This is a genomic window from Amycolatopsis sp. NPDC047767, from assembly GCF_040704195.1.
In the GTDB taxonomy this organism is placed as follows: domain Bacteria; phylum Actinomycetota; class Actinomycetes; order Mycobacteriales; family Pseudonocardiaceae; genus Amycolatopsis.
Window position 1 is genome coordinate 449,432 of sequence record NZ_JBEYSJ010000003.1, and the last position, 55,947, is coordinate 505,378.

60 protein-coding genes (1 of these 60 running past the window's edge) are annotated in these 55,947 nt (G+C 71.0%); 43 read left to right on the top strand and 17 right to left on the bottom strand.

Going from position 1 to position 55,947, the window contains the following annotated elements; all coding sequences use genetic code 11:
* On the top strand, positions 1-1,286 hold the 3' portion of the coding sequence (locus tag AB0878_RS08310) for a DUF445 family protein (RefSeq protein WP_366577739.1). It extends 13 nt beyond the left edge of the window; 1,286 of the gene's 1,299 nt are visible here — the last part of the coding sequence; its start codon lies off the left edge, out of view; the stop codon is at positions 1,284-1,286.
* A gap of 252 nt (positions 1,287-1,538) precedes the next feature.
* Here AB0878_RS08310 and AB0878_RS08315 read toward each other — a convergent pair whose 3' ends face one another.
* Positions 1,539-2,006, bottom strand: coding sequence for a CGNR zinc finger domain-containing protein (locus tag AB0878_RS08315; protein WP_366577741.1), 468 nt, complete (start codon positions 2,004-2,006; stop codon positions 1,539-1,541).
* An 86-nt stretch (positions 2,007-2,092) separates the two neighbouring features.
* Here AB0878_RS08315 and AB0878_RS08320 point away from each other — a divergent pair, with 86 nt between their 5' ends.
* Genes AB0878_RS08320 through AB0878_RS08335 form a run of 4 tightly spaced genes read left to right on the top strand, consistent with a single transcriptional unit; the run spans position 2,093 to position 3,886 of the window.
* Positions 2,093-2,461, top strand: a complete 369-nt coding sequence (locus AB0878_RS08320; protein ID WP_366577742.1) for a VOC family protein — start codon at positions 2,093-2,095, stop codon at positions 2,459-2,461.
* A 15-nt stretch (positions 2,462-2,476) separates the two neighbouring features.
* On the top strand, positions 2,477-2,878 hold the full coding sequence (locus AB0878_RS08325) for a zf-TFIIB domain-containing protein (protein ID WP_366577918.1): 402 nt from the start codon (positions 2,477-2,479) through the stop codon (positions 2,876-2,878).
* Positions 2,879-2,897: 19 nt separating this feature from the next.
* Positions 2,898-3,536, top strand: coding sequence for an AAA family ATPase (locus tag AB0878_RS08330; RefSeq protein WP_366577744.1), 639 nt, complete (start codon positions 2,898-2,900; stop codon positions 3,534-3,536).
* 50 nt (positions 3,537-3,586) lie between these two features.
* The gene (locus tag AB0878_RS08335; protein WP_366577746.1) at positions 3,587-3,886 is read left to right on the top strand and encodes a hypothetical protein; all 300 of its coding nucleotides are present in this window, start codon (positions 3,587-3,589) and stop codon (positions 3,884-3,886) included.
* Between the two features lie 68 nt (positions 3,887-3,954).
* On the opposite strand, the gene AB0878_RS08340 is transcribed toward AB0878_RS08335, so the two are convergent.
* Positions 3,955-5,130 carry a methyltransferase domain-containing protein gene (locus AB0878_RS08340; RefSeq protein WP_366577748.1) on the bottom strand — a complete coding sequence of 392 codons (1,176 nt, stop codon included), beginning with the start codon at positions 5,128-5,130 and terminating at the stop codon, positions 3,955-3,957.
* A 140-nt stretch (positions 5,131-5,270) separates the two neighbouring features.
* Here AB0878_RS08340 and AB0878_RS08345 point away from each other — a divergent pair, with 140 nt between their 5' ends.
* From AB0878_RS08345 to AB0878_RS08370, 6 genes are all read left to right on the top strand, one after another.
* Positions 5,271-5,678: a helix-turn-helix transcriptional regulator gene (locus AB0878_RS08345; protein WP_366577920.1), complete on the top strand. Its 408-nt coding sequence runs from the start codon at positions 5,271-5,273 to the stop codon at positions 5,676-5,678.
* On the top strand, positions 5,675-6,340 hold the full coding sequence (locus AB0878_RS08350; RefSeq protein WP_366577750.1) for a hypothetical protein: 666 nt from the start codon (positions 5,675-5,677) through the stop codon (positions 6,338-6,340). Before AB0878_RS08345 ends, AB0878_RS08350 begins: the two co-directional genes overlap by 4 nt.
* A gap of 497 nt (positions 6,341-6,837) precedes the next feature.
* Positions 6,838-7,137, top strand: coding sequence for a DUF2516 family protein (locus AB0878_RS08355; RefSeq protein ID WP_366577752.1), 300 nt, complete (start codon positions 6,838-6,840; stop codon positions 7,135-7,137).
* A 19-nt stretch (positions 7,138-7,156) separates the two neighbouring features.
* On the top strand, positions 7,157-7,702 hold the full coding sequence (locus tag AB0878_RS08360) for a YbaK/EbsC family protein (protein WP_366577753.1): 546 nt from the start codon (positions 7,157-7,159) through the stop codon (positions 7,700-7,702).
* On the top strand, positions 7,699-8,715 hold the full coding sequence (locus AB0878_RS08365) for an ornithine cyclodeaminase family protein (RefSeq protein WP_366577755.1): 1,017 nt from the start codon (positions 7,699-7,701) through the stop codon (positions 8,713-8,715). The genes AB0878_RS08360 and AB0878_RS08365 overlap by 4 nt, the downstream gene beginning before the upstream one ends.
* Positions 8,715-10,169, top strand: a complete 1,455-nt coding sequence (locus tag AB0878_RS08370; RefSeq protein ID WP_366577922.1) for an aromatic amino acid lyase — start codon at positions 8,715-8,717, stop codon at positions 10,167-10,169. Before AB0878_RS08365 ends, AB0878_RS08370 begins: the two co-directional genes overlap by 1 nt.
* On the opposite strand, the gene AB0878_RS08375 is transcribed toward AB0878_RS08370, so the two are convergent.
* Both AB0878_RS08375 and AB0878_RS08380 read right to left on the bottom strand, forming a co-directional pair.
* A complete protein-coding gene (locus AB0878_RS08375; protein WP_366577757.1) occupies positions 10,166-10,876 on the bottom strand; it encodes an ABC transporter permease in 711 nt (236 codons plus the stop codon). The two genes, AB0878_RS08370 and AB0878_RS08375, sit on opposite strands and share 4 nt — an antisense overlap.
* Positions 10,873-11,571, bottom strand: a complete 699-nt coding sequence (locus tag AB0878_RS08380; RefSeq protein ID WP_366577759.1) for an ABC transporter permease — start codon at positions 11,569-11,571, stop codon at positions 10,873-10,875. The genes AB0878_RS08375 and AB0878_RS08380 overlap by 4 nt, the downstream gene beginning before the upstream one ends.
* Positions 11,572-11,707: 136 nt before the next feature.
* On the opposite strand from AB0878_RS08380, the gene AB0878_RS08385 reads away from it, so the two are divergent.
* The 3 genes from AB0878_RS08385 (at position 11,708) to AB0878_RS08395 (ending at position 14,452) form a co-directional block, all read left to right on the top strand.
* Positions 11,708-12,637 (top strand): ABC transporter substrate-binding protein, encoded by a 930-nt coding sequence (locus tag AB0878_RS08385; protein ID WP_366577761.1) that lies wholly within the window; start codon positions 11,708-11,710, stop codon positions 12,635-12,637.
* A 151-nt stretch (positions 12,638-12,788) separates the two neighbouring features.
* The gene (locus tag AB0878_RS08390; protein ID WP_366577763.1) at positions 12,789-13,223 is read left to right on the top strand and encodes an SRPBCC family protein; all 435 of its coding nucleotides are present in this window, start codon (positions 12,789-12,791) and stop codon (positions 13,221-13,223) included.
* 215 nt (positions 13,224-13,438) lie between these two features.
* Positions 13,439-14,452, top strand: a complete 1,014-nt coding sequence (locus AB0878_RS08395; protein WP_366577764.1) for an NADP-dependent oxidoreductase — start codon at positions 13,439-13,441, stop codon at positions 14,450-14,452.
* Here the strand turns inward: AB0878_RS08395 and AB0878_RS08400 are convergent.
* Complete coding sequence (locus AB0878_RS08400) at positions 14,445-15,089, bottom strand: haloacid dehalogenase type II (RefSeq protein WP_366577766.1); 645 nt, start codon at positions 15,087-15,089, stop codon at positions 14,445-14,447. The genes AB0878_RS08395 and AB0878_RS08400 overlap by 8 nt on opposite strands.
* 11 nt (positions 15,090-15,100) lie before the next feature.
* Complete coding sequence (locus tag AB0878_RS08405) at positions 15,101-15,703, bottom strand: TetR/AcrR family transcriptional regulator (protein ID WP_366577767.1); 603 nt, start codon at positions 15,701-15,703, stop codon at positions 15,101-15,103.
* 105 nt (positions 15,704-15,808) lie between these two features.
* Between AB0878_RS08405 and AB0878_RS08410 the strand changes: the two genes are divergently transcribed.
* Positions 15,809-16,858, top strand: a complete 1,050-nt coding sequence (locus tag AB0878_RS08410; RefSeq protein WP_366577769.1) for an NAD(P)-dependent alcohol dehydrogenase — start codon at positions 15,809-15,811, stop codon at positions 16,856-16,858.
* Between the two features lie 19 nt (positions 16,859-16,877).
* On the opposite strand, the gene purU is transcribed toward AB0878_RS08410, so the two are convergent.
* The 5 genes from purU to AB0878_RS08435 form a co-directional block, all read right to left on the bottom strand.
* Positions 16,878-17,750, bottom strand: a complete 873-nt coding sequence (gene purU, locus AB0878_RS08415; protein ID WP_366577771.1) for a formyltetrahydrofolate deformylase — start codon at positions 17,748-17,750, stop codon at positions 16,878-16,880.
* A gap of 15 nt (positions 17,751-17,765) precedes the next feature.
* Positions 17,766-18,365 carry a maleylpyruvate isomerase N-terminal domain-containing protein gene (locus AB0878_RS08420; protein ID WP_366577924.1) on the bottom strand — a complete coding sequence of 200 codons (600 nt, stop codon included), beginning with the start codon at positions 18,363-18,365 and terminating at the stop codon, positions 17,766-17,768.
* Positions 18,268-19,056, bottom strand: a complete 789-nt coding sequence (locus AB0878_RS08425) for a VTT domain-containing protein (RefSeq protein WP_366577773.1) — start codon at positions 19,054-19,056, stop codon at positions 18,268-18,270. The genes AB0878_RS08420 and AB0878_RS08425 overlap by 98 nt, the downstream gene beginning before the upstream one ends.
* A 135-nt stretch (positions 19,057-19,191) precedes the next feature.
* Positions 19,192-19,992, bottom strand: coding sequence for a class I SAM-dependent methyltransferase (locus AB0878_RS08430; protein WP_366577775.1), 801 nt, complete (start codon positions 19,990-19,992; stop codon positions 19,192-19,194).
* Positions 19,971-20,471, bottom strand: a complete 501-nt coding sequence (locus AB0878_RS08435; protein ID WP_366577777.1) for a DUF2505 domain-containing protein — start codon at positions 20,469-20,471, stop codon at positions 19,971-19,973. The genes AB0878_RS08430 and AB0878_RS08435 overlap by 22 nt, the downstream gene beginning before the upstream one ends.
* A gap of 25 nt (positions 20,472-20,496) precedes the next feature.
* Here AB0878_RS08435 and AB0878_RS08440 point away from each other — a divergent pair, with 25 nt between their 5' ends.
* The 7 genes from AB0878_RS08440 (at position 20,497) to AB0878_RS08470 (ending at position 27,804) form a co-directional block, all read left to right on the top strand.
* Positions 20,497-21,558 carry a UDP-N-acetylmuramate dehydrogenase gene (locus AB0878_RS08440; RefSeq protein ID WP_366577779.1) on the top strand — a complete coding sequence of 354 codons (1,062 nt, stop codon included), beginning with the start codon at positions 20,497-20,499 and terminating at the stop codon, positions 21,556-21,558.
* 222 nt (positions 21,559-21,780) lie between these two features.
* Positions 21,781-22,953 (top strand): Ig-like domain-containing protein, encoded by a 1,173-nt coding sequence (locus AB0878_RS08445; protein WP_366577781.1) that lies wholly within the window; start codon positions 21,781-21,783, stop codon positions 22,951-22,953.
* A gap of 21 nt (positions 22,954-22,974) precedes the next feature.
* Positions 22,975-23,796 (top strand): alpha/beta hydrolase, encoded by an 822-nt coding sequence (locus AB0878_RS08450; RefSeq protein WP_366577782.1) that lies wholly within the window; start codon positions 22,975-22,977, stop codon positions 23,794-23,796.
* Between the two features lie 22 nt (positions 23,797-23,818).
* Positions 23,819-25,126 carry a D-inositol-3-phosphate glycosyltransferase gene (gene mshA / locus AB0878_RS08455; protein ID WP_366577784.1) on the top strand — a complete coding sequence of 436 codons (1,308 nt, stop codon included), beginning with the start codon at positions 23,819-23,821 and terminating at the stop codon, positions 25,124-25,126.
* Positions 25,123-25,635, top strand: a complete 513-nt coding sequence (locus AB0878_RS08460) for a YbjN domain-containing protein (protein WP_220245921.1) — start codon at positions 25,123-25,125, stop codon at positions 25,633-25,635. Before mshA ends, AB0878_RS08460 begins: the two co-directional genes overlap by 4 nt.
* 65 nt (positions 25,636-25,700) lie before the next feature.
* A complete protein-coding gene (locus AB0878_RS08465) occupies positions 25,701-26,621 on the top strand; it encodes a DUF4349 domain-containing protein (protein WP_366577786.1) in 921 nt (306 codons plus the stop codon).
* A gap of 433 nt (positions 26,622-27,054) precedes the next feature.
* Complete coding sequence (locus AB0878_RS08470) at positions 27,055-27,804, top strand: phosphoglyceromutase (protein ID WP_366577788.1); 750 nt, start codon at positions 27,055-27,057, stop codon at positions 27,802-27,804.
* A 286-nt stretch (positions 27,805-28,090) separates the two neighbouring features.
* Here the strand turns inward: AB0878_RS08470 and AB0878_RS08475 are convergent, their stop codons facing one another.
* The gene (locus tag AB0878_RS08475) at positions 28,091-29,005 is read right to left on the bottom strand and encodes a hypothetical protein (protein ID WP_366577790.1); all 915 of its coding nucleotides are present in this window, start codon (positions 29,003-29,005) and stop codon (positions 28,091-28,093) included.
* Positions 29,002-29,649, bottom strand: coding sequence for a DNA-binding response regulator (locus AB0878_RS08480; protein WP_366577792.1), 648 nt, complete (start codon positions 29,647-29,649; stop codon positions 29,002-29,004). Before AB0878_RS08480 ends, AB0878_RS08475 begins: the two co-directional genes overlap by 4 nt.
* A gap of 86 nt (positions 29,650-29,735) precedes the next feature.
* Here AB0878_RS08480 and AB0878_RS08485 point away from each other — a divergent pair, with 86 nt between their 5' ends.
* From AB0878_RS08485 to AB0878_RS08545, 13 genes are all read left to right on the top strand, one after another.
* Positions 29,736-30,620 carry an aldo/keto reductase gene (locus AB0878_RS08485; RefSeq protein WP_366577794.1) on the top strand — a complete coding sequence of 295 codons (885 nt, stop codon included), beginning with the start codon at positions 29,736-29,738 and terminating at the stop codon, positions 30,618-30,620.
* Between the two features lie 137 nt (positions 30,621-30,757).
* Positions 30,758-32,017, top strand: coding sequence for an ATP-binding protein (locus tag AB0878_RS08490; protein ID WP_366577796.1), 1,260 nt, complete (start codon positions 30,758-30,760; stop codon positions 32,015-32,017).
* Positions 32,014-32,703, top strand: coding sequence for a response regulator transcription factor (locus AB0878_RS08495; protein ID WP_204091841.1), 690 nt, complete (start codon positions 32,014-32,016; stop codon positions 32,701-32,703). The genes AB0878_RS08490 and AB0878_RS08495 overlap by 4 nt, the downstream gene beginning before the upstream one ends.
* Before the next feature lie 196 nt (positions 32,704-32,899).
* The gene (locus AB0878_RS08500; protein ID WP_366577798.1) at positions 32,900-33,883 is read left to right on the top strand and encodes a Ppx/GppA phosphatase family protein; all 984 of its coding nucleotides are present in this window, start codon (positions 32,900-32,902) and stop codon (positions 33,881-33,883) included.
* A complete protein-coding gene (locus AB0878_RS08505) occupies positions 33,880-34,038 on the top strand; it encodes a hypothetical protein (RefSeq protein ID WP_366577800.1) in 159 nt (52 codons plus the stop codon). Before AB0878_RS08500 ends, AB0878_RS08505 begins: the two co-directional genes overlap by 4 nt.
* Complete coding sequence (locus AB0878_RS08510) at positions 34,035-35,846, top strand: hypothetical protein (protein WP_366577802.1); 1,812 nt, start codon at positions 34,035-34,037, stop codon at positions 35,844-35,846. The genes AB0878_RS08505 and AB0878_RS08510 overlap by 4 nt, the downstream gene beginning before the upstream one ends.
* 497 nt (positions 35,847-36,343) lie before the next feature.
* Positions 36,344-37,159 carry a sugar phosphate isomerase/epimerase gene (locus tag AB0878_RS08515; RefSeq protein WP_366577804.1) on the top strand — a complete coding sequence of 272 codons (816 nt, stop codon included), beginning with the start codon at positions 36,344-36,346 and terminating at the stop codon, positions 37,157-37,159.
* A 121-nt stretch (positions 37,160-37,280) separates the two neighbouring features.
* A complete protein-coding gene (locus AB0878_RS08520; protein WP_366577806.1) occupies positions 37,281-38,135 on the top strand; it encodes a thioesterase family protein in 855 nt (284 codons plus the stop codon).
* Between the two features lie 24 nt (positions 38,136-38,159).
* Positions 38,160-38,972 carry a pyrroline-5-carboxylate reductase gene (gene proC, locus AB0878_RS08525; RefSeq protein ID WP_366577808.1) on the top strand — a complete coding sequence of 271 codons (813 nt, stop codon included), beginning with the start codon at positions 38,160-38,162 and terminating at the stop codon, positions 38,970-38,972.
* Between the two features lie 186 nt (positions 38,973-39,158).
* Positions 39,159-39,374 carry a helix-turn-helix domain-containing protein gene (locus AB0878_RS08530; protein WP_037353555.1) on the top strand — a complete coding sequence of 72 codons (216 nt, stop codon included), beginning with the start codon at positions 39,159-39,161 and terminating at the stop codon, positions 39,372-39,374.
* A gap of 195 nt (positions 39,375-39,569) precedes the next feature.
* Complete coding sequence (locus AB0878_RS08535; protein WP_007030867.1) at positions 39,570-39,671, top strand: AURKAIP1/COX24 domain-containing protein; 102 nt, start codon at positions 39,570-39,572, stop codon at positions 39,669-39,671.
* Between the two features lie 273 nt (positions 39,672-39,944).
* Positions 39,945-40,991, top strand: a complete 1,047-nt coding sequence (locus AB0878_RS08540; protein ID WP_366577811.1) for an NAD-dependent epimerase/dehydratase family protein — start codon at positions 39,945-39,947, stop codon at positions 40,989-40,991.
* Positions 40,988-42,007 carry a lysophospholipid acyltransferase family protein gene (locus tag AB0878_RS08545; protein ID WP_366577813.1) on the top strand — a complete coding sequence of 340 codons (1,020 nt, stop codon included), beginning with the start codon at positions 40,988-40,990 and terminating at the stop codon, positions 42,005-42,007. The genes AB0878_RS08540 and AB0878_RS08545 overlap by 4 nt, the downstream gene beginning before the upstream one ends.
* Positions 42,008-42,032: 25 nt before the next feature.
* Here the strand turns inward: AB0878_RS08545 and AB0878_RS08550 are convergent, their stop codons facing one another.
* Positions 42,033-42,941: an HAD-IB family hydrolase gene (locus AB0878_RS08550; protein WP_366577926.1), complete on the bottom strand. Its 909-nt coding sequence runs from the start codon at positions 42,939-42,941 to the stop codon at positions 42,033-42,035.
* A 302-nt stretch (positions 42,942-43,243) separates the two neighbouring features.
* Between AB0878_RS08550 and AB0878_RS08555 the strand changes: the two genes are divergently transcribed.
* Entirely contained in the window at positions 43,244-44,032 is a 789-nt protein-coding gene (locus AB0878_RS08555; RefSeq protein ID WP_366577815.1) for a maleylpyruvate isomerase family mycothiol-dependent enzyme, read from the top strand.
* Positions 44,033-44,059: 27 nt separating this feature from the next.
* Here the strand turns inward: AB0878_RS08555 and AB0878_RS08560 are convergent, their stop codons facing one another.
* Both AB0878_RS08560 and AB0878_RS08565 read right to left on the bottom strand, forming a co-directional pair.
* On the bottom strand, positions 44,060-45,142 hold the full coding sequence (locus AB0878_RS08560) for a DUF5667 domain-containing protein (RefSeq protein ID WP_366577816.1): 1,083 nt from the start codon (positions 45,140-45,142) through the stop codon (positions 44,060-44,062).
* 123 nt (positions 45,143-45,265) lie between these two features.
* Complete coding sequence (locus AB0878_RS08565; RefSeq protein WP_366577818.1) at positions 45,266-45,970, bottom strand: sigma-70 family RNA polymerase sigma factor; 705 nt, start codon at positions 45,968-45,970, stop codon at positions 45,266-45,268.
* A 278-nt stretch (positions 45,971-46,248) separates the two neighbouring features.
* Here AB0878_RS08565 and AB0878_RS08570 point away from each other — a divergent pair, with 278 nt between their 5' ends.
* The 3 genes from AB0878_RS08570 to AB0878_RS08580 all read left to right on the top strand — a co-directional run bounded on the left by AB0878_RS08570 (position 46,249) and on the right by AB0878_RS08580 (position 49,668).
* Entirely contained in the window at positions 46,249-47,766 is a 1,518-nt protein-coding gene (locus tag AB0878_RS08570; protein ID WP_366577820.1) for an AMP-binding protein, read from the top strand.
* A gap of 17 nt (positions 47,767-47,783) precedes the next feature.
* A complete protein-coding gene (locus AB0878_RS08575; protein WP_366577822.1) occupies positions 47,784-48,023 on the top strand; it encodes a glutaredoxin family protein in 240 nt (79 codons plus the stop codon).
* 82 nt (positions 48,024-48,105) lie between these two features.
* Positions 48,106-49,668 carry a molybdopterin-dependent oxidoreductase gene (locus AB0878_RS08580; RefSeq protein ID WP_366577823.1) on the top strand — a complete coding sequence of 521 codons (1,563 nt, stop codon included), beginning with the start codon at positions 48,106-48,108 and terminating at the stop codon, positions 49,666-49,668.
* Between the two features lie 7 nt (positions 49,669-49,675).
* Here the strand turns inward: AB0878_RS08580 and AB0878_RS08585 are convergent, their stop codons facing one another.
* Entirely contained in the window at positions 49,676-50,311 is a 636-nt protein-coding gene (locus tag AB0878_RS08585) for a hypothetical protein (protein WP_366577825.1), read from the bottom strand.
* A gap of 430 nt (positions 50,312-50,741) precedes the next feature.
* On the opposite strand from AB0878_RS08585, the gene AB0878_RS08590 reads away from it, so the two are divergent.
* From AB0878_RS08590 to AB0878_RS08605, 4 genes are all read left to right on the top strand, one after another.
* A complete protein-coding gene (locus AB0878_RS08590) occupies positions 50,742-51,647 on the top strand; it encodes a redox-sensing transcriptional repressor Rex (protein ID WP_366577827.1) in 906 nt (301 codons plus the stop codon).
* On the top strand, positions 51,644-52,960 hold the full coding sequence (locus AB0878_RS08595; protein WP_366577829.1) for a glutamyl-tRNA reductase: 1,317 nt from the start codon (positions 51,644-51,646) through the stop codon (positions 52,958-52,960). The genes AB0878_RS08590 and AB0878_RS08595 overlap by 4 nt, the downstream gene beginning before the upstream one ends.
* A gap of 3 nt (positions 52,961-52,963) precedes the next feature.
* Positions 52,964-53,914: a hydroxymethylbilane synthase gene (gene hemC, locus AB0878_RS08600; protein WP_366577831.1), complete on the top strand. Its 951-nt coding sequence runs from the start codon at positions 52,964-52,966 to the stop codon at positions 53,912-53,914.
* Between the two features lie 86 nt (positions 53,915-54,000).
* Entirely contained in the window at positions 54,001-55,533 is a 1,533-nt protein-coding gene (locus tag AB0878_RS08605; RefSeq protein WP_366577833.1) for a bifunctional uroporphyrinogen-III C-methyltransferase/uroporphyrinogen-III synthase, read from the top strand.
* The last annotated feature ends 414 nt before the right edge of the window (positions 55,534-55,947 follow it).

Here is a 55,947-nt window from a genome sequence, read left to right on the forward strand (position 1 = left end):
CCCCAACCAAGGTCACGCCCGCAGACCCGCCCGGTGGCGCCGCCGGTGAAGCGGAAAAACGGCGCGGCTTGCGGAGGATGAAGCAGGTCGCGCTGTCCTTCCTCCTCGGCGCCACGGTCGTCTTCCTGCTCACGAGCTGGGCGGAGTCGGCCGGCTGGCCCGCGTGGGTCGGCTACGTGAAGGCGGCGGCGGAAGCCGGCATGGTCGGCGCGCTCGCCGACTGGTTCGCCGTCACCGCGCTCTTCCGCTACCCGCTGGGCCTGCGGATCCCGCACACGGCGATCATCCCGAACAAGAAAGACCAGCTCGGCAACAGCCTGGGCGACTTCGTCGGCTCGAACTTCCTCTCCGAGGACGTGATCCGCGACAAGCTCAAGCGCGTCGAGATCTCGCGTCGCCTCGGCGGGTGGCTTTCGCAGCCGGACAACGCCGAGCGCGTGACGTCGGAGCTGGCCACGGTCGTGCGCGGCGCCGTGACGGTGCTGCGCGACGAAGACGTGCAGGCGATCATGGAACAGGCCGTGGTCAAGCGGATCGTCGACCGGCCGTGGGGCCCGCCGCTGGGCAAGATCCTCGAGGGCGTGTTCGAGGACGGCGCGCACCACAAGCTCGTGGACCTGATGTGCGACCGCGCGTACGAGTGGGTGCGCGACAACCACCAGGCGATGCTGCGGGTCGTCTCCGACCGCGCGCCGAGCTGGTCGCCGAAGTTCGTCGACGAGATGCTGGCGGACAAGGTGTACGGCGAGGTGCTGTCGTTCGCGTGGGCCGTGAAGACCGACGTGAACCACCCGATGCGCCTGGCGCTGGACAAGTTCCTCGGCGAGTTCGCGCAGGACCTGCAGAACGACCCGAAGACCATGGAGCGCGCCGAGCAGGTCAAGGGCCAGATCGTGCACCACGACGAGGTGCAGAAGCTGATCGGCAACGCGTGGGCCACGGCGAAGGAGATGCTGCTCAACGCGGCCGAGGACCCGTCGAGCGAACTGCGCCGACGCGTGCGCGCGGGCCTGCAGTCGCTGGGCGAGCGGCTGATCACGGACGACTCGCTGGCGTCGAAGGTGGACAGCTGGGTCGAGGGCGCGGCGGCGTACCTGGTGAAGAACTACTCGAAGGAGATCACCACGATCATCACCGACACCGTCGAGCGCTGGGACGCCGAGGAGACGTCGCGGAAGATCGAGCTGCAGGTCGGGCGCGACCTCCAGTTCATCCGCATCAACGGCACGGTGGTGGGCGCGTTGGCCGGCCTGGTGATCTACACGGTGGCGCAGCTGCTGTTCTGACCTGGGCTTTTCTCGGTTTTGTCGGGGTTCGTCACGGTTCTGAGGTGGCCGGAGCGTGGCTGCTCATGCGCAGCCGGTGCGTATACCACACGGGGGGGAGCTTCAAACCAGTTGTCCACAGGAAGCTGAGTTATCCCCCGGGTTATCCACAACTTTTCACGGATCTGGCCTAACACGCATCCACAAGTTGTGGGGATCCGGTGCGTCTGCACGTGCATATCTGGTGGCTGTGCACGAGTTGTCCACAGGTCCTCAGTTGTGCACACCCGTCGCGCGGGCGCGCCAGGTGCGGGCCTTCTCGCGGTTGCCGCAGACGCGCATGGAGCACCACGTGCGCGAGCGGTTGCGGGACTCGTCGTAGAAGGCTTCGAGGCAGTCGTCGGCCGGGCAGATCTTGAGCCGGACCCAGTCGCCGCGGATGGAGAGCCGGGTGGCGGCGACCAGCACCGCGGCGACGGCGGTTGTCCCCAGGAGCTGGGGTCCCTGGTTGTCGAGCGAGAACGTCAGCGGGACTTCGAGCTGCTCCACGGGGAGCCGCGGATCTCCGACGGCGGCGCGCAGCGCGTCGCGGATGGCGCGGGCTTCGTCCGCGTTGCTCGGGGAGACGCCGCGTTGGGCGGACCAGCGTTGCCACAGCCCGGGGTCGTCCAGCAGGTCCTCGCCGCGCTCGATGTCGACGGTGTTGAGGAAGTCCACCACCAGGGTCGCGTCGGTGTGCACGCAACCAGTGTACGAGCGAGGGTGGTTGCTTCGTCGGCTGATAACTCCCATACTCCGAATACTGGTTACTGGAGGGAGTCACGATCATGGGTGCTGTTCCGACATTCGGCTCGACCGTCTTCGACTGCCCGGACCCCGCCGCGCTCGCGGGCTTCTACCGCGCGGTGCTCGACTGGCCCGAACCTGACGTGCACGAGGACGGCGGCTGGGCCCGGCTCGCCAACCCGGCGGGCGGCGCTCGGCTGGAGTTCCAGCAGGTCACGGACTACCGCGCCCCCGAATGGCCCTCGGCTTCGCAACCCCAGCAGGCGCACCTCGACCTGGACGTGGCCGACCTCGAAGCCGCGCACACGCGCGTGCTCTCGCTGGGCGCCAAGCTGCTCGACGACTCGCCCTCGACCTTCCGCGTCTACGCCGATCCGGTGGGTCATCCGTTCTGCCTGTGCGCCTGCTGACGCGCCGGGCGGAATCTGCGTAGTCTCGGATGCGTGATTTGTCCGAAGTGTCAGAACCGGATGCGGACCGTCGACAAGAACGGCATCCACATCGAACAGTGCGAAGCCTGCCGGGGGATCTTCTTGGACCACGGTGAGCTGGAGCAGATCGCCGGGGCGGAGAGCTCGTACTACGGCGGGGTGCCGGCGCCGCCACCGCGTTATGCGCGGGCGGACTCGCCGCGCCCGTACCGGGGTGGCCATGGGGACTCGCCTCGGCCCTACCGGGGCGGCGGGTACTCGGACTCGCCCAAGCCGTACGGCGGCGGGTACTCGGACTCCCCACGGCCCTACGGCGGCGGCCACCGCGGCTACGCCGACTCGCCTCGCCCGCACGGCCACCGCAAGCGCAGCTTCCTCGAGAACCTGTTCGACTGAGTTGCCTGTCGTCGATCCGATGAGCGGCCCGGGCTCGGCGTCGGCTCTTGACCCGGTGCCCGCCCTCGACCTGCGGATTTGTCCCGCGTGCGGCGATCGGGCCGAACGCCCGCGGGCCGAGGGTGCGGTGCTGGAGTGTGTCCTCTGTGGACATCGGTGGCCGTTCCGGCGGTTGCCGCTGTTCGCGCTGACGGGTCCGAGCGGCGCGGGCAAGTCCACGGTCGGCCCGGCGCTGGCGGGGCGGCTGGCCGGGGACGCGGTGGTGCTGGAGCAGGACGTCCTGTGGGCCGGCGCTCTCCGGGACGACATCCCGGCGTTCCGCGCGGCCTGGCTCCGCATGGCGGCGATGCTGCACCAGAACGGCCGCCCGGTCGTGCTGTGCGGCACCGTCGCCCCGCAGGAAGTCGAGCCGCTGCCGGAGCGCGTCTTCTTCTCCGACGTGCACTACCTCGCCCTCGTCGCCGACGACGCGGTCCTCCGCAAACGCTTGCGCGCCCGCCCTGCCTGGCGCGAATGGGATGAGCCGCGCATCGACGAGATGCTCGAGTTCAACCAGTGGATCCGCAGCCAGGTCCCGTACCTCGACACCACCGTCGCCTCGCTCGACGATGTGGGCACCCAGGTGGAGAAGTGGGTCAGGTCGAACCTGACCGGCTAGCGGCCGGGAAATGGCTTCGGTCTCGAACGTCCGTGGGTAACGTCCGTCCCATGAACGCGGACGACGTGATCGAGGCTCTGCTGGCGGCCGGCGTCGCGCGCTACGCGATCGACCACCCGAGCGGCACCGACCCGTCGGTCTGGGTCACGACGATCGACGGTGGCCGCATCAGCCTGGGCACGCGCGGGATGGACGAGCACGGCAACCTCGACGCCAGGGGCGCGTGGTGCTGGGCCCGCTACGACGGCCGCACCGTGATCCGCACGGGGGAGGCGCTCGATGTCGCCTGGGCCGCGGCCGAGGTGGCCAGGCAGGTGGGGATTCCGGGCTCGATCGCGGCCGAGGAATGAGCACGGCGCTCGCGCCGCTACGGACGTAGCGGCTTCAATCGGATCGACAAGCAGCGGTTGGGTCCGACCTAATTCAGCTCCCACCGAAGCCCGTCCGGCTCATCCAGCCAGAACTCCTGCCGCGAACCGTCCACGGTCAGGCCGAAGCGGTCGCGTTCCGGGCGGCCCAGGGAGTTCCACAGGACGAGGGCGCGCTCGGCGAGCTCCCACAGGCCCCGGGGGCCGCCTTCGGCGATTTCGAACGTGTCGCCGTGGGCGCGGAAGCGGGCCCACGAGCCGTCGGGGTGGGTGAGGGCGAAGGCCCCCACGTGGGGGTCGCCCGAGGAAACCGGGTTGCTCGAGCCGTCGGGGAGTTCGCGGACTGGCTGGACGCCCGGGAGTTCCAAGGAAGCGAAGAACTCGAACTGCAAGCGCGGCTTCAGCAGCAACTCGATCGGCAGCTTCGACGGTCGCCAATCCGAGGCGGCGAGCGGGGGCAGGGCAGCCGGGGCGGGAAGGCGGTGCCCGCGCAGGGGCATGAAACGACCGTCGCGAGTCAAAACCCGGCCGTGGCCCGTTGCGCCCGGACCGGCGACCAGGCGAACCAACCCCGCGCCCAGGGGCCGGTTCAACGTCGTCACGACCAACCCGCCCGGCACGGTCTGCTCGAGCCAGGCCGGCGGCACCGAAGAAGCCGAAGCCGTGCACAGCACCCGGTCGAACATGATCCCCGCCGGAAAACCCAGCGTCCCATCGCCGACTTCGCACGACGGCGCGTACCCCGCCTCCTGCAGATGTCCGCGCGCGGCCGAAACCAGTCCCGCATCGACGTCCACAGTGGACACCGAACCGGATCCGCAACGGTGGCTGAGCAAAGCCGCGTTGTACCCGGTGCCGGTGCCGATCTCCAGCACCCGCTGCCCGTCCTCCACGCGCAGCTCTTCGAGCATGATCGCCATGATCGCCGGCATGCTCGAAGAACTTGTCGGCACTCCGTCGATGGGCCCGTTGCGCCGGGCCTTCTCCCACAGGGACGAGTCGTCGTCGAGCTGCGTCACCAGGACGTCGGGGGAGTAGACGCGCTCCAGCCACCCGGGATCGTCACGGTCGACAGCCGCCCAGCCCTCGTCGACGCGCATGAAGAACCGCGGCAGGAACACGTGGCGCGGCACGCTGCGAAAGGCGTCGACCCACTTCGGGTCGTGGAGCACGTCCTCCTCGACCAGGTGTTTGACCAGCCTGCGGCGCAACCGTTGAGTCGCCATGGGGACCACCGTAGCCGGGTGAGCGGAACCACACCCGATGGTGCAAGCAGAGTGCTTGCAATAGCTAGCACGTCCGCGTACGGTCGGAAGTGTCGCGAGGAGGTGACCGGATGACAGAACCCGGCGGGACCCAGAACCCGATGGAGAAGGTCGCGGACATCGCCTCCGACATCGGCGAGTACATCCGCCAGCAGCGGAGTTCGGCGAAGATTTCGTTGCGCCAGTTGTCGAAGCTCGCCGGCGTGTCCAATCCGTACCTGAGCCAGATCGAGCGCGGGGTCCGCAAACCCAGCGCGGAGATCCTGCAGCAGATCGCCAAAGGTCTGCGGATTTCGGCCGAAGCGCTGTACGTGCAGGCAGGAATCCTCGACGTGCCCACGGGCGGCCCGGTCGGCGACGCGATTCGCGCCGACACCGTGCTGACCGAGCGGCAGAAGCAGGTTCTGCTCGACGTCTACGAGTCCTTCCGGCGGGAGAACGCCGCCGGCACGCCCGCTGAACCGACAACCACCAAGACCACCCACGACACCACAGAGGAGTCGGCATGACCACGCCCAAGACCGAGGACGTCCGCAAGGTCGTCAGCACCGCCATCGACCAGGTCCGCACCCCGCTGCTCGCCGCGCTCGGCGCCGGCAACCTCGCGAGCCAGGCCGTGACCGACGCGGTCGCGAAGGCGCGCAAGAGCGGCGAGCACGCCCGCAAGAACCTCGAAGAGCTGCCCACCGACGTCGAGAGCCTCCGCGGCAAGCTCGACCCGGCCGAGCTGCGCAAGGTCATCGACGAGTACACCGAGGCCGCGCTCAAGCTCTACAACAAGCTGGCCGAGTCCGGCGAGCAGACCTGGGACAAGATCTCCGCGCAGCCGCAGGTGAAGAAGGCCCTCGACCAGCTCGAGGACGCGCTGACCACCGCGCAGGAGCGCGTGGACGGCCTGGCCGGCGAGACCCGCGAGCGCGTCGACGGCGTGCTGGCCAAGGTCACCAAGCGCACCCGCTCCGCCGGCGAGAAGACCGCCCGCAAGGTGACCGAGGTCGCCGACGAGACCGCCGCGGCCGTCGAGGACCTCGGCGACGACCTCGCCCACGAGACCCGCTCGGTCGCCCGCAAGGCCGCCAACCGCACGGCGCCGAAGACCGCTTCGCCCGCCCGCCGCACCACCACGACGGTCGCGAAGAAGCCGGCCACCGAGCCGAAGACCGAGAAGTAAGCCCTCGCACGACACCGCCCGCTCCCCGGCGCCACCTCGACAGGTCGGCCGCCGGGGAGCGGGCTTTGTGTGGTTGGGCAGGCAGGAGTGGGCACGGCGGGTGTCGCGGTGGCCTGCGCCGAGTCGAGCGCCAAGATCGGCAACGACCCCAGCCGGGTTCCCAGCGCGCCGTCACTGCCGGAGCCTCCGAGCAGTGAGCTGCGCCAGAACCGGCGACGGCGCGGAGGCTGAGCGCGGGCCGCAATGCGGCCGCGGGGACACACCAACACCGGCAACGCGCACGACTGGCCGCAGCCTCCGGGCACCGGCAGCCCGCCGCAAGCCAGCTCGAAGGAGCCTCCGGCGTCCGCCACACCACCGCGTCGGCAATCCGAGCCGCACGCCCGAACGCAACACCGCCACCACAAAGAGAACTACGTCACACCACCCCCGCCCTCCGGCGTCGGTGAACTGCCGGGCCACGGGCGCGTTGGGTGGTTTGCCGTAAGCTGGGGCGCGTGCTGGTTGCCGCTTGGATACTTCAGATCATCCACTGGGGCAGCGCCTTGGTCGGGCTCTTCGCCTTCGTTCACGCGCTGCTGCAGCGCTCGGACGCGTACCAGGCGGCCGACCGCAAGACCAAGCCGATCTGGTTGCTGATCACCGGCGGTGCCACGGTCGCGCTGGTCCTGTTCGGCAGCAACGTCAGCGGGGCCGGGTTCATCTTCTGGGTGCCCGCGATGGCGGCCGCGCTCGTGTACATCGTGGATGTGCGGCCGCGGCTGATCGAGGTGCAGCGGGGCAACCGCAACTGGTAGCCGCGTAGATTCTCTTGATGTGACCACCTGGACCATCGCCGGGAGCCTCACGGTCGTCCCCGCGCCCACCCGTACCGACCTGCTCGCCGAACCCGTCGCGAAGGCGCTCGCCGCCCTCGCGGAGCCCGACGCGGTCGGCGTCACGGAGATCGATCCCGAGCTCGCGGACACCGCGGCCTTCTGCGAGACGTACGGCTCGCCGCTCGACGCGTCGGCCAACTGTGTCGTCGTCGCCGGCAAGCGGGCCGGCGAGGTGCGCTTCGCGGCGGCCCTGGTGCTCGCCACCACGCGCGCCGACGTGAACGGCGTGATCAAGCGCCGCCTCGACGTGCGCAAGGCGTCGTTCGCGCCCATGGACGAGGCCGTGTCCCTCACCGGCATGGAGTACGGCGGCATCACACCCGTCGGCCTGCCCGCCGAGTGGCCGATCCTCATCGACGCCCGCGTCGCCGCCGCGCCGGAGCTCGTGATCGGCAGCGGCATCCGCGGCAGCAAGCTCCTCATCTCCGGCGCCGCCCTGCAGACGCTGCCCAACGCCGAGGTCATCGAGGACCTCGCCCGGTGACTGGGCCGCACTCAGTCTGGCTCCGCTACCTCACCGGCGACGACATCGACAGCCTCGGCGTCACCAACGCCGACATCGTGGGCGCCGTCGAGGACGTGCTGGTCGACCACGGCCGCGGTGACGTCGTGTTCGAGCCGCGCACGCACCTCGTGCCGGACAACGGCGGCAAGGGCCACTTCAACATCCTGCGCGGCCACCTCTCGGCCAAGCAGGTCAGCGGCGTGAAGGTGGTCGGCGACTTCGTCGGCAACTTCGAACGCGGCCTGCCCAGCGAGATGGCCCTGATCCTCCTGCTCGACCCGGACACGGGCATGCCGCGCGCGATCGTCGACGGCACCATGATCACCGAGGCCCGCACGGGCGCGATGACGGCCGTCGGCGCAAAACACCTGGCGCGGCCCGGTTCGAAGATCCTCGGCCACGTCGGCGCGCGCGGCACGGCGTGGTGGAACGTGGTGCTGCTCGACTCGCTGTTCGACTTCGACGAGATCCGCGTGACCAGCAAGCGCCCCGAGTCCCGCGAGGACTTCGCGCAACGGCTCACCGAGCACCTCGGCACGCAGGTCCGCGTCTGCGAAACCGCTGCCGAAACCCTCGACGGCGCCGACGTGCTCGTGGAGGCCTCCCGCCTGACCGAGCCGGAAGCGTTGGTGCGCAAGGAGTTCCTGCGGCCCGGCGCGTTCCTCGTGCCCTACGGCACCATCAGCGCCCTGGAGCTCACGCTGCTCGACGCCGTGGACAAGGTCGTGGTCGACAACTGGCGCGAGTCGCAGTCGGGCAACCCCCGCTTCGGCGCCCTGCGGCCGCACCTCAACGCCGGGCTGCTCACGGAAAGCGGCGTGCACGCCGAGATCGGCGACGTCGTCGCGGGCAACCGGCCCGGCCGCGAGAGCGACGACGAGCGCATCCTCTTCTGGCACCGCGGACTGTCCACAACGGACGTCGCTGTCGCGCACATGATCCTGCAACGCGCGGAAGCGGCGGACGTCGGCACGATGCTGCCGTACCGGTGATCGTCCGCGAACCCGCCGACGTCCTGGCGGCCGGCAGCGAGCCGGGAGAACCCCTCGAACTGCACCCGGACCTGCTCCGGCGCGTCAAAGAGAACCGCGCCGCGATGCTGGCCGTGCTCGACGCCGCCGACGGCCCGGTCTACGGCGTCAACACCGGCATGGGCCGCCTCGCCGGCGTCAAGCTCACCGCCGCCCAGCAGGCCGAGCACCAGCACAACCTGCTGGTCGGCCGCGCCGTCGGCGGCCCGCCATGGCTGTCCGCGGAGCTCACCCGCGCGCTCCTGCTGATGCGTCTGCGCGGGTTCCTCCGGCTCGACGCCGCCGTGAGCCCGGAGCTCGTGACGTTCCTCGCCGACCGCCTCAACGACGGTTTCCTCCCCGCTGTCCCTCGCGACGGCCTCGGCAGCGCCGGCGAGATCATCCCGCTGGCGCACGCGTTCCAGACGTTCACCGGCCTCGGCTCGGTCCTGGAGGACGGTGTCCTCACGCCGGCCGCGACCGCGCTGGCCGACCGGAACACGCCGCCGCTCAAGCTCGGCCCCAAGGAAGGCGCGAGCCTCATTCAGGGCTCCCCGCTGGCCCAGGCCTACGCGTGGACGCTGTCGGGCCGCGTGCAGCAGCTGGTCGACCTGCAGACGTTGTGCGCCGCCATCTCCATCGACGTGCTCGGCGCACCGCGTGAGGTGTACCGCTACCCGGTGGCGAACCGGCACGCCCAAGCCGTGCTGTCCGAAGTACTGTCCCTCACCAGCGGCTCCGCCGCGCGCCCGGTCGTCCAGGCGCCGGTTTCGGTGCGGGTCGGCCCGCGGGTGATCGGCTTCGTGGACCAGGTGTGCGCCGATCTCGTCGAAACGCTCCGGGAAACCTGGGTGACGCCGGACGACTCACCGTCCTTTGTGGACGGAAAGCTCGTGCCCACGACCGGCTACCACGCCGCGGAGCTCGGGCTGCGGATGGACGCGATGAAGGCAGCGCTCGTGCACGCCGGCGAGATCTCCGTGCAGCGCCTCCACCGGCTCCTCGACCCGCAGTTCAGCGGCTTGCCCCCGCAGCTGGCCGTGGACCCCGGGCCGCAGGCCGGCCTGACGCCGCTGCACAAGCGCGCGGTCGGCGAGCTGCACTCGCTGCGCCGCCTCGCCGCCCCGGCGACACCCGGCTCACTGGACACCTCCGCCGGTCAGGAGGACGTGCAGGCCTTCGCCTGGGCCGCGGGCCACGAGCTGGAAGTGGCCGTGGACCACGTCTTCGCGATCACCGCGTGCGAACTGATCGCCGGCGCGCAGGCCCGCCACCTCGCCGACGGCCCCGGCAGCCCCGGGCTCCACGCGATCTACGAGTGGATCACCGACCGCGTGTCGCCGGTCCTGGTCGACCGGCCGCTGGGCCCGGATGTCGAACGGCTCGTGGCCGCCTGTCGCCGGGCGTACTTCAACGACCTCAGGGACCTCGGCTAGTCGCGTCGAGCCGTCTGCAGCGCGACACCCTTCGGCGTCGCCCAGCGCGTCAGCAACGCGAAGATCCCTTCGCACAACAGAGCCAGGATGATCACGGCGAGCCCGCCGCCGAAGATCTCGCCGTAGCCCTGGGCGCCTTCGGCGAAGCCGTCGACGATGTAGCGGCCGAGGCCGCCGCCGTCGTTGACGATGGCGCCGATCGCGACCGTCGCCACCAGCTGCAGGAACGCCACCCGCGCACCCGCCACGATCACGGGCGAGGCCAGCGGCAGCTCCAGTTTCAGCATGATCTGCCACTCGCGATAGCCCGTGCCGCGCGCCGCGTCGATCGTCTCCTGCTCCAGCTGCACCACGCCGGCGTAGGTGTTGGTGAACAGCGGCGGCAGCGCCAGCCCGACGAGCGCGAGCAGCAGCGGCCAGAAGTCCGTGTCCGCACCCCAGCGGCTGGCCAGGAACCAGAACAGGATGATCAGGCCGAAGCTCGGGATCGCGCGGCCGATGTTCACGGCGCTGCTCGCGAGGAACGCGCCGCGCCGGTAGTGCGCGAGCCACAGCGCGAGCGGGATCGTGAGCACGGCCGCGACCACCAGCGACAGTACGGAGAACCACAGGTGCTCCACCGTCCGATAGGGGACACCCGCGGGGTCGGTCCAGCTCCACCGGTTCGGCGCCGAGAGCCACTCGCCCAGCTGCGTGAAGACGTTCATCGCGCCCGCACCTTCCGCACCCACGGCGCCAGCGCGCGCTCGCTCAGCCACAGCAACAGGTCGACGACCACCGCGAGCACCACCGACAGCACCACACCGACGATGATCGGGCTCGGGTTCGGCGTGGTCGTCTGGATGCCGGCGCGGATGAAGTACCCGAGCCCGCCCATGCCGAGCAGCGACGTCACGGTGACCAGGCCGATCGTGGTCACGGCGGCCACGCGCAGGCCCGCGATCACCACGGGCAGCGCCAGCGGCAGCTCCACCTGCCACAGCAGCCGCCCGCGCGTGAAGCCCATGCCGATCGCGGCCTCGCGCACCTCGGCGGGCACCTGCTGCACGCCCGTGACGATGTTGCGGATCAGGATCAGCAGCGTGTACGTGGCCAGCGGGATCACCGCCGTGGTGAACGTGAGCCCGAAGAACGGCACCAGCAGCGCGAACGCCCCGAGGCTCGGGATCACGTACAGGGCACCGGCGGTGCCCAGCACGAACGGGTAGAACCAGCGGTAACGCAGGCAGAGCGTCGCCAGCGCCAGCGACACCACCAGGCCGATGCCCAGGGCCGTGGCCGTGAGGGCGATGTGTTCACCGAGGCGTTGGCCGATGGCGTCGGCGTTGCGCTCGACCCACCGCCACTCGAAGATCGGCCGGCTGCTCTCAGTGAGCAGCGGAGTGACCGCGGACGCATGCACCACGGAAGGTTACCCCGTTCGAGCGCTGTGATTCCGGTTGTTGAGATTCGATGCCGGTGATTCCCGGTATGTGGTTTCTGTCGTGGCTCACGGTTAGGGTCCAATCCTCTGTTCGTGACACGAGGAGTGTGGGGACGTGCGCTGGACCCGGAACATCCGAGCGGCCGCGCTGGTGGCGGTGGCCGCGCTCGGTCTGACCGCGTGCGGTGGGGGTGGGGGCTCCGACAGCGGCCAGCCCGCCGCGCAGAGCAAGGGCGGGGCGCCGATCGTCGTCGCGTCGTTCAACTTCACCGACAGCCAGATCCTGGCGGAGATCTACGCGGGCGCGCTCGAGGCCAAGGGCTACCCCGTCACGCGCAAGCTGAACCTGGGGTCGCGGGAGCTGATCTACCCGTCGCTCAAGTCGGGTGAGCTGCAGTTCCTGCCCGAGTACCAGGGCGCGGCGATCACCACGGGCTTCGGCAAGGACGCGGTGAAGACGGCCGACGGTGAGCACCAGCAGCTCACCGAGCTGTTCGCGCCGGACGGAATCGCGCTGCTGAACTACGCCGCGGCCGAGGACAAGAACACCTACATCATGAAGGCCGACCTCGCGAAGGCCAACGGCATCACGAGCATCAGTGACCTCAAGAAGCTGCCCAAGGTCGTCATGGCCGGGCCGCCGGAGTGCGAGTCGCGGCTGCCTTGCTACAAGGGCTTCACCGACGTCTACAAGCTGACGAACACCTCGTTCCAGACCGTGCAGGAAGCCGGGCCGCGCGTGCAGCAGCTCAATTCCGGTGCGGCGACCGTGATCCCGGTCGACTCGGTGAGCCCGCTGGTCGGCGACCCGCAGTACGTGGCGCTGAAGGACGACCTGCAGATCGTGCCGACGGAGAACGTGGTGCCGGCGGTGAACAAGAAGGTGCTCGACGAGCGGGGCGCCGACTTCGCGGCCGTCGTCAACGCCGTCTCGGCGAAGCTGACCACCGAGGGGATGCGCGAGCTGAACAAGCGCGTGGACTCCGACGGTGACCCGGCTGCCGACGTCGCGAAGGACTGGCTGACGCAGCAGGGCCTCGCCTGAGTGTGCGCAACGCGAAACGGGCCGTCCGGGACTTTCCGGGCGGCCCGTTTTCGTGTGACCCTCGGCGGGAAACCCCTGGTGACGCGGTGCCCGATCGGGTGGTGTGCGAAGGTGGCGCGTGAGGGGTTCTCCAGTACAGCTGAGGAGCGAGATGGGTAAGGTCACGGCCACCGCGGAGCGCACGATCGACGCGCCGGTGGACAGGGTTCGCGAGCTGGTCGCCGACTACGCCGAGACCCGGCCGAAGCTGCTCACCGAGCACTACCGCGACTACGAGGTCACCGAGGGTGGCGTGGGCGCGGGCACCAAGGCGAGCTGGAAGCTGCAGGCCACGTCGAAGCGTGTGCGCGACGTCGCCGCGACCGTGAGCGAGCCGTCGCCGGGCACCCTCGTGGAGACCGACGCGAACTCCAGCATGGTCACGACCTGGACGGTTTCGCCTTCCGGCGCGGGCAGCGTCGTGCGGATCCAGACGAGCTGGGACGGCGCCGGTGGCGTCGGCGGTTTCTTCGAGAAGACCTTCGCGCCCGGTGGGCTGAAGAAGATCTACGACGGCGTGCTCGGCAAGCTCGAGGAGATCGTGTAGCGCTTGCCACACGGCCGGGCACACTGTGCCGATCATTACTAATCCGACCACAGTCACGGCCGAATGGCTTCGTAACAACGGTTACGTGCCGCTTGGGGGTCGGCCTACTTTTGGCCGGATCAGTAATCGGGAATGATCGCCCCGGTTGGCTCGTTGGGGCGAAGGTATGCGGGGCGATGGCCCCGGTTCAGGCCTCTTCGATTTGGAGTTCAGTGGTGAACGCACCGACCCAGGCGACCGAGATCCGGCTCGCGTCCCGTCCGCACGGCGTCCCGACGCCGGCCAACTTCGACGTCGTCGACATCGACATCCCGACGCCGGCCGAAGGTCAGCTCTTGGTGCGCAACGTGTTCATGAGCGTCGACCCGGCCATGCGCGGCCGCATGAACGACGCGAAGTCCTACGCGCCGCCCTACGCGGTCGGCGAGGCGATGAGCGGCGGCGCGGTCGGTGAGGTCGTGGAGTCCACTGTGGATGGTTTCAAGCCCGGTGACCACGTGCTGCACCAGCTCGGCTGGCGCACCCACGCCGTGGTCGACGCGACGAAGGTCGTGAAGGTCGACGGTTCCGTCGCGCCGCTTTCGACGTACCTGGGCGTGCTCGGCATGCCGGGCCTCACCGCGTACGCCGGGCTCCTGGTGACCGCGGAATTCAAGCCGGGCGACACCGTCTTCGTCTCCGGCGCGGCCGGCGCGGTCGGTTCGCTCGTCGGCCAGCTGGCGAAGCTCAAGGGCGCCAAGCGCGTGATCGGCAGCGCGGGCTCGGCCGAGAAGGTCCGCCACCTCGTGGAGGACCTCGGCTTCGACGCGGCCTTCAACTACAAGGACGGCCCCGTCGCCCAGCAGCTGGCCGCCGCCGCGCCCGAGGGCATCGACGTCTACTTCGACAACGTCGGCGGCGAGCACCTCGAAGCCGCCATCGCGTCGATGAACCTCCACGGGCGCATCACGGTGTGCGGCATGATCTCGCAGTACAACGCCACCGAGGCGACGCCGGCGCCGCGCAACCTGGTGCAGATCATCGCCAAGCGCCTCACGATCCGCGGCATGCTCGTGCTCGACCACTGGCACCTCCAGCAGCAGTTCGTGTCCGAGGTGGCGCCCCTGGTGGCCTCCGGCGAGATCAAGTACTCGGAGACCATTGTGGACGGCATCCGCAACGCGCCGGACGCCTTCCTGGGCCTCCTCAACGGCGCGAACACCGGCAAGATGCTGGTGCGGCTCAGCTGATCTCGGCGGCCAGCTCGGGCAGGCTCGTCGCCGTGTGGGTGGCGGGCCGGCCCGGAAGGGTTCGCTGCCCGGTTCTCGCTATCAACGCCGTCTCCATGCCGACCGCCTCGGCGCCGGCCAGATCCCACCCGTGCGCGGCGATCATCACAGCTTTCGTTGTGCGGTGGGCGTTCAGCACCTGCCGGTACGGCTCGGGCGCGGGCTTGAGCCGGCTCACCTGCTGTGCGGAGAAGATCCGGTCGAACCTCTTCGCGAGCCCCGCGTTCTGCAACTGCGCCTCCGCCGTGGCGAGCGGCGAGTTCGTCAACGCGACGACTTGGTGGCCGGCTCGCTTGAGCGTTCGGAGCGCTTCGTCGACATCGGCGTGCGCGGGCAGGGACCGCAGCCCGTCGCCGATCCTGGCCAGGTCGTTGGCCGTGAGCTCACGGCCGTACCGGTCCGCGGTGTCCACGGCGGCCAGCCCGGCGATCTCCGCGAAGTCCCGGTACCCGCCGGCCGCCGTCACGGCCAACGCCGTGTGCACCACCAGCGCGAACCACTCCCGCCGTGCCGTGGGGCTCCCCGTGAGCTCGCGGAACAGCGGATCGAGCGCCCGGAGGTCGAGCAGTGTCTCGTTCACGTCGAACACGCAGAGCATGCGCACTCACCTCACTGCGTCCGGTACGCCTCGATCACGATGCGCGCCGCTCGCGTCGACTTGGCCACCACCTGCTCGGCCGAGTAGCCCATGCGCGGTGACACTCCGTCCAGGTACAGCGCCCCGTAGCCGTGGGATTGGGCGTTGAGCTGTTCGAGGAGTTCGAGGGCGTCGGCGTGGCCGTCGGTGACGGCGAGGCTGAGGGTGAGGAACGTGTCGAACAGGGCGCGGCGCTGGTCGTGCATCTCGGTGTACTCGGGGTTGGCCAGGCCGTCGGCGAAGAGGACCGCGTAGCCGAGGCGGGTGTCGATGAAGAAACGCGTGTAGGCGCCGAGTGCGGAGGCCAGGCGGGTGACCGGGTCGGACTCCTCGGCGATGACCTGGTCGACCAGGTCGCGCAGGCGGCAGGCGGCCGCGGCGGCGACGGCGGCCAGCAGGCTGGACCGGTCGGGGAAGTGGCGGTACGGCGCGGCGGCGGAGACGTTCGCACGCTTCGCGACCTGGGCGACGGAGAAGCCCTCCAGGCCCTGCTCGGCGATCAGGCCGAGTGACACGCGCACGAGCTCGGCGCGCAGGTCGCCGTGGTGGTACTTGCCGCCCATGTCGTGGATCACACCCGATCTCGGTCGCGCGGATGTAAGACCCCTCTTACTATAGAAGATGTAAGAGGGATCTTACATGGTCCGGGCGGCGGAGCCCGGAATCGTCTGGAGGATTTCATGACCACCACCACGCCCGCCATCGCAGCACCGGCCGCGGGGCAGCCGCTCGCGCCGACGACGATCGAGCGCCGCGACCTGCGTCCGGACGACGTGCTGATCGACATCGCCTTCGCCGGCATCTGCCACAGCGACATCCACCAGGCCCGTGACGAGTGGGGCGGCTCGACCTTCCCGATGGTGCCCGGCCACGAGATCGCGGGCGTCGTCGCCGCCGTCGGCTCGGGCGTCACGAAGTACCAGGTCGGCGACCGCGTCGGGGTCGGCTGCATGGTCGACTCGTGCGGCGAGTGCGAGTACTGCATCGCCGGCACGGAGCAGTTCTGTGTGAAGGGCAACGTGCAGACCTACAACGGCGTCGGCTTCGACGGCGAGGTCACCTACGGCGGTTACAGCCGCCAGGTTGTGGTGAAGGACGCCTTCGTGTGCCGTATCCCGGAGGGCATCGGCCTCGACGTCGCCGCACCGCTGCTGTGCGCGGGCATCACCACGTACTCGCCGCTGCGCCAGTGGGGCGCGGGCCCGGGCAAGAAGGTCGCGGTCGTCGGCTTCGGCGGGCTCGGCCACATGGCCGTGAAGCTCGCCGCGGCGATGGGCGCCGAGGTCACCGTGCTGAGCCAGAGCCTGAAGAAGCAGGAAGACGGCCTCACGCTCGGGGCGAAGGACTACTTCGCCACCAGCGATGAGTCCACTTTCGACGTTCTGCGCGGCCGGTTCGACCTGGTGCTCAACACGGTGTCGGCGAAGCTGCCGGTGGACGCTTATCTGAGCCTGCTGCGCGTCGGCGGCGCGATGGTGAACGTCGGTGCGCCCGGCGAGCCGTTGGAGTACAACGTTTTCTCGCTGCTGGGCGGCAACAAGATCCTCGCCGGCTCGATGATCGGTGGCATCGCCGAGACCCAGGAGATGCTCGACTTCTGCGCCGAGCACGGCGTCGGTGCCGAGATCGAGACGATCACCGCCGACCAGGTCAACACCGCCTACGAGCGCGTGGAGAACAGCGACGTGCGCTACCGCTTCGTGATCGACGCGTCCACGATCGGCGCCTGACCGGCCGCGCGGCCTGCGCTCAGAACACCATCGTCCGGTTGCCGTGCACCAGCACACGGCCCTCGAGGTGCCAGCGCAGGCCGCGCGCCAGCGTCACCTTCTCGATGTCGCGGCCCTTGCGCACGAGGTCGTCGACGGAGTCGCCGTGGTCCACGCGGATCACGTCCTGCTCGATGATCGGGCCGGCGTCGAGGTCGGCCGTCACGTAGTGGCAGGTCGCCCCGATCAGCTTCACGCCGCGCACGTGCGCCTGGTGATAGGGCCGCGCGCCGATGAACGACGGCAGGAAGCTGTGGTGGATGTTGATCGCCCGCCCGGCCCACTCGTCGCACAGATCGGCCGGCAGCACCTGCATGAACCGCGCCAGCACCACGGCGTGGGGGTCGTAGTCGTTGACGAGCTTGCGCACCTGGGCGAACGCCTCGGCCTTCCCGTCGGCCGGGAAAGGCACGTGGTAGAACGGAATCCCGTGCGCCCGCGTGATGTCGGCGAGCGACGCGTGGTTGCCAATCACCGCCGCGATGTCCACGTCCAGCTCCCCGGACGCGACGCGGCCCAGCAGGTCGTACAGGCAGTGCCCGGCCTTCGAGACGAGCACGACCGCGCGCGGCCGCTCACCCGTGTCGCGCACCTGCCAGCTCGACTCGGCCGACAGCTCCTCCGCGACGGCGGCGAACCGCGCCCGCAACCCGTCGGCGTCGAACGGCAGCGACCCCGCCAGCACGACCTGGCGCGTGAAGAACCAGCCCGAGTCCGGGTCGGTGTGGTACGCCGCCTCCACGATCATCCCGCCGTGGTCGGCGAGGAAGCCCGAGATGCGGGCGATGATGCCGGTGCGGTCGGGGCAGCCGAAGGTGAGCACGTAACGCTGGGGATCAGGCACGCCCACCATTCTCGCCGGTGCTGGTCAGGGCGCCGCGAGGGGCTCGGTGAGTGCGACCTGGCCCACCATTCGCGCGGCGTTCGGCCGGCCCCAGAGGGCGCGGTAGACGTCGTCGGGTGAGCCGGTGATGGTGAGGTCCGCGGGGCCATCGCCCAACGTCGGCACCTCGCCGGAGCGAAGAACCACCATCCACGCCCGGTCTCCGGTTTCGATCCGCACGACGCCGTCCTGCTGAGCGGCCCGGCGGGGGACGAAGAACGTCAGGAACTCGTCGATCCCGTCCAGCGCGAAGACGTCCGCGTACCGCGTGGCCGGCGGCTCGGGCAGGGCGCTCTCCGCGTCCAGCCGGTGGATCGCCGTCTCGTGCGCCAGGCGCCGCGCCCAGCGGCCGACGGTCAGCAGGCCACCGCCGGGGAACGGCGACCGCACCGGGGTCTCGCCAGGCAGCCGGAGGGCTTCGCGGACGGCGAGGCGCTGGCCGTCCCACCGGCCGAGCGCGTCGGCCCAGTCGGCGGGCGGCAAGGGGTCAGCGGGGCGGTCCGTGATCGCCGCGACCGTGGACGAGAGCCCCGTCACCAGGTGCGTCACCAGGTCGTTCATCGTCCACTTCGGACAGTTGTGCAGGCGCGCGGACGGGCCCGCCGTCAGGGCCGCCGCCTTCAGCCGGTCGGCGTGGATGTCGATCGCCTCGGTCAGGTGCATCGCCCGACCGTAGCCGTCGCAGGCGAAGGCGGCGGCCGAACTCGATGAGGGTGACCAAGCCGAGGCCGAGGAGGAACGACAGGAGCAGGCCCTTCACCGGCTCGTCGGCGAACGTCGCGCCGCCGACCAGGCCGATGAGCACGCTGTAGACCGACCACACGGCGGCGCCGACCGCGTCGAGCGGCATGAAGCGGCGCAACGGGTAGCCGAGGCTGCCCGTCGCCAGCGCGCTCGCCACGCGGCCGCCCGGCAGGTAGCGCGCGGCGATGATCAGCAACGGCGCCTGCCGCCGCACCTGCTCGCGCGCCCATTCGTAGCGCTGCCGCCCCGACGGCCCGCGCTGCAGCCGCGCGATCGCCCGCAGTCCGGCGGCCCGGCCCACCGCGTAGCCGAGGCAGTCGCCGGCCCACGCCCCGGTCGCCGCGACGAGCGCCAGCAGCGCCAGCCGCTCCGGGTCGGGCCCGAGGAGGACCGCGACCGTCACCACGGTCGTCTCGCTGGGCATGAACGGCAGCAACGCGTCCAAGCCCGCGACGGCGAACACGAGCACCCAGAGCCACGGCGAACCCAGCGCGCCGCGCAGCAGGTCGGTGACGTGTTGAAGCAGTTCCACCCGCCCATGGTGATCACCGCAGGTCACCACCGGGTGACACCGCGGGGGTGGGTCGGTGAACAGGTGGGATTCGTACCCGGACGACGCATTCGTACCCACACTGATCAGCCCAGTCGGGCACTCTGTGTAGTCAACTCAGAGCGGGTTCACACTGTCCCACGGCACCGTCAGCTCCCCGAGCCGCCAGCGCTCCGGCCGGCCGAGCAGCGGCCAGCCGCGGTCCCGCAGCAGGCCCACCGCCGACACCCACCGCGCCCGCACGCCGAACGACCGGTGCGGCGCCGCGGCGGCCCAGCAGTCGTCCAAAGCGGACAGGAACGCGTGCACCGGTTCGCCGGGAACGTTGCGGTGGATGAGAACCTTGGGCAGTCGTTCGGCCACAATGGACGGACGATCCAGCTCAGCGAGCCGCATCGACACCGTCAGCGAAACCGGGCCGGCCGCGCCCACGACGACCCACGACGCCAGCCGTCCGATCTCGTCGCAGGTGCCCTCGACGATCAGCCCCTCGTCGGGCATCGCGTCGAGCATCACCTTCCACGCCCCGGCGACCTCGTGCTCGGCGTACTGGCGCAGCACGTTGAACGCCCGCACCACCACCGGCCGCGCGCCCGCCAGCTCGAATCCGCCGCGGCGGAAGTCCAGCCACGGAGGGTCGGCGGCGCGGCGCGCGAACGCCACTCGCTCGGGATCGATCTCCAGTCCGAGCACCCGGACGTCGGCGCGGACCCGGCGAAGCCACCGCTGGAGCTCGATGGTCGTCACGGGTGACGCGCCGTAGCCGAGGTCGACCACGAGCGGGTCGGGCGTTCGCCGCAACAGCCGCGTCACCGCGGGGTCGTTCGCGAGCCAGCGATCGACTCTGCGTAACCGATTGGGATTGGTGGTGCCCCTCGTCGGGGCGCCCACCGGGCTCAGGCGTGCTCGGCCAGCCACGACGCGGTGAAGTCGGCTTCGCGAGCCAACAGGTTCGTCACCTGCTGGGCCACGAACTCCTCGATCTTCCCGCCGAACAGCGGGATCCGCACCGTCACCTCGCCGGACGTCCGGAACTCCACGCGCTCACCGCGTGGCGTCAGGAAGGTCTGCGCGCCGATCTCGCCCGGAACGCCGCTCACGCTGACCTCGACCTGGCCCGTGTACGCGTCGCCGGAGCGCTGCCACACCTGCTTGCGGTGCACGACGATGTCGCCCCGGTGCAGCGCCTGCACGGCCTGGGGGAGGCGCTGCGCGGCGATGCCGTGCCGCAGTTCGTAGCGCACGGTGTCGCCGTCAACAGCATGTGCAAGGAGCGCGGCGTTGTCGCCGCCCAGCTCCTTCAGGCGCGCCCGCAGCGCGTCCTCACCGGACACGGCGGCCAGCACGGCCCCGAGTCCGGCGGAGAACTCGGCACGGTGCTCGATCCGGGATCCCATGGGCCGGACAGTACCGTTAGGCAGCGTGAACCCCGTCGAAACGCCCGCGCCGCCGCGCCTCGCCGAGTACACGACGCTGCGCCTCGGAGGGCCCGCGCGCCGGTTCGTGCGCGCCACGACCAGCGACGATCTCGTCGCCGCTGTGCGCGAGGCCGACGCCGCCGGCGAGCGCGTGCTGCTGCTCGGCGGCGGTTCGAACCTCGTGGTCGCCGACAGCGGGTTCCCCGGCACGCTCATCCAGGTCGCGAACACCGGTTGGACGCGCGACGGCGACGTCGTCGAGGCCGCCGCCGGGCAGGAGTGGGACGCGTTCGTGGCCGGGCTCGTGGCCGCGGGCATCGGCGGGCTCGAATGCCTGTCCGGCATCCCGGGTTCCGTCGGCGCGACGCCGATCCAGAACGTCGGCGCGTACGGCTGCGAGGTCGCGGAGTCGATCGTCTCGATCGAGCTCTACGACCGCGCCGCGCGCGAGGTGCGCACGGTCAAGGCCGACGAGCTCGGCTTCGCCTACCGCACCAGTGTGCTCAAGGGCACTGACAGCGGCGTGGTGCTCAGCGTGCGCTTCCGCGTGGACCCGGCCGGCGAGTCGGCGCCCATCCGCTACGCCGAGCTCGCGCGCACGCTCGGGGTCGAGATCGGCGCGAGAGTCCCCGCCGCCGCCGCGCGCGCCGCGGTCCTGGGCTTGCGCCGCGGCAAGGGCATGGTCCTCGACCCGGCCGACCACGACACGTGGAGCGCCGGCTCGTTCTTCACGAACCCGATCGTCCCGTCGGCCGACGCCGAGGCCGTTCTGCAGCGGATCACCGCGGTCGTCGGCCCGGACGTCGCCGTACCCCAGTACCCGGCCGACGCCGGCGTGAAGCTGTCCGCCGCCTGGCTGATCGAACGCGCCGGCTTCGCGAAGGGCCACCCCGGTCCCGGCGCCCGTGCCTCGCTGTCGACGAAACACACCCTCGCCCTGACCAACCGCGGCACCGCCACCACGACCGATCTGCTCACCCTGGCCCGTGAAGTCCGCGACGGCGTGCGTGACCGCTTCGGGGTGACGCTGCACCCGGAGCCGTTGCTGATCGCCTGCTCGCTCTGACTCGTCCCAACCTCGCGCTGGGCTCGTCACAACCCCGTCACCAGCAGCCGGACCGCGCAACCGCCCGGTGGATGAAACGTCTTGTCGACAAGACGCGGGCCACATGGACTGGGTGAACCCGGTGCCGGCAGGTAACGTCGAGTCGCTCACCGGCGCTGACAGCGTGGAAGCATCCGCCGGTGCGGGGGCCGTCGTGGTCCGAAAAAGGGGAGGTTCACGGGGATGGAACGGCGCACGGTGTTCAAGGCGGTGCTCGCCGCGGGGGCGGGGGCGCTCGCGGCCGCGTGTTCGACCACCACGAACGGCACGGCGCTGCCGCTCGGCGGGAGCGGGGAGGACGGCGGCAAGCCTGTGGACCCGGTGGCGAAGATCACCGCCACGCCGGCCGTCGACGCGAAGGACGCGGACGTGCGCGAGCCCGTGGTCGTGAAGGTGACCTCCGGCAAGCTCAGCGAGGTGAAGGTCACCAACTCCGACGGCGACACCGTCAAGGGCGACCTCGCGGCCGACGGCCTGACCTGGAAGAGCTCCGAATCCCTCGGCTACGGAAAGACCTACACCTACGCCGCCAAGGCCACCGGTACGGACAACCGCCCCGTGGAGCTGAAGGGCTCCTTCGCGACGGTCAACCCGGCCAAGCAGCTGCGCGCCACGCTCAATCCGGCCGACGACGCCCACGTGGGCGTCGCGATGCCGATCAGCGTGAAGTTCAAGGAAGCGCCGAAGGATCGCGCGGCCGTGGAGAAGGCGCTGAAGGTGAAGACCGACGTCGAGGGCTCGTGGGGCTGGCTCTCGCCCACGCAGGTGGACTGGCGGCCGAAGGAGTACTGGCCGGAGAACACGACCGTGGAGGTCGAGGCCAATCTCTACGGCGTCGACCTCGGCGGTGGCGCCTACGGCAAGGCCGACGTCACGACCAAGTTCAAGATCGGCCGCAACCAGGTCGTGAAGGTGAACACCCCCGACCACGTGATGAAGGTCTACCGCGGCGGCTCCGAGTACAAGAGCTACCCGTGCGCCAACGGCCTCGACTCCGATGTGAATCGCAACACGCCCAACGGCACGTTCATCGTGATGTCGAAGGAGCCCACGGCGGTGTTCGACAACGCCCGTTACGGCTACACGAACGTCAACAAGAAGTGGGCCTGCCGCATCTCCAACCACGGCGAGTACATCCACGAAAACCAGGACAACGCAGCCAACATCGGCAAGGCCAACAACTCCCACGGCTGCGTCAACCTGCTGGAAGCCGACGCGAAGGACTACTTCGACTCCGCGCTCATCGGCGACCCCGTGGAGGTGACCGGTTCGCAGCTGTCCAGCCCCACCGGCTCCGACGTCAAGGACTGGTTCTACGACTGGTCCACCTGGAAGACGCTGTCGGCGGCCAAGTGAAGCGTGCTACGAACTGACGTCGTGAACACCGAAGTGGTCGGTACCTCCGGCGTGCGCATCGCGGTGCGCGTCGAGGGTGCCCAGAACTCCCGTCCGATCGTCTTCGTGCACGGCTGGGCCCAGTCGTCGCGCGCGTGGGCGGCCCAGCTGGCCGACCCGGCGCTCACGGAGCGGTTCCGCCTGGTGGCGATGGACCTGCGGGGCCACGGTGCGTCCGACGTCCCGGCGGGCGGCTACGACGACCCGCGCCAGTGGGCCGACGACCTCGCCGCCGTGCTCGACTTCGCCGGCCCCGACGCGATCGTCGTCGGCTGGTCCTACGGCGGGCTCGTGATCACCGACTACCTGCGGGTGCACGGAACCGCACGGCTGGCCGGGATCGTGCTCGTCGGTGCCATCACGGAGATCGGCCGGGGCCGCGAAGGCGGTAAGACCGGATCGGTCATGCGGGCCGCGCTGCCCGCGGCGCTCTCGGACGATCCCGAGGTCGCCGTGCCGGCGTTGGTCGAGTTCAGCCGGGCCCAGGCCAACGCCTCGGTGCCCGGGACGTTCGCGCAAGCCCTGCTCGGGATGTCTTTGGCGGTGCCGCCGGCCGTGCGCGCGGCGCTGTTCAAGCGCGACGTGGAGAGTTCGGAAGTGCTGGCCAAGGTCGACAAACCGGTGCTGGTCGTGCACGGCACGGCCGACCGGGTGGTCGATCCGTCGGCAGCGGAATATTCGGCCGGGAAGATTCCGGGGGCAGTTCTGCGTTGGTTCGTTGATGCGGGGCATCTGCCGTTCGTCGAGGACGCGGGGGAGTTCAACTCCGCGCTGCGGCGGTTCTCCGGGGAAACAGCCGAGTAGCGCACACAGGAGTAGTGACCAGGTGACCATCTCCTCTCTGTCGGGGTTCCGTGCTGCGCCGCGTCGCATCGCGGTGCTGTCCGTGCACACCTCGCCGCTCGAACAGCCGGGCACCGGCGACGCGGGCGGCATGAACGTGTACGTGCGCGAGACCGCCACCGAGATGGCGCGCCGAGGCGTCGAGGTCGAGGTGTTCACGCGCGCGACCTCGTCGGACCAGCCGCCGCTGGCCGAGCTGGCGCCGGGCGTGACCGTTCGCCACGTGCAGGCCGGCCCCTTCGAGCCGCTGGGCCGCGACGAGCTGCCCGCGCAGCTGTGTGCGTTCACCTCGGGTGTGCTGCGCGCCGAGGCGTTCCACGAGCCCGGCTACTACGACCTCATCCACTCGCACTACTGGCTCTCCGGCCAGGTCGGCTGGCTGGCGCGCGACCGCTGGGGCGTACCGCTGGTCCACACCGCGCACACGCTGGCGAAGGTCAAGAACTCACTGCTCGCCGACGGCGACAAGCCCGAGCCGCGCACCCGGGTGATGGGCGAGGAGCAGGTGGTGACCGAGGCCGACTGCCTGGTCGCCAACACCCAGGTCGAGGCGCGTCAGCTCGTGGACCTCTACGGCGCCGATCCGCACGCGGTGCACGCCGTGCCGCCGGGGGTCGACCTCGACCGCTTCACGCCGGGCTCGCAGGCGCTGGCGCGCGACGCGTTCGGGCTGCCGCGCGACGCCGTGGTGCTGGCGTTCGCGGGCCGGATCCAGCCGTTGAAGGCGCCGGACGTGCTGCTGCGCGCGGCCGCCGAGCTGCTGACCCAGCGGCCGGAGCTGCGCTCGAAGCTCGTGGTGCTCGTGGTCGGGGGGCCGTCGGGCACCGGTCTGGAGCAGCCGCAGGCGCTCAAGGAGCTGGCGTGCACCCTGGGCATCCAGGAGCAGGTGCGCTTCCTGCCGCCGCAGCCGGGGCAGAAGCTCGTGAACGTGTTCCGCGCGGCCGACGTGGTGGCCGTGCCGAGCTACAACGAGTCGTTCGGGCTCGTGGCGCTGGAGGCGCAGGCCTGCGGCACGCCGGTGGTGGCCGCCGAGGTCGGCGGGCTGCCGGTCGCGGTGCCGCACGGCGTGTCGGGACTGCTCGTGCCTTCGCACACGGCCACCGACTGGGCGGACGCGCTGGCGGCCGTCGCGCTGCGTCCGGAACGCCGGAGTGAGCTCGGTGCCAACGCCGTGCTCCACGCCCGCCGCTTCTCCTGGAGCCGCACCACGGACTCGCTGCTGGAGATCTATGCTCAGGCGACCAAGGCGTTCCGCGGGGCGCTCGAAACGCGGGCGGAGGTGGCGGTGTGAGCCTGGACGCGACGATCAAGTCCACTTTGGACGCCGCCGAGCTCAAGTACGACCGGCGTGGCGAAGGAAAGTACTTCGTGACGTTGCCGGGGACCAAGAAGCTCCAGACCAACTGCTGGCTCGTGGACGGCGACCACGCGTTCTCCGTGGAGGCGTTCGTGTGCCGCCGCCCGGACGAGGCGCACGAGCAGGTGTACCGCTTTCTGTTGCAGCGCAACGCCCGGCTCTACGGCGTGCACTACACAGTGGACAGCATCGGCGACATCTACCTCGTCGGGCGCTTCGGCAAGGAGACGGTGACCGACGCCGAGCTGGACAAGATCCTCGGGCAGGTGCTCGAAGCCGCAGACGGTGACTTCAACACGTTGCTGGAGATCGGGTTCGCGTCGTCGATCAAGCGCGAGTGGGACTGGCGCGTGTCGCGCGGGGAGTCGCTGGCGAACCTCCAGGCGTTCAAGCACCTCGTGGCGCCCGAGAAGCCGCACGAGCCGGGCTTGACCGAGTCGTGACTCGGGCCGTGCAACGCCGCTGAGGCCGGGGTCCGTCCGTCTGCCACCCGAGTGGAGGAGGACGGATGAGGACTCGATGGAGATGGGTGCCGGCCGGTGCCGTGTTGCTGGTGGCGCTGGCGGGGTGCACGGCGAACGAGCCGAGCTCGACGGAGGCCGACAGCGGGGTGGCGGCCGCGCCTCAGCAGGGCTTGGCCGAGAAAGCCGCGCCGGCCGTGCCCGCACCGGGAGCGCCGGGGGCTTCCGGTGCTTCGGCCAACGCGCCGGCGGTGGGAGCCACGGGGACCACCGACCGCAAGCTCGCGCGGAGTGCACGGCTGGACCTCTCGACCCCGAAGCTCGACGACGTCGTGTCGCGGGCTCGGGTGATCGCGACCGGAGCCGGCGGGTACACCGGCCAGGAGAGCACGCTGGAGTCGTCCGCGACCCTGAGCCTCGCCGTGCCCGCCGAAAAGCTCGACGGGGTGCTCGACCAGCTCGCCGGGCTCGGCAAGGTCACCAAGCGCGAGCTGAGCTCCCAGGACGTCACCGCCCAGGTGGTCGACGTGGACGCGCGCCTGGCGACCCAGCGCGCGAGCGTGGACCGGATCCGGGCGTTGCTGGCGAAGGCGACGTCGATCTCCGAGATCGCGAGTGTGGAGAGTGAGCTCACCACCCGCGAGGCCGCGCTGGAGTCACTCGAACAGCAGCAGAAGGCGCTCGCGGGAAGCGTCGCGATGGCGACGGTGGCACTGTCCGTGACCGCAGAGGTCGTGACCGGTCCCGGGCAGACATCCGATGACTTGCCGGGCTTCCTCGCGGGGCTTGCCGGTGGCTGGGACGCGTTCCTGACCTTCGGCGGCGGCTTCCTGACGGCGCTGGGGGCGATCGCGCCGTTCGCCGTGGTGCTCGGGATCCCGGCCGGGGCGGTGTGGTGGTGGGTGCGCCGGCGGCGTCGTACGCGGCCGGCGGATGACGCGGCTGTCTCCGCCGGACCTGCGGGATAACGGGAAAGGCGGGACGGCTCGAGGGAGGGGGGAGTCGCGATCTCGAGCCGCCCCGCTGAAGTTCCCGCCGATCAAGGACCCGGTGACGAGGGGGATGCCAACGGGGCCGGCGGGCCGCGGCTCGGCAGGGGGGAGACGAGCCGCGGTCATAGCCCGCCGTCAGCCGGGGAGTGCGTGGAATCCGGCTGAGCGGGACATGCCAAACCTGTCAGATGTCCACCTGTAATCACAAGACTACTCGTTACTCCATTCGAGTGAACTTCACTCAGCGGGATAACAGCGCGCAGCACATTGCACCCAATTCGCGGCTTGTTGACGGGCTGACTTCTGTTCGGGTGAAGGTGTTACTATGGAGTAACACACTCTCTGTAGAACATCGTTCAAGCGGGACTCACCAGTCACGAACCTGGTCCGCTCTGGCAGGCTGTGGGCCATGGCCGAACTTGGGACGCTGGTGCTGCTGCGTCACGGACAGAGCACGTGGAACGCGGAAAACCTGTTCACCGGATGGGTGGACGTGCCGCTTTCGGAGACGGGCGAGCGCGAGGCTCGCCAGGGTGGCCAGCTGCTGGCCGAGGCGGGGCTGCTGCCCGACGTGGTGCACACGTCGCTGCTGCGCCGCGCGATCGGCACGGCGAACATCGCCCTCGACGCCGCCGACCGGCACTGGATCCCCGTCAAGCGCGACTGGCGGCTCAACGAGCGCCACTACGGAGCGCTGCAGGGCAAGAACAAGAAGCAGACGCTGGAGGAGTTCGGCGAGGAGCAGTTCATGCTCTGGCGCCGCTCCTACGACACCCCGCCCCCCGCCATCGACCCGGCCGACGAGTTCAGCCAGGCCGGCGACCCGCGCTACGCCAACCTCGGCGACAACGCGCCCCTGACCGAATGCCTCAAGGACGTCGTCGAGCGCCTCCTGCCGTACTGGGAGACCGCGATCGTCCCCGACCTGCGCGCGGGCAAGACCGTGCTGGTCGCCGCGCACGGCAACTCGCTGCGCGCCCTCGTCAAGCACCTCGACGGCATCTCCGACACGGACATCGCCGCCCTCAACATCCCCACCGGCATCCCCCTGCGCTACGACCTCACGGACGACCTCCAGCCCATCAAGCCGGGCGGCCTCTACCTCGACCCGGAGGCGGCGGAGGAAGCCGCCGCCGCGGTGGCGAACCAGGGCCGCTGAGCCCGCTCACCCACGGACGAAGGGCCATCGCGCGAGCTGCGCGGTGGCCCTTCGGCTTATCCGGAGGGTCGCGCGGGGTGGTGCGGGTGTCGGGCTCAGGGTTGCCGGCCCGACCGCGGGCCGCGCAGGCGAGGCCGCCCGTCGTGCGGAGGTCAATGCCGCGGAGCCGACCGGCGCCGTGACCTGTGGTCGCGGCTGGTGCGAACCGTGGCGGGCGAGCTTCCTTCACGACGAAGGGCCATCGCGCGAGCTGCGCGGTGGCCCTTCGGCTTATCCGGAACCGGCCTCAGGCCGCGTTCAGCGGATCGATCGCCGACACCTTCCAGCTGCCGTCCGGTTGGCGGGCGAGGGTGAGGCGGACGGGGATGGTGCGGTCCTGCGGGCCGCCCTGTTGCTGGGTCGAGACGACGGCGTCCAGGAGCACCGTGGCGGTTTTGCCGTCCGCGGAGGTCGACGACACGGCGGCCGCGGACTGGGGGTTGAAGGAAGCCTTGGCGCCGCTGTTTTTCATGCTGTCGACGGTGGTCTGGCGGGTCGCGCGGAACTGCGTGAGCAGTGGGTCGACGGCGATGCTCTCGTAGCCGTCGTACACGGCGTCGGCGTTCTGGGCGTCGACGGTCAGCAGGACCGAACCGGCGTGGCGGGCGGCGGCGAGGGCGGAGTCGCGTGTGACGGCGGGGCGCGGGGCGCCCGGGTCGGCCGGGGGGCCGAGGGTGCCGCGCGGGTTGAGGTTCAGGTCGCTCACGCGCCAGTGGTCGCCGGCGGGGGCGGCGGTCACGAGGACGACCGCGAGTGCCGCGTTGGTCTTGCCGTCGGGGGTCTGGCTCTGCTGCTTGATCGCGGCGAGCACCGTGGCCCCGCTGGGCGACAGCGACGCGACACCCGAATCGACCACGTGCGTCTGCGTCTTCACCGCAGCGGTCTTGATCTGCGCGAAGGTCTGGTCGAACTGCGTGCGCGCGTTGCCGGTGAAGTACTCCTGCTCGTTCTTCGCCACCGTGGCCGTGTCCGTGGAGTCGAAGCTGAACACGGTCTCCACGGCCTTCTTGATCCCCGCGGACGCGTCGCTGGTGGCCTTCGCGTCCACGTAGGCCAGGTTGGCGGGCTGCGGCGGAACCACGGCCTTCCCGCCCACCGCCGAGCTGCACCCCGCGGACACCAGACCGAGCAGGGCCACCGACACCACGACACCACGCCTCACAGCAGACCGGCCTCCTTCGCGCGCGCCCCGGCCTGGAACCGCGACGTCGCCCCCAACGCTGCCATCAGCTCCGCGACGTAGCGCCGGTAGGTCCGCAGGCCGACGCCCATCGTGCGCGCCGCGGTCTCGTCGGTGCAGCCCGACAGCAGCAGGTCCAGCAGCCGCGGCGTGTTCTGCCGCAGCTCGGCGAAGCGCGTTTCGAACGCCGCGAGATCCGTCGACGAGCGCCACGCGGCCTCGAACAGCGACGAGATCCCGTTGACCAGGTCGGGTCGCGAAAGGACGGTGTAGCTGCGCCCGTCGGGCGTGACCTCGGCGGCGAGGATCGCGAGGCGGCCGTCGAGGATGATCGTCTCGTTGATCTCGCGCTCGCTGATGCGGATCTGCGCGCCCAGCGAACGCAGCAGGCGCAGGTGCTCGACGCTCGCCTCGTCCAGCAGCACGCTCGGCAGGTAGATCTTGCGCGCCCGCCGGCCCTGCAGGTCCGGCACCGCGCGCACGCCGGTGCCCGGGCGTGAGGCGGCCCAGGTGTAGAGGGTGTTCGCGGCGCACGCGATGTCCGTGGCGCTGCCGAACAGGTGGGCGGTGCGGTCGAACAGCTCGCGTTCGCCGCGCACGGTCACGACGTCGTCGACTCGAGTCACGCGTCCCAGTGTCCCCCCGATGAGATCCGGTGGCAGCTTCCTGCCAATCCGGGCGCCCCGAACCCCGCCGGGACACGCTGGAAGTCATGCCCCAGACAGCACTTCCCGCCGCAGCCGCCGGCACGTGGCGGCTCGGTTCCCTGACCGTCAACCGCCTCGGCTTCGGCGCCATGCGGCTCGTCCCGTTCACGGGCGGCACCAGCGCCGACCGCGAGCGCGCCCTCACCGTCCTGCGCCGTGCGCTCGAACTCGGCGTGAACCACATCGACACGGCGGCGTTCTACTTCACGCCGGAGTTCTCCTCCAACGAGATGATCAACACCGCCCTCTCGCCGTACGCCGACGACCTGGTCCTGACCACGAAGGTCGGTCCCGGCCGCGACCCGTCCGGCGAGTTCCTGCCCTTCGCGCGCCCCGACCAGCTGCGCGGCCAGGTCGAAGAGAACCTGCGCCAGCTCGCGCGCGACCACATCGACGTGGTCAACCTGCGCATCGGCACGGGCCTCGGCCGCGGCACGGGCTCCATCGCCGAGCACTTCGGCGCGCTGGCCGAGCTGCGCGAAGCCGGTCTCATCCGCGAGCTGGGCATCTCCAACGTCGGCCCCGAGCACCTCACCGAGGCGCTCGCGATCGCGCCCGTGGTGTGCGTGCAGAACCAGTACGGCCTCACGGCCGTCCGCGAGGACGACGAGCTGCTGCGCCTCTGCGGTGAACACGGCGTGGCCTTCGTGCCGTGGTTCGCCGTCGCGAGTGGACAAACCGACGAATCCGGGGTCGAAGAGCGCGTGGCGGCCGTCGCGAAGCGCCACGACGCCACATCGGCCCAGGTCCGTCTCGCGTGGACGCTCGCGCAAGGTGATCACGTGCTCGCGATCCCGGGCACGGGCAACCCGGACCATCTGGCACAGAACGTCGCCGCCGCGCAGCTGCGCCTGACGGCCGACGATCTTGCCGACCTCGACGGAGCGTGAACATCCTGCGGGAAGGTCTCGGGAGGGTGAACAGGGCCTGACACCAGGGCGAACATGTCGCCCGTAGGTGTCACGCGCCTCACGACCGGGCTTCCAAGACTGGTCCGAAAGGCTACCGGGATGCTTACGATTCCTTTGTGACCACGCCAGTTGCCCTGATCTCGGCCATCGGCGCTCTTGTCGTCGGCGCGGTCGTCGGGTTCCTCATCGCCCGGGCGCGAGCCCGGAAGGAGACGGCACGGCCGGTGGGACCGACCGTGGCGGAGCTCCTCGAACGGCTGATCCGGTCGTCCCGGAGCGGCGTTGTCGTCCTCAACCGCTTCGGTGACCTCGTGCTGCACAACCCGAGGGCCTACGAGCTCGGCCTGGTTCGCGTGAACCAGGCCGACCCGCGGGCCCGTGCCGCCGCCGAGCAGGTGGTGGAGACCGACGAGCCGATGGAGATCGACCTGTCGCCGCTCGAGAACCGCGGGCGGCGCCAGCCGGAGGCGGTGCTCGGCGAGGTCCGCCCGCTCGGCGACGGCTTCACCGTGGTCGAGGCCGTGGACCACTCCGAGGCCATCCGCCTGGAGGCCGTGCGGCGCGACTTCGTGGCCAACGTGAGCCACGAGCTCAAGACCCCGGTCGGCGCGATCGCGCTGCTCACCGAGGCCGTGCTCGACGCCGCCGACGACGTGGACGAAGTCCGCCGCTTCGGCAGCAAGATCCTCCGCGAGTCGACCCGGCTAGGCACGCTCGTGACCGAGCTGATCGCGCTTTCGCGCCTGCAGGGCGCCGAACGGCTGCCGGACCTCAACGTCGTCGAGGTCGACGCCGTGGTGCGGGAAGCGCTCGGCCGGACAACGTTGTCAGCGGAGTCGGCGGAGATCACCATCACCACCGACACGGCCAGCGGCCTGCTCATCGAAGGCGACCGGACGCTGCTGGTCACGGCCCTGTCGAACCTGCTGGAGAACGCCGTCGCGTACTCGTCGCCGGGCAGCCCGGTGTCGATCTCGCGCCGGCTCGCCGACGGCATGGTAGAGATCGCCGTGACCGACCGTGGCATCGGCATCGCCGAGGACGAGCAGCAGCGCGTGTTCGAACGCTTCTACCGCGCGGACAAGGCCCGCTCCCGCGCCACCGGCGGCACGGGGCTGGGCCTGGCGATCGTGAAGCACGTCGCGGCCAACCACGGCGGTTCGGTGGGCCTGTGGAGCAGACCCGGCACCGGGTCCACGTTCACGCTGCGGATCCCCGCGCACGTCAGCCCCGAGCCCGGCGGCGACGGCGCGCGCGGCGGCAAGCAGACCCAGCCCGCCACCGTGGTGCGGCAGGACAAGACCCCCGAGCGGACACCCCGGCTCGTGGCAACCGGGCAGGAGCTCTCCGGCCCAGACCATGGAGGAAACCTGTGACGAGGGTTCTCATTGTCGAGGACGAAGAGTCCTTCGCCGACCCGCTCGCCTTCCTGTTGCGCAAGGAAGGTTTCACGGCCGCGGTGGCCGGGACGGGACAGCAGGCGCTCGAGGAGTTCGACCGCAACGGCGCCGACATCGTGCTGCTCGATCTCATGCTCCCGGGCATGAGCGGCACGGACGTGTGCAAGCAGCTGCGCCAGCGTTCGGCCGTGCCGGTGATCATGGTGACGGCGCGCGACAGCGAGATCGACAAGGTCGTGGGCCTGGAACTGGGCGCCGACGACTACGTGACGAAGCCGTACTCGGCCCGGGAGCTCATCGCGCGCGTGCGCGCGGTGCTGCGCCGCGGCGGCGAGCCGGGCGCGGAGGGCGAGCTGGCCCCGCTGGTGCTCTCGGCCGGGCCGGTGCGGATGGACGTCGAGCGCCACGTCGTGACCGTGGACGGCGCGGAGGTTTCGCTGCCGCTCAAGGAGTTCGACCTCCTGGAGTACCTGCTGCGCAATGTGGGCCGCGTGCTCACGCGCGGCCAGCTGATCGACCGCGTGTGGGGCGCCGACTACGTCGGGGACACCAAGACCCTCGACGTGCACGTGAAGCGCCTGCGCTCGAAGATCGAGCCCGACCCGGGCTCCCCGCGCCACCTCGTGACTGTGCGCGGCCTCGGGTACAAGTTCGAGACGTGAGCCGGCGGTAGGGAAAACACCGGAGCACGGCCGGGATGGCGGGGTTTTTTCTTGCCACCCCGGCCGGTTTCGCTCCTGGGGAAACGCCTCATTTTTCACCCTGCGCGGGCGCTCGGGCACGCAGAGTCGAGCCCGGACCGAGTGGTGTTGGTTACAGTTTCGAGACCTGGCTGTGGGACCGGTACGCTGGATCCTCGTGCGCCTAGGGGTACTCGACGTCGGGTCCAACACCGTCCACCTGCTGGTGGTCGACGCCCATCGTGGTGCGCACCCGACGCCCATGCACTCGGAGAAGGCCGTGTTGCGCCTCGCCGAGCAGATCACGCGAACCGGAGACCTCAGCCGCGCGGGGTCCGACCAGCTGGTGCGGGCCGTGGAGTCGGCGCGGGCCGCGGCCGTGCGGCTCGGGTGCGAAGACGTGATGGCGTTCGCGACGTCGGCCGTGCGCGAGGCCAAGAACTCGGCGAAGGTGCTGGCCAGGGTCGCGGACGAGACCGGCGTCGAGCTGAAGGTGCTCTCCGGCGTCGACGAGGCGCGCCTGACGTTCCTGGCCGTGCGCCGGTGGTTCGGCTGGTCGGCCGGCCAGGTGCTGGTGCTCGACATCGGCGGCGGCTCGCTGGAGGTCGCGATGGGCCGCGACGAGGAACCTGTGCTCGCGGAGTCGCTGCCGCTGGGAGCCGGGCGCACCACGCGCACGCGCTTCCGCCACGACCCGCCGACACGCTCGGAGGTCGTGGCGACCTCGGCGTGGCTGGAGGACCAGCTCAGCGGGCTCGCGAAGAAGGTCGCGAAATGGGGTGAACCCGATCGGGTGGTGGCGACGTCGAAGACGTTCCGCTCCCTGGCCAGGCTCACCGGCGCGGCCCCCTCGGCGGCCGGCCCGCGCGTGCGCCGTACGCTCACGGACACCGCGTTGCGCCAGCTCATCGCCTTCATCTCGCGCATGCCCGCAGCGGACCTCGCACAACTCGAGGGAGTCAGCTCGAGCCGGTCGCACCAGCTCGTGGCGGGTGCTCTGGTGGCGCAAGCCGCCATGCGGGCGCTTTCCCTCGAAGAACTCGAGATCTGCCCGTGGGCACTGCGAGAGGGTGTCATCCTGCGACGGCTGGACCATTCCAACGGCGCGGACGAAACTGGGGCCGCCCTCGCCGGCGTTTCGGCGAACGGGGAGGACCGGTGACAGCAGTGGACTGGACTTCGGTGACGGAAAACAGGCACGGTGAAGAGGTGACGGACATGCACAGCACGGTGTTCAGCGCGCGCGGCGCCGCCTGCGTCCGGCCGCCGGCACCTGCCGTGGCCAACCCCGAGCGCGCTTTGGACAGCACGGTATGACCGACGAGAACGGCGCCCCGCCCCAGAAGACCGTGGCCGAACTGCTCGCCCAGCACGGGCAGCAGGTCGAGGGTTCACGGCGGCGCAGGCGTCGCGCAGCGGAAGACGACGACGCCCCCGAGCAGCCGCCGGAGGGCGGCCGCCGCGCGGCGGGCGTGAGCGACACCGCTCCGCAGGCGATCATCGACCGCGTGACCAGCGACGGCGGCACTCCGCCGCCGCCTTCGCGTTCGGCGGGTGGCCGTCGTCGTTCGGACGGGCCCGCGGCCCCCGCGGCCCCCGCGCCGCGCGCGGTGCCGCAGGAGTCGGGGCCGTTGCAGCGTCCGCCTGCTGCTCCTCCCGCGCCGCCCGCCGGTCCCCAGGGGCCGGGTGGGATGGCCGGTCCTGGTCCCGCGGGTCCGGGTGGACCTGGTCCGTCCGGTCCGCCGACGCGGTCGGTCCGCCCGGTGAACGGGCAGCAGGATTCCGGGTTCGTGCGTCAGCCGCCGCAGGAGTCGGGGCAGTTCGCCCGCCCGCCGGAGTCCGGCCAGTTCGTGCGGCCGCAGGAGACGGGGTACACCCGCCCGCCCGCGCCGCCGCAGGAGTCGGGTCAGTTCGTGCGACCGCAGGAATCGGCGCAAATGCCGGTTCCGCCTTCGCCCGAGTCGAGCCAGTTCGTGCGTCCGCCGGCGCCGCCGCAGGAGTCCGGCCAGATGCCGGTGCCGCCGCGGGGACGTCCCACGCGTCAGCAGCCGGTGCCGCCGCCGGGTGCGGAAGAGACCCGCAACCAGGTGCCGCCGGTCCGCCGTCGTCCCGGCCCGCCGCCCGCGCCGGGTGGCACGCTCGCGTCGCGGCTCGACGGTCTCGACGGAACGCCCGACGCCGACGTGCCCGAGCCGCCCATGGCCAGTGGCGCGTTCCCGACGGGTGCGCCGCAGCGTCCGCGCCGGGCGCCGGCCCGCCGGCCCGCGCCGCAGCAGGACCCGCACACGGAGCAGTTCGACGCCGTGGCCGGCGTGGAGCCGGAGGCGCCTGAGGTGGCGCCCGGTCCCGGTGGCCCTGGCCCCGGTGGCCCCGGCCCGGCTGGTCCTGGTCCGGGTGGTCCTGGTGGTCCGCCCGCGCAGCCGCCAGGCTTGGCGGGCTGGCGCAAGCGTCGTCAGCAGGAACAGCTCGAGGACACCGAGATCGGCGTGATGCCGGTCGTCCCGGGCGAACCCGCCGACGCCTACGCCGACGAGGACTACGCGGCCGACGACTACGCCGAGCCGTACCCACCCGAGGGCGACTACGACGGCGGCCCGCCCACCATGGCCGCCCCCGCCGACTTCGACGCCGGCCCGCCCACCGCGGGCTACCCAGCGCCCATGCCGTTCGCCCCGGGCGGCGGCCCCGTCGACGACGACCTGTCCGAGTACGAACGCGAGTTCGCCCAGCCGGGCTCCCCGGACTTCGACGGCGACGACTACGGCTACGACCAGCACGGCGACTACGAGGACGACTACGACGACGTCGCCCCCGAAGAACCCGCCGCCGCCCCCGCGGCTGCCGAGCCGGTCCCCGAAGGCTCCCCGGGCAAACAGTGGCTCACCCTCGCGGGCCAACTGGCCCTCGGCGTCGTCGGCGGCGCCGCCGTCTGGCTCGGCTTCAACTGGCTCTGGGTCAACCTCGCCCCGGCCGCCCTCGTGGGCGCGCTGCTGGTGATCGTGGCGCTGGTGTGGATCGTCCGCAAGATCCGCCGCGCCGAAGACCTGCAGACCACGCTGCTGGCCATCCTGGTCGGCCTGGTGGTGACCGTTTCCCCCGCAGCCCTGTTGCTGGTGGGGCGCTAGGCACCTATCGCGTCGGAACTCCCGGCCCCCGCTTCGGCGGGCCGGGAGTTCTCGCATTTCGGCCCCCGGCCCGGCACACCCCCACCCGCCTCACCCCAACGCGGCGTTCGTTGCGCTCAACGCACCGAACGCCGCATTGGTTGCGCTCAACGCACCGAACGCCGCATTGGCGCGCTCTGGCCCCCACCCAACCGCCGGCCGCACGCCCGACTCACCACCCACCCGAGCCAGGCGCACCACCGCCCCAACCACCAGCCGACAACGCAACCAATCCCCGCACCCAGACCCGCCCCGGCACCCCGATCCGAAGCCTCCTTGCGGCCGGCGACCTTGTGTCAAGGCACGCTTTCCCGCCTTGACACAAGGTCACCGGCCGTCAACACAATCCAGCTTCGGGGTGCACTCCCCAGGCAAGCCGCCCTGCGAGGACAAGAACACGGACAACAGCTCTGCGGAGACCCACGGCACCTGCGACACGCCCACCCAGGCAAGGCAGGATGTCCCCCGTGAGCGCGCCTGAGAACCCGATCCCCGTGGGCCTGAGCACTGCGTCGGTGTGGCCCCTGCGGGCCGGGGCGGCGTTCGAGCTCGCGGCGGAGCTCGGGTACGACGGGGTCGAGGTCATGGTGTGGGCGGACCCCATCAGCCAGGACGTCGCGGCGGTGCGGCGGTGGTCGAAGCGCACGAACGTGCCCATTCTCTCCATCCACTCGCCGTCGTTGTTGATCACGCAGCGGGTGTGGTCGCCGGATCCCGAGATCCGGTTGCGGAAGTCCGTGGAGGCCGCGCAGGAGCTGGGGGCGCGGACGGTCGTCGTGCACCCGCCGTTCCGGTGGCAGCGGCGGTACGGCGACGCGTTCGGGGACCTCGTGGACGAGCTGGAGGAGAAGTCCGGCATCGAGGTCGCCGTGGAGAACATGTTCAAGGTGCGGCCGCCGGGTGGGTCGCGGAACGCGCGGGTGTCGGCGTTCCGGCCGTCGATCGACCCCACGGACGTCGGGTTCCGGCACTACACGCTTGATCTTTCCCACAGCGCCGCCGCGCGGATGGACGCGCTGGCGCTGGCCCAGCGGATGGGGGAGGGCCTGAGCCACGTCCACCTCGCCGACGGCACGGGCGTGCCCAAGGACGAGCACCTCATCCCGGGCCACGGGGGTCAGCCGTGCGCCGAACTGCTGGAAAAGCTGGTCAGCGACGGTTTCACCGGTCAGGTCGTGCTCGAAGTCAACACGCGGCACGCCGTGGCCACCGCGGAGCGGGCCCGCGCTCTCGCGGAGGCGCTGCTGTTCGCCCGGTTGCACCTCGGACAGTGACCAGGTCGTTAGCATGATCGGCTGTCCGGGCGGTCCCGGGCCCGCCGACACCCTCTTCCGGCTCATCGACACGTAAAGTGCCGACCGTGAACTCGTTGCGATCGTTGAACTTCTCCGCCACATGCACCGCCGTGGCCGGCCGTTCGTGAGCCGGGCCGAACAGACGGCGACGGCTTTCGACGCGGCCAGCACGGTCCGCTCCCTCGGGGACGGGACTTTCACGGCCACGCTGAGAGCGGAATGGGCGATCGCGAACCACCCCCACGGCGGATTTCTCCTGGCCCTGCTGGCCAAGGCCGCCACGGCCGTGCTCGGCGAACGCGGCGAACCCACGGCCGAACCGCTGGTGGTCAGCGCCGAGTTCCTGCACGCCCCGGCGCTGGGCCCGGTGCTGCTGCGCACCGACGTCCGCAAGGTCGGCCGCCGCGCGTCGGTGGTCGGGGTGCGGCTGGAGCAGCGTGGGCGAAGCTGCGTGGAGGCGCGAGTGACGACCGGGCGGCTGCCGATGCGGCGCCCGGACTGGAGTGACGTACCGCAGCTGCCGGCCGAACCGCCTTCGGGCGCGGTGCCACTCGGTGCCGAAACGTCGGAGGGCGTGTTCAACCTCTCGTCCAGCTGCGAGGTCCGCGTGGACCCGGCCACGGCGGGGTATCTCGCCGGGCGCGCCGGCGACCCGCCGCGGATGAAGTTGTGGGTACGTCCCCGAGACGGGATCGGCGACGTCTACTTCGCACTCCTCGCGGGCGACCTCAACCCGCCGGTGGTGGCCAACCTCGGCCGCGTCGGCTGGGCGCCCACGGTGCAGCTCACGGCCTTCCTGCGCACCCGCCCGGCCCCGGGCTGGCTGCGCATCCTGGTGGAATCGCGTTCGGTGCACGAGGCCTGGTTCGACTCCGACGCCACGGTGGTCGACTCCCAGGGGCGGCTCGTCGCGCAGGCGCGCCAGCTCGCGCTCGCCCCGGCACCGGGAGCCTGACGCGCGTTTGGCACTCTCAGTGGCATGAGTGTGATTGCGGTGCTGGGCGCGGGAAAGATCGGCGAAGCTCTCCTGTCGGGGCTGCTGCACGGGGGCCACGCGCCCGGCGACCTGCTCTTCACCGAGCGCTACGAGGGTCGCGTCCGCGAGCTCGAGGAGCGCTACCCGGGCATGCGTGCGGCGACCGTCGAGGAGGCCGCGAAGCGTGCGGACGTGCTCGTGGTCGCCGTGAAGCCGCAGGACATCGAGCCGGTGCTGGCGGAGCTGGCGCCGCTGCTCGGGGCGTCCTCGCTGGTCGTCTCGCTGTGCGCGGGGCTGCCGACGTCGCTGTACGAGCGGCGCCTGGCCGACGGCGTGCCCGTGGTCCGCGTGATGCCGAACACGCCGATGCTGGTCGGCGAGGCCATGAGCGCGATGTCGCCCGGCCGCTACGCCACCGCCGAACACCTGGCCACGGTCCACGAGCTGCTCTCGCACGTCGGCCAGGTCGTCGAGGTACCGGAATCGCAGCAGGACGCCGTCACGGCCCTCTCAGGCTCAGGACCGGCCTACTTCTTCTACCTGGTCGAGGCCATGATCGACGCCGGCATCCTGCTCGGCCTCCCGCGCGCGCTCGCGGGGCAGCTGATCATCCAGTCGGCCGTGGGCGCCGCGAAGATGCTCGCCGAGGGCACGGACCACCCCGTGCTGCTGCGCGAGGCCGTCACGTCGCCCGCCGGCACCACGATCAACGCGATCCGCGAGCTCGAGAAGCACGGCGTGCGGGCGGCTCTGCTGGACGCGATCGAGGCCGCGCGCGACCGTTCGGAAGAGCTCGGCCGCGCCCACGAGGACTGACAAAACCGGCAAACCAGACCCGGGAGGGTTATCCGCGTGCGGAAAACCCGCAGGTAGGGGCCCATCCCGGTGACAGCCGTCGCACTAGTCCCACGTGTCCCGCTACCCTCTGGGAGAGCACGTGCGTGTCGATACCACAGGTGGGGAAGCCTCGTGGCGCGACACGTGTCGAAGGACGCGGTAATCATGTCGCCGAACAAGAAGGAGGATTTGCCCGCGGTAGGGCAGGTCCAGTTTTTGACAGTCGCCGAAGTGGCCACGCTGATGCGGGTCTCGAAGATGACCGTGTACCGGCTGGTGCACTCGGGTGAGCTCCCCGCCGTGCGGGTGGGCAAGTCGTTCCGGGTGCCCGAAAAGGCTGTGCACGAGTACCTGCAGGGTGCTTACTTCGACGTCGGATAGCAGCTCAGTGCGGCGAGCCGCTCCGTTGAGGGCGGCGGCGGGCGGGGCTGCGCGGTCGCCGGGCATGCGCTAGCCATGCCCGCCGACCGGCCCGCGTCAGGACGCGGGTAACCTGGTAGACCGCTCGTGCCTGTGCGCTCCACCCGTTGGACGCTGCGCCGGGCAGCGTGACCGACGACAACTGAGGAGCGCCCTATGGGTTCCGTGATCAAGAAGCGCCGCAAGCGCATGTCCAAGAAGAAGCACCGCAAGTTGCTTCGCCGTACGCGAGTGCAGCGTCGTAAGGCCGGCAAGTGAGCCAGCCCCACAGCTGATGCGCCGTGGCCCGTCCAGTCTCTGGACGGGCCACGTCCATGTGGTGGGCCTTCTCCCCCGATCGAGTGAGGCGTGAGCCGCAATTCTCGGGTGGAGTTGTAAATACGAAGTAAGACCTGGTCAGGGCACCCCCCGGCGCCGGTAACATCGGTGGTGCGTCCGCGCGATGCTTTCAATGAGTGCAGGCTCGTGCACTTCGGGTGATCGTCCGCCCTCTCACGCCCAGCCGAACAGCCCAGCCGCACAGGGAGTCCCATGCCGTCGAACATCGTGCTCGTCACCGGGGTCGCCGGAGACCTGGGCGGGAAGCTGCTCGCCCGCCTCGGCACCAACTCCGCCTTCGAGCGCGTGATCGGCGTCGACACCGCGCCGCCTCCGAAAGAGGTGCTGCAGCGGATGGGCAATGCGGAGTTCGTGCGCGCCGACATCCGCAACCCGCTGATCGCCAAGGTCATCAGCAGCGCCGGCGTCGACACGGTGGTCCACACGGCGTGCCTGGCCCACCCGGCCGGCCCGAGCCGCCGCTCCGCCGACAAGGAACTGAACGTGATCGGCACCATGCGGCTGCTGGCGGCCTGCCAGAGCTCGCCGAAGGTGCGCAAGCTCGTGGTCAAGTCCACTGCGGCCGTCTACGGCGCGGGGGCGCGTTCGCAGGCCGTGTTCACGGAGGACTCGGAGCTGATCCCGACGTCGTCCAGCGGCTACGCGAAGGACGCCGTTGAGGTGGAGGGCTACGTGCGCGGCCTCGCCCGACGCCGGCCCGACATCACGGTCACGCTCGCGCGCTTCGCCAACATCATCGGGCCCGAGGTCGACACGGTGCTCTCGCGGTACTTCGCGCTGCCCGTCGTGCCCACCGTCTTCGGCTACGACGCGCGGCTGCAGCTACTGCACGCGTCCGACGCGCTGGGCGTGCTGGAGCAGGCCGTGCTGCAGGACAAGCCGGGCGTGTTCAACGTCGCGTCGGAAGGGGTACTCGGGTTGTCCCAGGCGATCCGCCGGGCGGGCCGCGTGGGGCTGCCGATGCCGAGCGCGGTGGTGCCGTCCGTGGGCAAGGTCCTGCGGGGCGCGCGCGTGGTCGACTTCTCGGCCGACCAGGTCCGCCTGCTGAACTTCGGGCGGGTCGTGGACATCACGAAGCTCAAGACGGAGTTCGGCTACCAGCCTCGCTTCACCACGCGCGAGGCGTTCGACGACTACACCGCGGGCCGCGGCCTGCGCCCGGTGTTCGACGGCGCCCGGCTGGCCTCGCTGGCCGGCAAGGTCCTCGTGGCCGCCGCGACCGGGCAGGCCGGCCGATGAGCCCCGCGATCGGAAGTGAGGCGCACACCGTGAACGGAGCCGAGGCCCAGGTGATCCCGCTGCACGGCCCGGGGCGGGTTTCGCAGCCTGCCGCGCCGCCGGCCGAGCCTGCGAAGTCTGCTTCGGACGCGCCGGTGGTGGCTTTCCCGGCCGCCCCGCCGTCTCCCGCCGAGCCGGAACCCCTGCCGGAGTCCGTGCGCTCGGCGCTGGCGTTCCTGCGGAACCGCCTGACGGGCGACTACACCGTCGACGAGTTCGGCTTCGACGCCGAGCTCACCGAGACCCTCGTGCTGCCGCCGCTGCGCGCGTTGTACGAGAAGTGGTTCCGCGTCGACACCTTCGGCGTCGAGAACCTCCCGGCGACCGGCGGCGCGCTGCTCGTGTCGAACCACTCGGGCACCTTGCCGCTCGACGCGTTGATGACCGCCGTCGCCGTCCACGACGAGACGGGCGGGCGCCACCTGCGCGGCCTCGGCGCCGACCTGGTGTTCAAGATGCCGCTGGTGGGCTCCTTCGCGCGCAAGTCGGGCCAGACGCTGGCCTGCAACGCCGACGCCGAACGCCTGCTGCGCGGCGGCGAGCTCGTCGGCGTGTGGCCGGAAGGCTTCAAGGGCATCGGCAAGCCGTTCTCCGCGCGCTACAAGCTGCAACGCTTCGGCCGCGGCGGCTTCGTCTCCGCCGCCATGCGGGCGGGCGTGCCGATCATCCCCGTGTCCGTCGTCGGCGCGGAGGAGACGTACCCCAAAATCGGCGACATCCGCCTGCTCGCGCGGGTGCTCGGTCTGCCGTACTTCCCGGTCACGCCGTTCTTCCCGCTGTTCGGTGCCCTCGGCGCCGTCCCGCTGCCCACGAAGTGGACCATCGAGTTCGGCGAACCCATTCGCACCGACGACTTCACCCCGGACGCCATCGACGACCCGATGCTGGTGTTCACCCTGACGGACCAGGTGCGCGAATCCATCCAGCAAGCCCTGTACCGCCGCCTCGCCCAGCGCAAGAACATCTTCCGCGGCTGAGGCGCCTCAGCCGCCGGTGACAACGTCAGCGGCGGCGGTAGGCCATCCCCGCGGCGACGGCGCCCGCCAGCGCGCCCGCGCCCAGGACCGACGGGACGCCGATCTTCGCCGCCTTGCGGCCCGTGCGGAAGTCGCGGATTTCCCAGCCGCGGGCGCGGGCCACGTCGCGCAGGCCGGAGTCCGGGTTGATGGCCACGGCGGTGCCGACGGCGGACAACATGGGGACGTCGTTCTGCGAGTCGGAGTACGCGGTGCAGCGTTTGAGGTTCAGACCTTCGCGCGAGGCGAGGGCGCGGACGGCGTGGGCCTTGGCGCGGCCGTGGAGCAGGTCGCCGACCAGGCGGCCGGTGTAGACGCCGTCCTTGGTTTCCGCGACGGTGCCGAGGGCGCCCGTCAGGCCCAAGCGCCGCGAGATGATCGCGGCGAGCTCGATGGGTGTGGCGGTGACGAGCCACACGCGCTGGCCCGCGTCGAGGTGCATCTGGGCGAGCGCGCGGGTGCCGGACCAGATCTTGTCGGCCATGAGCTCGTCGTAGATCTCTTCGCTGATGCTGGTGAGCTCCTCGACGGTGCGACCGGCCACAAAGGACAGTGCGCGCTCGCGGTGGGACTTGATGTCCTCCTTGTTCTCGCGCCCGCCCAGGCGGAACTTCACCTGCTGCCACACGAAACCGGCTAGGTCGGCGGACGTGAAGAACTTGCGCGCCGCGAGGCCGCGCGCGAAGTAGAAGATCGACGCGCCCATCATCATCGTGTTGTCGACGTCGAAGAACGCGGCCGCGGTCAGGTCCGGTGGGGCCGGGGGCACGGCAGGCTCGGCGTTCGCCGTGATCTGAGCGGCCTCGGCCGACGCCTCGCCCGCGAGCGTGGCGAGCCGTTCGAGCTCCTGACTCTTATCCTTGCCACGCCAAGCTGACACGCACACCGCCTCCACGTTCGGGCACGTCCCGGCGGCCGGGAACGGCCGGGTCCTGACGCACAGCGTAGCGACCACGCGACTCACCCGTTCCAGGTGTGGTGAGGGCCTCGATCAGGGGTTGCCGAAGCGCCGAGTGATCACCTGGCTCCGTCCGAGGTGACCGCGGTTGTTCGTGGCCGGCGTCCGCGATTTCCGACCTTCGGGCGGAAGGATCGAAAGTCGTGCTCGGGGTTGTCGATCCCGGATACCGTCGTTCGACGCGTAGTCGAAGGCGCCCGCAGGGGGCGGGCGCTCACCCCGACACCAAGGACAGTGCCATGACCGAGCTGAACGCGGAAACCGTCCGGCGCGCGATCGTCGACCACACCCGGCGGCTGGCGGAATCGGCCGCCGTGGCCGGGCCCGGCGCCGCCGTGCCGACGGCCCCGGACTGGACCGTCACCGACCTGGTCGCGCACGTGGGCCAGACGCAGAACTGGGTCGCGGAGATCATCGAGCGGCGCATCACCGATCCCACACAGCTGCCCACAGAGATGGCCGTGCTGCCGGCCGAACCCGGCGAGTGGCCGGCGTGGCTGGCGGAGTCCGCGCAGCGAGTGGCGAGCGCGTGCTCCGACGACGCACTCGAGGCGCCGGTGTTCAACGCCGCCGGCGACGAGCGGTCCGGGGCGCGATTCTGGATGTCCAGCATGCTGAACGAGGCCGTCGTCCACGGTCTCGACGCAGCCAATGCGGCGGGCCGCCCGGCCGATGTCGACGCCGGTGTTGCCGCCGCGCTCATCGGCAACCACCTCGCGATGCTCACCTCGCCCACGTGGACGATGCAACGGCCCGAGTCCGCTCACGCCGTCCGGGGCACCGGGCAGACCCTGCAGTGGCGGGCCACCGACACCGACGGCGCGTGGTTCGTCGAACGGCGCCCGGACGGAGCGACGTGGCAGCCCGGGACCCGGCAGGCCGACGTGACGGTGACCGGCCCGGCACAGTCGCTGCTGATGGTCCTGACCCGCCGGCTCCCTCTCTCTGACGGCGAAACCATCAGCGTCGACGGCGACCTCGACCTCGCCCAGCACTGGCTCGACAACACCGCGCACGCCAGCGACTGACCGGGCCGAGTCCCGCCCCGCCGACGATCACCCGATGACAATGGGCGGAAGCCCCGGCAGCAGCGGCGGGATCGAGATCAACGGCGGCGGCGGGCTGGTCGTCGGCAGCCGCGGCGTCGTCGGCGCGGTGATCGGCGGCGAGAACACCGGCGGGGGAGCCGTGGCGCTGCCCCCGGACGTCGGCGTCGGCGTGCTGGACACGGCCAGGTCCGGCGGGGACGACGTCCCGGTCGCCGGCGGCACCCCGCTTTCGGTCGGCGTAGGGGTGGGGCCAGGCGACGAAGGCGAAGGCGGCGCCGGCTCACCAGGACGCGTGGGCTGCTGCGTACACGCGCCGCGCGCCGGAAGCAGGCCCAGCTCGTCGGAGCTGCCCGTGGTGATCTCGTAGCAGTTCAGCCGCGACACCAGCGCCGACGTCCGCTGCTGCACGCGCGTGAGCAGCCCGCGCGCGCCGCTCAAGTCCGCGCGGGCGGACGTCGGGACCCGCGGCTGCTCGGCCGCCAGCAGCCGGGCCTGCTCCTTCGTCCACGTCTCGAGGTCCGACAGCTGCGTCCGCCCGCTGCCGCCCGTCGCCAGTGCCGTCAACGCCGTGACGCCCGCGCGGACGTCGCTGCCGAAGTCCCCCAGCGCCGTCCGGTACGCCGACGGCGACGCGTCCGTCATCAGCCCCAGTTCGCTCACGCGGTTGGCGGCGAACTCCAGGTGCTTACGCGCTTTGGCTTCGTCGCCGAACGTCAGCCCCAGCGACGTCTCTTCACCCGCGCGCTTCACGGTGTACAGCGCGTCGCCCGGCATGGCGTTGCGCGACAGCAGCAGCGTCAGCCCGGCCAGCCCCAGCACGAGCGCGATGCCGGCCGCCACCAGATCGGCCATCCGCGGCTTCCAGCGCCGCCGGACGACGGTCTGGCCGAGCCGGCCCTCGATCTCCGCCCGGATGCGCTCGCGCGTCGCGACGTCGGGCGCGCCCGCCTCGCCCAGCGAACGCAGGGCGGCGACCACGGCCAGCTCGTCGGCGAACTCGCCGTCGCGCTCGACGGGCGACGGGTCCAGCGCGCGATCGAACCGCTCGTTCTCGGCTCGATCCCGCGAAAACCACCCGGGCACGCCCACGGTGCTGCTCCGTCTCCACAAAGCTTCACAAAGCTCTACAAGCCCCGGCCCTGACAGCCGGTCTGCGTGGAGAAACGATTAAGAAGACGAAGAAGTTACGGTTGCGCCGGGACGTGAAAAAAGTCAGCGCAGCCCGGTGGGCAGCAATTGGGCCAGACGGCGGACAGCGCGGTGCTGCAGCGCCTTGATCGCGCCCTCGTTGCGGTGCATCACCTGGGCCGTCTCCGCGACCGACAGCCCCTGCAGGAACCGCAGCACGATGCACTCGCGCTGGTCCTCGCCCAGCTCGGCGACGCAGCGCAGCAGCTCCGCGCGCGTGGCGCCCGCGATGGCCTGCTGCTCCGGCCCGGCCTGCGCGGCCGGCCCGACGGCCGAAACCGGTGCCGCGCCCGGCTCGCTGACCTCATCGGTCACGACCTCGAGACGGAAGCGGCTCGACTTCACGTGGTCGAGGATCAGGTTCCGGGCGATCGTGACGAACCAGGCCCCGACGTCGCGGCCCTGGTAGCTCACGGACGTGATCCGGCGCAGCGCGCGCAGGAACGTCTCGCTCGTGACGTCCTCGGCCAGCTCGCGATCGCCGAGGCGGAACAGCGCGTAGCGGTAGACGACGTCGACGTACCGGTCGTAGAGCTTCCCGAACGCCGAGGAGTCGCCCTCCTGCGCTTCGCGCACGAGGTCCCACGCCTCGATCTTGGCGGCTTCGGCGGGGTCCGGCGCCTGCGCGGCCTCGGTCGCCCTGGTCAGCGGGACGGCGGCGGGCCGCCCGAACGCACGTTCGGCGAACATCACGAGGGGGCCGCGGTTCGCGGTGGTCGGCAGGGTCACAGGGCGGCACCTCCTGCGGTCCGGAGGCCGGGCGGGCGGCCTCCGCGGCGAGCTGTGCGCCCGTCCCCCACGCGAGCAGGAATGGGCCGCTGAACGTGTTCCACGACTGCGTGGACCAGCAAGTTCGTCACGGCGACTCCCTTTCTCGCGTCACCCGGCAGTGATCAACGCCACCCGGCGACGCAGTGCAGCATACGTGTAGTTACCGCGAAGTAGGTAGAGGTCCCGCGGTACCGGAGGTGCGACGATCGCGCGGCGTCCCCGTTACGGGTGACAAGATGACAAAAGGGCTACAGCAGGAAGGGGGCCCGGTGGAGGGTGTCGCGCAGCTGCTGACCGAGGCGGCGGCCAGGTGGGCGGACGAAACGGCCATCACCGAGACCGGCACGGGGGCCACGCTCACCTGGCGGGAGCTCGACGAGGCGGCCCACGCGCAGGCGCGGCGGCTCGTCGAAGCCGGCGTAGGCCCGGGCGACCGGGTCGTGCTGCGGCTGCCGACGTCGGCGGATTTCGCCGTCGCCCTGTATGGCGTGCTGCGCGCCGGCGCGATCGCGGTGCCACTGTCTCCGCAGGCGCCCGCGCCGGAGCTGGAGCAGCTGCTTTCGCATTGCGACCCGCGGTTCGTGATCCAGCGCGACGACGACACCGACCTGCCCGAAAGCCTCACGGCGCTGTCACCTCGCGGCGAACTCGGGGGAGACCCTGTGGACCTCGGCCGCGCCGGCGAGGACATCGCGGTGATCTCCTACACCTCGGGGACCACCGGCCCGCCGCGCGGCGTGCTGCTGTCGCACCGCGCGCTGCTGGCGAACCTCGAGCAGCTCAGCCAGGTCGAGGGCGTGCCGGTGCACGACGACCGCGTGCTCGTGACCATCCCGCTGTTCCACGTCTACGGCCTCGGCCCGGGCCTGCTCCAGGCGACGGCCGTGGGCGCGACGCTGGTGCTCTCGGAGCGCTTCGAGCCGGCGAAGACGCTGGACGACTGCGCCGAGTACCGCGTCACGTCGATCGCCGGCGTGCCGACCATGTACACGGAGTTCGCCGACCTCGGCGCCGAGGAGCTGGCGCGCGGGCTCGCGACCGTGCGGATGTTGACCTCGGGTGCCGCGCCGCTGCACCCGCGCGTGCTGGCGGCGATCCGCGAGGCCACCGGCCACGACGTCTACGAGGGCTACGGCCTCACCGAATGCGCGCCGGTGGTCACGTCGACGCTGGTCACGGGCTACCCGAAGCCCGGCTCGGTCGGGCGGCCGCTGCCCGGCATCGAGCTGCGGCTGGTGGACAGCGACGGCACCGAGGAGGGCGTGCCGCTCGACCCGGACGACGTCGCCGACGTCTTCGAGTCGGGCGGCGACACCGGCCTGGTGTCGATCCGCGGCGCGAACCTGTTCTCGGGCTACTGGCCCGACGGCGCGCACGGCCCCGACGCCGAGGGCTGGTTCCGCACCGGCGACGTCGGTTACCTCGACCTCGACGGCGACCTGCACCTGGTCGACCGCGCCAACGACCTGATCATCGTCAACGGCTTCAACGTCTACCCCCACGAGGTCGAGGACGTGATCTCGCGGCTGCCGGGCGTGGCGGAGGTCGCCGTGGTCGGGGTCGTCGACGAGCGCAGCGGCGAGGCCGTGAAGGCGGTCGTGGTGCCGGCCGAGGGAGCGGCGCTGTCGGAGCAGCAGGTGAGCGACCAGTGCGCGGCGAACCTGGCCGGGTACAAGGTGCCGCACCTCGTGGAGTTCGTTTCGACGCTGCCGCATTCGGCCACCGGGAAGCTGCGGCGGCTCAAGCTGCGCTGACGCGGTTCTAGACTGCGGTGGTGCATCAGGTGACGGTGATGACGCGCGCCGGCTGCCACCTCTGCGAGGTGGCCGAGGCCGAGGTCGCGCGGATCTGCGGTGAGCTCGACGTGCCGTGGGAGCTCGCGGACGTCGACAGTGACGCGGAGTGGCGAGCCGAGTACGGCGACCAGGTTCCGGTGATCCTCATCGACGGTGCGGAACACGGGTACTGGCGGGTGGAGGAAGAGCGGTTCCGCCGGGCGCTGGCCGGCTAGTTCCGCCCGATAGTCCGATGCGGTAATCAAGTCGTAAGGGTTCCCGGCGGTATCGGGGGTCGAGCCCGCCGAAGATGGTGGGGTGAGCGCGTTGAAGGAAGCCCCGCAGACCGTCAAGCCCCCTGAGCCGCGGCGGCTGTCGTTGCCGATCGCGTCGTTGATCGGGCTGGCGGCCTTGATCACCACATTGGGTGTGGGGCACCTGATCGCCGGCTTCGTCGGTTACAACGCGTCGCCGTTCGTGGCCGTCGCCGACTTCGTGATCGCGCACAGCCCGCACGCCGTGGTGGTGTGGGCGGAGCAGACGCTCGGCACGGCGGACAAGACCGTGCTGAAGATCGGCCTGGCCGTGGTGCTAGTGCTGTTCGCGGTGCTGGCCGGGCAGGTTTCGCGCCGCACGCCGCGAGGTGGCCAGATCGTGGTGGTGCTGCTGGGCATCGCCGGGATCGCGGCCGTCTACGAGCGCACCGACGTCGGGCAGCTCGCGCTGCTGGCGCCCGTGGTGTCGCTGGCGGCTTCGGCGTTCGTGTTCACCTGGCTGCACCACTACGCGCTGCCGCCGGCGTTCGACGAGGCCCGCCCGCCGAAGGGCCCGACGCGGCGGCAGGTCCTGTCGCGCGGCATCGGCGTCGCGGCGGGCGCGGGGGTCGCGGCCGTCGCCGGGCAGGCGATCTCGAGCACGGGCAGCGCCGACACCTCGCGGGCGGCCGTGGGACCGCTCGTCGCCGCGCGCAAGGCCCCGCCGCTGCCGCCGGACGCCGATTTCCAGAAGCTGGGCTCGCCGCCGTTCATCACGCCGAACTCGGACTTCTACCGCATCGACACGGCGTTCGTGGTGCCGCAGGTGCGCACCGAGGAGTGGAACCTGAAGATCCACGGCCTCGTCAACCGTGAGGTTTCGTTCTCCTACAACGACATCCGCTCGCGGCCGCTGGTCGAGCGTGAGGTCACTTTGACGTGTGTCTCCAACGAGGTCGGCGGGGACCTGATCTCCACGGCCAAGTTCATCGGCGTGGACCTCGTCGACCTCCTCGACGCGGCCGGCGTGCAACCCGGCGCGGAACAGATGTACGCGACGAGCATCGACGGCTTCACCTGCAGCACCCCGGCCAAGATCGCCCTCGACCCGACGCGCGGCGCCATGCTCGCCATCGGCATGAACGGCGAACCCCTGCCCGTCGAACACGGCTTCCCCGCGCGGATCGTCATTCCGGGCCTGTACGGCTACGTCTCCGCGACGAAGTGGGTCACCAGCCTCGAGTTCGCCAAGTGGGACGACCGTCAGTCCTACTGGCTGCAGCGCGGCTGGGCCGAGCAGGCGCCCATCAAGACCGAGTCGCGCATCGACACCGCCAAAGTGACCTCGGGCAAGCTCCGCGTCGCCGGCACGGCGTGGGCCCAGCACATCGGCATCGCCAAGGTCGAGGTGCGCGTCGACCAGGGCCCGTGGCAGCCGACCACCCTGTCGACCGAGGTCAACAAAGACACGTGGCGCATGTGGTGGACCGACCTCGCCGTGCCGTCGGGCAGCCACACGGTGACCGTCCGCGCGACCGACCAGTCGGGCTACACCCAGACGGACCAGGCCGCGGAGCCGGTGCCGAACGGAGCTTCGGGCTGGCACTCGGTGATGGTGAACGCCTGACGCTGGGTCAACCGAGCCGCGCGCGGGTGAGCAGCTCCCCGAGCTGCTCCAGCGCGGGCTCCACGCGGCCGAGGTCGAACCGCCCTTCGTCCCACACGAGGACCTCGCCGCCGTCGACGCGAAACGGTCGCGGGTGGGCGGTGAGCCAGACCTGCGCTTCGGGAGTGAGGCTCGTGGCGTCGCCTTCGACCACGAACCGCCGATCGAAGTCAGGGTTACCGGTCGCGTTCCCACCCACGCCCAGCCGTCCCGCGACGACACCCGCAACCCCGCGGCGCCGCACGGTGAGCACTGGCGCGCCGGCGACCTTCACGGCGTACACCTGCAGGTACAGCCGCTCGGCGCTGTCGTTGCTGTCGACGTCGGAATGCCCGACGACCTCGCTGTACTCGAACGAGGTGAACTCGCGCCCGTCGTGGCTCCCGCTCACGGCGTGCCACGCCCGCGGCCGTCGTCCCCGCCCGAAGGGGTAGCCGTGGCACCGCCCGAGCAACTGGGGCGCCCGTTCCCGGTAGGTCCACCCCCGCTCGCGCGCCCCGGCGGCGATGGCCGCGGTCCGGCGCCGGTAGCCGCGCAGGTACCAAACCCCGTAACCGCCGACGACAAGCGCCAGGACGACGTACCAGTACCAGTGCCCGGCCAACGCTCACCCACCTCCACGTACGACGGGTCTCAGCCCGGCAGCTTCTCCACGATCCGACCCGCGACCTTGTCCGTGACTCCGCCAGGTCGGCGATCTCCGGTTCCGCGCGCTGGGCGTCGAACCGCCCGCCGTCCCAGGATCGGCGCGATAACGCACTAGACCCAGTGGGTGGCCATCAGCCTGAACGACCTCCGAAACGCGGGCGGGGCGCGGATGATCTTGCCCGGCCGGCCCCGGTGCCCGCCGCGACCCGGGCCGCTGTCACCTGATCGGGCGCGGGTGTGGGTCGTGTCATGTCGATGACCAGTGACTTTGTGCGTGCGTTCACAAGTGGACTACCGTAGGGAGCCGTCCCGCAAAAGCCCGGCATTGAACCGGACTCCAGTCGCGGGGTCAAGAGATGCGACCCAATCTTGAGGAGTGACCGGGCGTGGTGACACAGCGGGGGAGGCGCAGCGGTGCCGAACCGCCCGCTGAACCACCCCGCCGGGCCGCGAAGGGCAACGGCCGCGCCCGGCGGGCAGCGCCTGATGCCGACAACGCGCCCACGGCGGAGATGCCCGCGGTCGACAGCGCCGTCGAGACGGCCGTCCGCGCGAAGCAGATCCCCGAAGCGGCCGTCGCGCGCCTCGCCGTGTACCTGCGGGTCCTGTCGGGCATGGCGGAGCAGGGTGCGACCACCGTCTCCAGCGAAGAGCTCTCCGCGTCCGCCGGCGTGAACTCCGCCAAGCTGCGCAAAGACCTGTCCTACCTCGGCTCGTACGGCACGCGTGGCGTCGGCTACGAGGTGCAGGTGCTGGTCAGCCAGATCGAACGCATCCTCGGCCTCACCCGCCAGCACCGCGTCGCCGTGGTCGGGATCGGTAACCTCGGTCACGCGCTGGCCAACTACGGCGGGTTCCCCGGCCGCGGTTTCCCCGTCGAGGCGCTGTTCGACCTCGACCCCGACCTCGTCGGGGTTCCCGTAGGGGGACTGCCCGTCTCGCACCTGGACGAAATCCCGCGCGTCTGCTCCGAACGGCAGATTTCCATCGGGATCATCGCCACACCTCCTACCGCTGCGCAGTCCGTGTGCGACAGGCTGGTAGCGGGCGGCGTCCAGTGCATACTGAACTTCGCGCCGGTGGTGCTCCAGGTACCGGCGCACATCGAGGTCCGCAAGGTCGACCTGGCGGTCGAACTTCAGATCCTCTCGTTCCACGTGGCTCGCCGTGCCGATGACGCCCTGGCAATTCAGGGGAATACCGGGTTACCCGACGCCGGCCTGCCGATCGACAATGGCAGTAACGGCAACGGACAGGCAGACGGCGGTCTTGGAATGGTGGTGCGCGGATGAGCGTGTTGGCGGTCGGGCTCTCCCACCGAAGTGCGGAGCTGACCACGCTCGAACGGGCCGCCGTGCCCGCGGAAGAGGTCACCAAGGTCCTGCACGAGCTGCAGCAGGCCGAGCACGTGAGCGAGGCCATGCTGGTCTCCACGTGCAACCGCATCGAGGTCTACGCGGTGGTCGAGACGTTCCACGGCGGCGTGAACGACGTCTCCGACGTGCTCGCCCGCCAGGCCGGCATGGAGCCGGCGGAGCTCTACGACAACCTCTACGTGCACTACGCCGGCGCGGCCGTCGAGCACCTGTTCTCCGTGACGTCGGGCCTCGACTCGATGGTCGTCGGCGAGACGCAGATCCTCGGCCAGGTCCGCTCGGCCTACGCCACCGCGCGTGAGGCCGGCACGGTCGGGCGCACGCTGCACGAGCTGATCCAGACGACGCTGCGCGTCGGCAAGCGCGTGCACTCCGAGACGGGTCTCGACCAGCTCGGCGCGTCCGTGGTGTCCGAGGCGCTGGCCGCCGCGGGCGACCTCGTCGGCAAGCACGCCCTGATCGTCGGCGCCGGCTCGATGGGTGCGCTCACCGCGTCGCACCTGCGCAAGGCCGGCATCGGCGAGATCACCGTGGCCAACCGCACCGAGGCCAAGGCCGCGCGGCTCGCCGAGAAGACCGCGGTGGAGGGCGTGCCCGCGCGTGCCGTGCCGCTGTCCGAGCTGGCCGACGCCGTGGCGAAGGCCGACATCGTCGTGTCGTGCACCGGCGCGCAGGACGCCGTGTTCCTGCCCGAGCATGTGCCCGCCCGCGCGGGCCGCCCGCTTGTGGTGTGCGACCTCGGCCTGCCGAAGGACGTCGACGCGGGCGTGGCCGACCTGGCCGACGTGACCGTCGTCGACCTCGAGACGATCCAGCGCCGCATGCGCGACGCCGGCGCCCCCACCACCGAACGCCAGACGATCAGGGCCAACGGCATCGTGCTCGACGAGGTGCGCGACTACCTCGCCGGCCAGCGCAGCGCCGAGGTCACGCCCACCGTCACCGCGCTGCGCCGCCGCGCGGCCGAGGTGGTCGACGCGGAGCTGCTGCGTCTGGACAACCGCCTCCCGGACCTCGACACGCAGGTCCGCGAAGAAGTCGGCCGCACGGTCCGCCGTGTCGTCGACAAACTGCTGCACGCGCCCACAGTGCGGGTGAAGCAGCTGGCCGCCGAGACGGCCGACACCGACTACGCCAACGCGTTGCGCGAGCTGTTCTGCCTCGATCCGCAGGCCCCCGCGGCTGTGGCGAGCCCCACCGCCGTGCCGCCAGACATCGAGAAGAAGTAAGCAGTGGACAGAGTGATTCGCATCGGGACGCGCGGCAGCAAGCTCGCCGTCGCGCAGACCGAGACCGTGGCCGACAAGATCCGCGCCACCGGCGCCGAGGTCGAGATCGTCCGCGTGACCACCCCCGGCGACGTCTCCAGCAAGCCGATCCCGCAGATCGGCGTCGGCGTCTTCACCTCGGCGCTGCGGGAAGCGTTGCTGCGCAAGGAAATCGACGTCATCGTCCACTCGTACAAGGACCTGCCCACGGCGCCGGCGGCCGGCATCGTGCTCGCCGCCGTGCCGCCGCGCGAGGACCCGCGCGACGCGTTGATCGCCCGCGACGGCCTCACTCTGGGTGAGCTCCCGCCGGGTTCGAAGGTCGGCACGGGGGCGCCGCGGCGCACCTCGCAGCTGCTCGCGCTGGGTCTCGGTTTGGAAATCGTGCCGATCCGGGGCAATATCGATACCCGCATGCGCAAGGTCACTGACGGCGAGCTCGATGCCGTGGTGCTCGCGCGTGCCGGACTGGCCCGGATCGGTCTGGTGGGGGCGATCACCGAGACCCTCGACCCGATCCAGATGCTGCCCGCTCCCGCGCAGGGGGCGCTGGCGGTGGAGTGCCGGGCCGAAGACGTGGACGTGGAGCACCTGCTCGCGTCCAGTTTGGACGACGAGGGCACGCGGGCCGCGGTGACGGCCGAGCGTTCCCTGCTGGCCGCGCTCGAGGCGGGGTGCAGCGCACCCGTGGGTGCGCTCGCCGAGATCGTCGAGGACCTCGACTCCGAGGGCGCGGTCGTGGAACGGATCTCGTTGCGCGGCACCGCGGCCGTCGAGGGCGAGAACGGCGCGGTCGACATGCTGCGGGCTTCCGCACTCGCCGACTTCGCCGAGGCGGAGCAGCTCGGCCGGACGTTGGCGGCCGAGCTCCTCGACCTGGGTGCCGGCGCACTGCTGTCCGGCCCCGCCCAGTGACGCAACCCGCAGAGCACTCGAATGACCAGCACCACACACCTGCGGCCGATGACGTACCCGGCCGCCTGACAGGAGAAACGCCAGAGATGACCCCCGCTCGCAAGACCGCTGGGCGCGTCGCCTTCGTGGGCTCGGGCCCCGGTGACGCCGGGCTGCTCACAGTCCGCGCCCAGGAGCTGCTCGCCAAGGCCGAGGTCGTGGTGACCGATCCCGACGTGCCCGCCACCGTCCTCGCGCTCGCCGGCCCCGGCGCCGAGGTCCGGCCCGCCGTCGGTGAGCCCGCCGACGTGTCGAAGGACCTGACCACCGAGGCCAAGGCCGGGCGGCTCGTGCTGCGCCTGGTCGCCGGCGACCCGCTGACCACCCCCGCCGTGGTGAACGAGGTGCAGGCCGTGGCCCGCACGTCCGCCGTGTTCGAGGTGATCCCGGGCGTTTCCCCCGGCGCCGCGGTGCCGGCCTACGCCGGTGTCGCTCTCGGCGGCACCCACACCGAGGTCGACGTCCGCGGCGAGGTCGACTGGGCGGCGCTCGCCGCGCAGCCCGGCCCGCTCGTGCTGCACGCCACCTCGGCGCACCTGGCCGAGGCCGCCAGCCGGCTCACGGAGAAGGGTATGCCGCCGTCCACGCCCGTCGCCGTGACGGCCAACGGCACCATCAACACCCAGCGCACGCTCGACTCCACGCTCAGCACCCTGGGCAACGACGCGGGTGAGCTCGTCGGCCCGCTGATCGTGACCATCGGCCAGGCCGCCGGGCAGCGCTCGAAGCTGTCGTGGTGGGAGTCGCGCGCGCTGTACGGCTGGAAGGTCCTGGTGCCGCGCACCAAGGAGCAGGCCGGCGAGATGGCCGACCGCCTCCGCAGCCACGGCGCGACCTCGCACGAGGTGCCCACGATCTCCGTCGAGCCGCCCCGCAGCCCGGCGCAGATGGAGCGCTCGGTGAAGGGCCTCGTCGACGGCCGCTACCAGTGGATCGTCTTCACCTCCACCAACGCGGTGCGCGCGGTGTGGGAGAAGTTCGAGGAGTTCGGCCTCGACGCCCGCGCGTTCTCCGGCGTGAAGATCGCCTGCGTCGGCGCCTCGACGGCCGCCAAGGTCCGCTCGTTCGGCATCATCCCCGAGCTGATCCCGTCGGGCGAGCAGTCGTCCGAGGGTCTGCTCGCCGAGTTCCCGCCGTACGACGACGTGCTCGACCCCGTGGACCGCGTGCTGCTGCCGCGCGCCGACATCGCCACTGAGACGTTGTCCGCCGGCCTGCGCGACCGCGGCTGGGAAATCGACGACGTCACGGCCTACCGCACGGTCCGCGCCGCCCCGCCGCCCGCCGAGACCCGCGAGATGATCAAGACCGGCGGCTTCGACGCGGTCTGCTTCACCTCGTCCTCGACGGTGCGCAACCTGGTCGGCATCGCCGGCAAGCCGCACACGCGCACCCTGGTCGCGTGCATCGGCCCGAAGACCGCGGAAACCGCCGTGGAATTCGGCCTGCGCGTCGACGTCCAGCCGGAGAAGGCCGACGTGCCCCACCTGGTGGACGCCCTGGCCGAGCACGCCGCCCGGCTTCGCGCGGAGGGCGCCCTGCCGCCGCCCCGCAAGGCGAAGCGGGCGCGTCGCAGCTGACGGGTTTGGTTCGGGAAGGGCCCTTCTCCGGTTTCCGGGGAGGGGCCCTTTTCGTGTCGGGGGCAGGTCCTTGTGGGCATAGTTGTCCGGATGGCGCGGCTGAACGCGGATGTCCCCGGCGAACTGGCTGAACGGGTCGGCGCAGCTGGACCGAAAGCGAGCGTTCCGGTCCAGATGGGCCGCCACACATCGCATCGGCGGGCGATTGACAGCTGGCTCGACGCCCTGCCGTCTCCTTGCGGCGCCGTTTTACCCGCCGCAGTACTCAGCGTGGTCGACGCGGTCCGGGCCGAGGCGGGTGATGAGCGTTTGGCTGAGCCGCGAGGCGGAAATCGTCGAGGCTCGCGAAAGCCGTCCCTTTCCGCGCCCGACATTTTCCGGACACCTTGTCAGAACGTGGTTTTTCCCGAGGGC

Bases quoted from the DNA above. Each gene is read 5' to 3' on its own strand.
- AB0878_RS08400 (WP_366577766.1), bottom strand. From the start codon at position 15,089: ATGCTCTGCGTGTTCGACGTGAACGAGACACTGCTCGACCTCCGGGCG.
- AB0878_RS08465 (WP_366577786.1), top strand. From the start codon at position 25,701: ATGAGGACTCGATGGAGATGGGTGCCGGCCGGTGCCGTGTTGCTGGTG.
- AB0878_RS08445 (WP_366577781.1), top strand. From the start codon at position 21,781: ATGGAACGGCGCACGGTGTTCAAGGCGGTGCTCGCCGCGGGGGCGGGG.
- AB0878_RS08485 (WP_366577794.1), top strand. From the start codon at position 29,736: ATGCCCCAGACAGCACTTCCCGCCGCAGCCGCCGGCACGTGGCGGCTC.
- AB0878_RS08470 (WP_366577788.1), top strand. From the start codon at position 27,055: ATGGCCGAACTTGGGACGCTGGTGCTGCTGCGTCACGGACAGAGCACG.
- AB0878_RS08330 (WP_366577744.1), top strand. From the start codon at position 2,898: ATGAGCGGCCCGGGCTCGGCGTCGGCTCTTGACCCGGTGCCCGCCCTC.
- proC (WP_366577808.1), top strand. From the start codon at position 38,160: ATGAGTGTGATTGCGGTGCTGGGCGCGGGAAAGATCGGCGAAGCTCTC.
- AB0878_RS08335 (WP_366577746.1), top strand. From the start codon at position 3,587: ATGAACGCGGACGACGTGATCGAGGCTCTGCTGGCGGCCGGCGTCGCG.
- AB0878_RS08530 (WP_037353555.1), top strand. From the start codon at position 39,159: ATGTCGCCGAACAAGAAGGAGGATTTGCCCGCGGTAGGGCAGGTCCAG.
- AB0878_RS08555 (WP_366577815.1), top strand. From the start codon at position 43,244: ATGACCGAGCTGAACGCGGAAACCGTCCGGCGCGCGATCGTCGACCAC.
- AB0878_RS08345 (WP_366577920.1), top strand. From the start codon at position 5,271: ATGGAGAAGGTCGCGGACATCGCCTCCGACATCGGCGAGTACATCCGC.
- AB0878_RS08515 (WP_366577804.1), top strand. From the start codon at position 36,344: ATGTCCCCCGTGAGCGCGCCTGAGAACCCGATCCCCGTGGGCCTGAGC.
- AB0878_RS08350 (WP_366577750.1), top strand. From the start codon at position 5,675: ATGACCACGCCCAAGACCGAGGACGTCCGCAAGGTCGTCAGCACCGCC.
- AB0878_RS08340 (WP_366577748.1), bottom strand. From the start codon at position 5,130: ATGGCGACTCAACGGTTGCGCCGCAGGCTGGTCAAACACCTGGTCGAG.
- AB0878_RS08410 (WP_366577769.1), top strand. From the start codon at position 15,809: ATGACCACCACCACGCCCGCCATCGCAGCACCGGCCGCGGGGCAGCCG.
- AB0878_RS08570 (WP_366577820.1), top strand. From the start codon at position 46,249: ATGACAAAAGGGCTACAGCAGGAAGGGGGCCCGGTGGAGGGTGTCGCG.
- AB0878_RS08545 (WP_366577813.1), top strand. From the start codon at position 40,988: ATGAGCCCCGCGATCGGAAGTGAGGCGCACACCGTGAACGGAGCCGAG.
- AB0878_RS08435 (WP_366577777.1), bottom strand. From the start codon at position 20,471: ATGGGATCCCGGATCGAGCACCGTGCCGAGTTCTCCGCCGGACTCGGG.
- AB0878_RS08605 (WP_366577833.1), top strand. From the start codon at position 54,001: ATGACCCCCGCTCGCAAGACCGCTGGGCGCGTCGCCTTCGTGGGCTCG.
- purU (WP_366577771.1), bottom strand. From the start codon at position 17,750: ATGGTGGGCGTGCCTGATCCCCAGCGTTACGTGCTCACCTTCGGCTGC.
- AB0878_RS08375 (WP_366577757.1), bottom strand. From the start codon at position 10,876: ATGAACGTCTTCACGCAGCTGGGCGAGTGGCTCTCGGCGCCGAACCGG.
- AB0878_RS08510 (WP_366577802.1), top strand. From the start codon at position 34,035: ATGACCGACGAGAACGGCGCCCCGCCCCAGAAGACCGTGGCCGAACTG.
- AB0878_RS08535 (WP_007030867.1), top strand. From the start codon at position 39,570: ATGGGTTCCGTGATCAAGAAGCGCCGCAAGCGCATGTCCAAGAAGAAG.
- AB0878_RS08540 (WP_366577811.1), top strand. From the start codon at position 39,945: ATGCCGTCGAACATCGTGCTCGTCACCGGGGTCGCCGGAGACCTGGGC.
- AB0878_RS08320 (WP_366577742.1), top strand. From the start codon at position 2,093: ATGGGTGCTGTTCCGACATTCGGCTCGACCGTCTTCGACTGCCCGGAC.
- AB0878_RS08595 (WP_366577829.1), top strand. From the start codon at position 51,644: ATGAGCGTGTTGGCGGTCGGGCTCTCCCACCGAAGTGCGGAGCTGACC.
- AB0878_RS08520 (WP_366577806.1), top strand. From the start codon at position 37,281: ATGCACCGCCGTGGCCGGCCGTTCGTGAGCCGGGCCGAACAGACGGCG.
- AB0878_RS08390 (WP_366577763.1), top strand. From the start codon at position 12,789: ATGGGTAAGGTCACGGCCACCGCGGAGCGCACGATCGACGCGCCGGTG.